The organism is Rhizobium subbaraonis, from assembly GCF_900220975.1.
GTDB classification, from domain to species: Bacteria; Pseudomonadota; Alphaproteobacteria; order Rhizobiales; family Rhizobiaceae; genus Mycoplana; species Mycoplana subbaraonis.
On the sequence record NZ_OBQD01000004.1, the window covers coordinates 57,672 to 114,051 of the forward strand.

At 61.6% G+C, this 56,380-nt stretch carries 54 protein-coding genes (2 of these 54 only partly in view); 28 read left to right on the top strand and 26 right to left on the bottom strand.

What is annotated here, in order from left to right; all coding sequences use genetic code 11:
* On the bottom strand, positions 1-390 hold the start of the coding sequence (locus CRO48_RS06815) for an aldo/keto reductase (RefSeq protein ID WP_097137612.1). Its footprint begins 633 nt before the window's first position; the window shows 390 of its 1,023 coding nt (coding positions 1-390); it begins with the start codon at positions 388-390; its stop codon lies beyond the left edge, outside the window.
* 238 nt (positions 391-628) lie between these two features.
* On the opposite strand from CRO48_RS06815, the gene CRO48_RS06820 reads away from it, so the two are divergent.
* Complete coding sequence (locus CRO48_RS06820) at positions 629-1,507, top strand: GntR family transcriptional regulator (protein WP_097137615.1); 879 nt, start codon at positions 629-631, stop codon at positions 1,505-1,507.
* A 41-nt stretch (positions 1,508-1,548) separates the two neighbouring features.
* Here the strand turns inward: CRO48_RS06820 and CRO48_RS06825 are convergent, their stop codons facing one another.
* The gene (locus CRO48_RS06825; RefSeq protein WP_097137617.1) at positions 1,549-2,352 is read right to left on the bottom strand and encodes an aldolase/citrate lyase family protein; all 804 of its coding nucleotides are present in this window, start codon (positions 2,350-2,352) and stop codon (positions 1,549-1,551) included.
* A 77-nt stretch (positions 2,353-2,429) separates the two neighbouring features.
* Entirely contained in the window at positions 2,430-3,884 is a 1,455-nt protein-coding gene (gabD, locus tag CRO48_RS06830) for an NADP-dependent succinate-semialdehyde dehydrogenase (protein ID WP_097137620.1), read from the bottom strand.
* A 187-nt stretch (positions 3,885-4,071) separates the two neighbouring features.
* On the opposite strand from gabD, the gene CRO48_RS06835 reads away from it, so the two are divergent.
* On the top strand, positions 4,072-4,668 hold the full coding sequence (locus tag CRO48_RS06835) for a nitroreductase family protein (protein ID WP_097137623.1): 597 nt from the start codon (positions 4,072-4,074) through the stop codon (positions 4,666-4,668).
* A gap of 12 nt (positions 4,669-4,680) precedes the next feature.
* On the opposite strand, the gene CRO48_RS06840 is transcribed toward CRO48_RS06835, so the two are convergent.
* Entirely contained in the window at positions 4,681-5,634 is a 954-nt protein-coding gene (locus CRO48_RS06840; protein WP_097137625.1) for a glutathione S-transferase family protein, read from the bottom strand.
* Positions 5,635-5,655: 21 nt separating this feature from the next.
* Positions 5,656-6,036, bottom strand: coding sequence for a winged helix-turn-helix transcriptional regulator (locus tag CRO48_RS06845; RefSeq protein ID WP_097137627.1), 381 nt, complete (start codon positions 6,034-6,036; stop codon positions 5,656-5,658).
* 167 nt (positions 6,037-6,203) lie between these two features.
* Here CRO48_RS06845 and CRO48_RS06850 point away from each other — a divergent pair, with 167 nt between their 5' ends.
* Together CRO48_RS06850 and CRO48_RS06855 are read left to right on the top strand one after the other, a co-directional pair.
* Positions 6,204-6,494: a DUF2218 domain-containing protein gene (locus CRO48_RS06850; RefSeq protein WP_097137629.1), complete on the top strand. Its 291-nt coding sequence runs from the start codon at positions 6,204-6,206 to the stop codon at positions 6,492-6,494.
* 96 nt (positions 6,495-6,590) lie between these two features.
* Positions 6,591-7,190 (top strand): nitroreductase family protein, encoded by a 600-nt coding sequence (locus tag CRO48_RS06855; RefSeq protein WP_210201977.1) that lies wholly within the window; start codon positions 6,591-6,593, stop codon positions 7,188-7,190.
* A 98-nt stretch (positions 7,191-7,288) separates the two neighbouring features.
* Here CRO48_RS06855 and gyrB read toward each other — a convergent pair whose 3' ends face one another.
* The 5 genes from gyrB to CRO48_RS06880 form a co-directional block, all read right to left on the bottom strand.
* Positions 7,289-9,721: a DNA topoisomerase (ATP-hydrolyzing) subunit B gene (gyrB, locus tag CRO48_RS06860; RefSeq protein ID WP_097137631.1), complete on the bottom strand. Its 2,433-nt coding sequence runs from the start codon at positions 9,719-9,721 to the stop codon at positions 7,289-7,291.
* Positions 9,722-9,853: 132 nt separating this feature from the next.
* The gene (locus tag CRO48_RS06865) at positions 9,854-10,234 is read right to left on the bottom strand and encodes a helix-turn-helix domain-containing protein (protein ID WP_097137633.1); all 381 of its coding nucleotides are present in this window, start codon (positions 10,232-10,234) and stop codon (positions 9,854-9,856) included.
* The gene (locus CRO48_RS06870) at positions 10,231-10,800 is read right to left on the bottom strand and encodes a Smr/MutS family protein (protein ID WP_097137635.1); all 570 of its coding nucleotides are present in this window, start codon (positions 10,798-10,800) and stop codon (positions 10,231-10,233) included. The genes CRO48_RS06865 and CRO48_RS06870 overlap by 4 nt, the downstream gene beginning before the upstream one ends.
* Positions 10,787-11,902 carry a murein transglycosylase A gene (mltA, locus tag CRO48_RS06875; RefSeq protein WP_097137637.1) on the bottom strand — a complete coding sequence of 372 codons (1,116 nt, stop codon included), beginning with the start codon at positions 11,900-11,902 and terminating at the stop codon, positions 10,787-10,789. Before mltA ends, CRO48_RS06870 begins: the two co-directional genes overlap by 14 nt.
* 11 nt (positions 11,903-11,913) lie before the next feature.
* Complete coding sequence (locus tag CRO48_RS06880; RefSeq protein ID WP_097137639.1) at positions 11,914-12,618, bottom strand: Tim44/TimA family putative adaptor protein; 705 nt, start codon at positions 12,616-12,618, stop codon at positions 11,914-11,916.
* Between the two features lie 192 nt (positions 12,619-12,810).
* Between CRO48_RS06880 and CRO48_RS06885 the strand changes: the two genes are divergently transcribed.
* Positions 12,811-13,269 carry an FxsA family protein gene (locus CRO48_RS06885; protein ID WP_097137640.1) on the top strand — a complete coding sequence of 153 codons (459 nt, stop codon included), beginning with the start codon at positions 12,811-12,813 and terminating at the stop codon, positions 13,267-13,269.
* Positions 13,270-13,359: 90 nt separating this feature from the next.
* Positions 13,360-13,845, top strand: a complete 486-nt coding sequence (secB, locus tag CRO48_RS06890; protein WP_097137642.1) for a protein-export chaperone SecB — start codon at positions 13,360-13,362, stop codon at positions 13,843-13,845.
* A gap of 60 nt (positions 13,846-13,905) precedes the next feature.
* Here the strand turns inward: secB and dnaQ are convergent, their stop codons facing one another.
* The 5 genes from dnaQ to CRO48_RS06915 are packed head-to-tail and all read right to left on the bottom strand — an operon-like array spanning position 13,906 to position 17,535.
* The gene (gene dnaQ, locus CRO48_RS06895; protein ID WP_097137644.1) at positions 13,906-14,628 is read right to left on the bottom strand and encodes a DNA polymerase III subunit epsilon; all 723 of its coding nucleotides are present in this window, start codon (positions 14,626-14,628) and stop codon (positions 13,906-13,908) included.
* Positions 14,621-15,220: a dephospho-CoA kinase gene (gene coaE / locus CRO48_RS06900; RefSeq protein ID WP_097137647.1), complete on the bottom strand. Its 600-nt coding sequence runs from the start codon at positions 15,218-15,220 to the stop codon at positions 14,621-14,623. The genes dnaQ and coaE overlap by 8 nt, the downstream gene beginning before the upstream one ends.
* Positions 15,217-16,077, bottom strand: coding sequence for a shikimate dehydrogenase (locus CRO48_RS06905; protein ID WP_097137650.1), 861 nt, complete (start codon positions 16,075-16,077; stop codon positions 15,217-15,219). Before CRO48_RS06905 ends, coaE begins: the two co-directional genes overlap by 4 nt.
* On the bottom strand, positions 16,070-16,681 hold the full coding sequence (locus CRO48_RS06910; RefSeq protein WP_097137652.1) for a Maf-like protein: 612 nt from the start codon (positions 16,679-16,681) through the stop codon (positions 16,070-16,072). The genes CRO48_RS06905 and CRO48_RS06910 overlap by 8 nt, the downstream gene beginning before the upstream one ends.
* A 32-nt stretch (positions 16,682-16,713) precedes the next feature.
* Positions 16,714-17,535, bottom strand: a complete 822-nt coding sequence (locus tag CRO48_RS06915; RefSeq protein ID WP_097137654.1) for a pyruvate, water dikinase regulatory protein — start codon at positions 17,533-17,535, stop codon at positions 16,714-16,716.
* Between the two features lie 404 nt (positions 17,536-17,939).
* On the opposite strand from CRO48_RS06915, the gene hemE reads away from it, so the two are divergent.
* The 8 genes from hemE to CRO48_RS06955 all read left to right on the top strand — a co-directional run bounded on the left by hemE (position 17,940) and on the right by CRO48_RS06955 (position 26,809).
* Entirely contained in the window at positions 17,940-18,974 is a 1,035-nt protein-coding gene (gene hemE, locus CRO48_RS06920) for a uroporphyrinogen decarboxylase (RefSeq protein ID WP_097137656.1), read from the top strand.
* A complete protein-coding gene (gene hemJ, locus CRO48_RS06925) occupies positions 18,971-19,510 on the top strand; it encodes a protoporphyrinogen oxidase HemJ (protein ID WP_097137658.1) in 540 nt (179 codons plus the stop codon). Before hemE ends, hemJ begins: the two co-directional genes overlap by 4 nt.
* 188 nt (positions 19,511-19,698) lie before the next feature.
* Positions 19,699-20,964: a transcription termination factor Rho gene (rho, locus tag CRO48_RS06930; protein WP_097137659.1), complete on the top strand. Its 1,266-nt coding sequence runs from the start codon at positions 19,699-19,701 to the stop codon at positions 20,962-20,964.
* Between the two features lie 201 nt (positions 20,965-21,165).
* Positions 21,166-22,479, top strand: coding sequence for a tRNA uridine-5-carboxymethylaminomethyl(34) synthesis GTPase MnmE (gene mnmE, locus CRO48_RS06935; RefSeq protein WP_097137662.1), 1,314 nt, complete (start codon positions 21,166-21,168; stop codon positions 22,477-22,479).
* 86 nt (positions 22,480-22,565) lie between these two features.
* Complete coding sequence (gene mnmG, locus CRO48_RS06940; protein WP_097138040.1) at positions 22,566-24,452, top strand: tRNA uridine-5-carboxymethylaminomethyl(34) synthesis enzyme MnmG; 1,887 nt, start codon at positions 22,566-22,568, stop codon at positions 24,450-24,452.
* 11 nt (positions 24,453-24,463) lie between these two features.
* Complete coding sequence (locus CRO48_RS06945; protein ID WP_097137663.1) at positions 24,464-25,084, top strand: 16S rRNA (guanine(527)-N(7))-methyltransferase RsmG; 621 nt, start codon at positions 24,464-24,466, stop codon at positions 25,082-25,084.
* Between the two features lie 12 nt (positions 25,085-25,096).
* Positions 25,097-25,891 (top strand): ParA family protein, encoded by a 795-nt coding sequence (locus CRO48_RS06950; RefSeq protein ID WP_097137666.1) that lies wholly within the window; start codon positions 25,097-25,099, stop codon positions 25,889-25,891.
* Between the two features lie 21 nt (positions 25,892-25,912).
* Positions 25,913-26,809: a ParB/RepB/Spo0J family partition protein gene (locus CRO48_RS06955; RefSeq protein WP_097137668.1), complete on the top strand. Its 897-nt coding sequence runs from the start codon at positions 25,913-25,915 to the stop codon at positions 26,807-26,809.
* 14 nt (positions 26,810-26,823) lie between these two features.
* On the opposite strand, the gene holA is transcribed toward CRO48_RS06955, so the two are convergent.
* Genes holA through leuS form a run of 3 tightly spaced genes read right to left on the bottom strand, consistent with a single transcriptional unit; the run spans position 26,824 to position 31,009 of the window.
* Entirely contained in the window at positions 26,824-27,861 is a 1,038-nt protein-coding gene (gene holA, locus CRO48_RS06960) for a DNA polymerase III subunit delta (RefSeq protein ID WP_097137671.1), read from the bottom strand.
* Positions 27,862-27,867: 6 nt separating this feature from the next.
* Positions 27,868-28,392 (bottom strand): LPS assembly lipoprotein LptE, encoded by a 525-nt coding sequence (gene lptE, locus CRO48_RS06965; RefSeq protein ID WP_097137673.1) that lies wholly within the window; start codon positions 28,390-28,392, stop codon positions 27,868-27,870.
* Positions 28,379-31,009 carry a leucine--tRNA ligase gene (gene leuS, locus CRO48_RS06970; protein WP_097137675.1) on the bottom strand — a complete coding sequence of 877 codons (2,631 nt, stop codon included), beginning with the start codon at positions 31,007-31,009 and terminating at the stop codon, positions 28,379-28,381. Before leuS ends, lptE begins: the two co-directional genes overlap by 14 nt.
* Positions 31,010-31,193: 184 nt before the next feature.
* Between leuS and CRO48_RS06975 the strand changes: the two genes are divergently transcribed.
* Both CRO48_RS06975 and CRO48_RS06980 read left to right on the top strand, forming a co-directional pair.
* Complete coding sequence (locus CRO48_RS06975; RefSeq protein ID WP_097137677.1) at positions 31,194-31,853, top strand: YggS family pyridoxal phosphate-dependent enzyme; 660 nt, start codon at positions 31,194-31,196, stop codon at positions 31,851-31,853.
* Between the two features lie 184 nt (positions 31,854-32,037).
* Positions 32,038-33,945, top strand: a complete 1,908-nt coding sequence (locus CRO48_RS06980; protein ID WP_097137680.1) for a propionyl-CoA synthetase — start codon at positions 32,038-32,040, stop codon at positions 33,943-33,945.
* An 85-nt stretch (positions 33,946-34,030) separates the two neighbouring features.
* On the opposite strand, the gene CRO48_RS06985 is transcribed toward CRO48_RS06980, so the two are convergent.
* Entirely contained in the window at positions 34,031-34,738 is a 708-nt protein-coding gene (locus CRO48_RS06985; protein ID WP_097137681.1) for a DUF1013 domain-containing protein, read from the bottom strand.
* A gap of 221 nt (positions 34,739-34,959) precedes the next feature.
* On the opposite strand from CRO48_RS06985, the gene acs reads away from it, so the two are divergent.
* Entirely contained in the window at positions 34,960-36,915 is a 1,956-nt protein-coding gene (gene acs, locus CRO48_RS06990) for an acetate--CoA ligase (RefSeq protein ID WP_097137683.1), read from the top strand.
* A 53-nt stretch (positions 36,916-36,968) separates the two neighbouring features.
* On the opposite strand, the gene CRO48_RS06995 is transcribed toward acs, so the two are convergent.
* Positions 36,969-37,466, bottom strand: a complete 498-nt coding sequence (locus CRO48_RS06995) for a thermonuclease family protein (RefSeq protein WP_097137685.1) — start codon at positions 37,464-37,466, stop codon at positions 36,969-36,971.
* A 48-nt stretch (positions 37,467-37,514) separates the two neighbouring features.
* Complete coding sequence (locus CRO48_RS07000) at positions 37,515-37,715, bottom strand: DUF1674 domain-containing protein (RefSeq protein ID WP_176526688.1); 201 nt, start codon at positions 37,713-37,715, stop codon at positions 37,515-37,517.
* A gap of 131 nt (positions 37,716-37,846) precedes the next feature.
* Here CRO48_RS07000 and htpX point away from each other — a divergent pair, with 131 nt between their 5' ends.
* From htpX to purH, 4 genes are all read left to right on the top strand, one after another.
* Positions 37,847-38,869 (top strand): zinc metalloprotease HtpX, encoded by a 1,023-nt coding sequence (htpX, locus tag CRO48_RS07005; protein WP_097137689.1) that lies wholly within the window; start codon positions 37,847-37,849, stop codon positions 38,867-38,869.
* On the top strand, positions 38,866-40,260 hold the full coding sequence (locus CRO48_RS07010; protein WP_407071898.1) for an RsmB/NOP family class I SAM-dependent RNA methyltransferase: 1,395 nt from the start codon (positions 38,866-38,868) through the stop codon (positions 40,258-40,260). Before htpX ends, CRO48_RS07010 begins: the two co-directional genes overlap by 4 nt.
* Before the next feature lie 163 nt (positions 40,261-40,423).
* Positions 40,424-42,109: a heparinase II/III family protein gene (locus tag CRO48_RS07015; protein WP_097137693.1), complete on the top strand. Its 1,686-nt coding sequence runs from the start codon at positions 40,424-40,426 to the stop codon at positions 42,107-42,109.
* A gap of 117 nt (positions 42,110-42,226) precedes the next feature.
* Positions 42,227-43,837 (top strand): bifunctional phosphoribosylaminoimidazolecarboxamide formyltransferase/IMP cyclohydrolase, encoded by a 1,611-nt coding sequence (gene purH, locus CRO48_RS07020; RefSeq protein ID WP_097137695.1) that lies wholly within the window; start codon positions 42,227-42,229, stop codon positions 43,835-43,837.
* A gap of 210 nt (positions 43,838-44,047) precedes the next feature.
* Here purH and CRO48_RS07025 read toward each other — a convergent pair whose 3' ends face one another.
* From CRO48_RS07025 to CRO48_RS07035, 3 genes are all read right to left on the bottom strand, one after another.
* Positions 44,048-44,245 (bottom strand): hypothetical protein, encoded by a 198-nt coding sequence (locus CRO48_RS07025; RefSeq protein WP_097137696.1) that lies wholly within the window; start codon positions 44,243-44,245, stop codon positions 44,048-44,050.
* Between the two features lie 232 nt (positions 44,246-44,477).
* A complete protein-coding gene (locus CRO48_RS07030; RefSeq protein ID WP_097137698.1) occupies positions 44,478-44,825 on the bottom strand; it encodes a hypothetical protein in 348 nt (115 codons plus the stop codon).
* A gap of 48 nt (positions 44,826-44,873) precedes the next feature.
* Positions 44,874-47,315, bottom strand: coding sequence for an arylsulfatase (locus CRO48_RS07035; protein ID WP_097137700.1), 2,442 nt, complete (start codon positions 47,313-47,315; stop codon positions 44,874-44,876).
* A gap of 401 nt (positions 47,316-47,716) precedes the next feature.
* Here CRO48_RS07035 and CRO48_RS07040 point away from each other — a divergent pair, with 401 nt between their 5' ends.
* On the top strand, positions 47,717-48,958 hold the full coding sequence (locus CRO48_RS07040) for an SAM-dependent methyltransferase (RefSeq protein ID WP_097137702.1): 1,242 nt from the start codon (positions 47,717-47,719) through the stop codon (positions 48,956-48,958).
* Positions 48,959-49,020: 62 nt separating this feature from the next.
* Here the strand turns inward: CRO48_RS07040 and CRO48_RS07045 are convergent, their stop codons facing one another.
* Positions 49,021-49,695: a spermidine synthase gene (locus CRO48_RS07045; RefSeq protein WP_097137704.1), complete on the bottom strand. Its 675-nt coding sequence runs from the start codon at positions 49,693-49,695 to the stop codon at positions 49,021-49,023.
* Positions 49,696-50,150: 455 nt separating this feature from the next.
* Here CRO48_RS07045 and CRO48_RS07050 point away from each other — a divergent pair, with 455 nt between their 5' ends.
* Positions 50,151-50,867 carry a hypothetical protein gene (locus CRO48_RS07050; RefSeq protein WP_097137706.1) on the top strand — a complete coding sequence of 239 codons (717 nt, stop codon included), beginning with the start codon at positions 50,151-50,153 and terminating at the stop codon, positions 50,865-50,867.
* A gap of 276 nt (positions 50,868-51,143) precedes the next feature.
* Positions 51,144-51,374, top strand: a complete 231-nt coding sequence (locus tag CRO48_RS07055; RefSeq protein ID WP_097137708.1) for a DUF6429 family protein — start codon at positions 51,144-51,146, stop codon at positions 51,372-51,374.
* 18 nt (positions 51,375-51,392) lie between these two features.
* On the opposite strand, the gene CRO48_RS07060 is transcribed toward CRO48_RS07055, so the two are convergent.
* Positions 51,393-52,292 (bottom strand): LysR family transcriptional regulator, encoded by a 900-nt coding sequence (locus tag CRO48_RS07060; protein ID WP_025292361.1) that lies wholly within the window; start codon positions 52,290-52,292, stop codon positions 51,393-51,395.
* Between the two features lie 185 nt (positions 52,293-52,477).
* Between CRO48_RS07060 and CRO48_RS07065 the strand changes: the two genes are divergently transcribed.
* The 4 genes from CRO48_RS07065 to CRO48_RS07080 form a co-directional block, all read left to right on the top strand.
* The gene (locus CRO48_RS07065) at positions 52,478-54,007 is read left to right on the top strand and encodes an MFS transporter (protein ID WP_210201978.1); all 1,530 of its coding nucleotides are present in this window, start codon (positions 52,478-52,480) and stop codon (positions 54,005-54,007) included.
* Positions 53,988-55,226, top strand: a complete 1,239-nt coding sequence (locus CRO48_RS07070; RefSeq protein WP_245423452.1) for an MFS transporter — start codon at positions 53,988-53,990, stop codon at positions 55,224-55,226. The genes CRO48_RS07065 and CRO48_RS07070 overlap by 20 nt, the downstream gene beginning before the upstream one ends.
* Entirely contained in the window at positions 55,223-56,218 is a 996-nt protein-coding gene (locus CRO48_RS07075; RefSeq protein WP_097137710.1) for an LLM class oxidoreductase, read from the top strand. The genes CRO48_RS07070 and CRO48_RS07075 overlap by 4 nt, the downstream gene beginning before the upstream one ends.
* Positions 56,219-56,308: 90 nt before the next feature.
* Positions 56,309-56,380, top strand: the 5' end (the start) of a protein-coding gene (locus CRO48_RS07080; protein WP_097137712.1) for a LysR family transcriptional regulator. Its footprint extends 819 nt past the window's final position; only the first 72 of its 891 coding nucleotides appear in the window; it begins with the start codon at positions 56,309-56,311; its stop codon lies beyond the right edge, outside the window.

Consider the following 56,380-nt stretch of genomic DNA (forward strand, 5'->3'; position numbering starts at 1 on the left):
GCCGAGCCGGGCATAGCTCAGCTCCAGCGAGCGCATGATGCCGTCATAGCTGTAGTCGTAGTGGACGTCGAACGGCAGCGGATCGACGTATCCGTAATTGGTCGGAACCATGTCATCGGCTACGGGAAACATGATGCGGCCGACTTTGGTCGACAGCACCCATTCATCCTTGGGCTTGGTGCGAAGGAAATCGCCGGTGACCCGCTCGGCGAGTCCGAATCCATACCAGGGGGCGGTATCGAAGTAGCGCATTCCCCCATCCCAGGCCGCCTGCAGCGTCTCGATCGCGATGTCGCGGGGGCAAGGCCTGTAGAGACCGCCGAGCGCCGCAGTCCCGAAGCTGTATTCGGTCACGGCAAGACCGGTTTTGCCGATCGTCCTGGTCCGCATCGCATCCTCCCGTCTGCAGGCCGCCGCTCCTCAACGGCCGCATGCAAAGATTTATTCTGTCTTTTATCTACAATAGACAGATTGAGGTCAATGGTTATTATGGGGGCCGCGACAGGCCGGGAGAATCATCTCCAAGCCCAGGGCCGAAGGCAGCTGAAACGAGAGTTCACCCTGGCTGGCTAAAGCTTCCGCGACCGCTTAAAGGAGCGCAGCTCCACCATTTCGACCGGCGAGAACCATGGCCAAGCAGAATACCGTTTTCAAGGACGCCTTCAACCGCTGCCTCGGGCTTCTGGAAAACAGCGATTCGCTTGCGTCGGAGCCGGAACTCGGCAACCAGCTCGGCGTCAGCCGCACCACCGTTCGCGCGATCCTGACGCGGCTGGAGGAAATCGGGCTGATCGAATGGTCGAAGCGCCGCAAGGCGGTTCTGCGCAAGCCTTCGGCGGCGGACTATTTTCCGACCGAGGAGACGGATTCGCTCTCCGAGATCATCGAACGCAGCTTCATGCGGCGCATCCTTGCCGGCGGTGCCGAACCGGGAATGCAGATCAACGAACTGGAACTGGCGCGCGAGATCGGTACAGGCACAACGAGCGTGCGCGAGTTCCTGATCCGCTTCAGCCGTTTCGGCCTGATCGAGAAGCGTCCGAACAGTCACTGGGTGCTGAAGGGCTTTACGCCGGAGTTCGCACTGGAACTGACGGAGGTGCGCGAGATGTTCGAACTGCGGTCGGCTGCCGCCTTCGCCCATCTGCCGAACGACCATCCGGCCTGGGCCGAGCTGGACGCGATCGCCGCACTTCATCGCGAAATCCTGGCCGACGTGGACAACCGCTATCGCGAGTTTTCAGAGCTGGACGAGAAATTCCACCTTCTCGTCCACCAGGCCTCGCGAAACCGCTTCATCGTCGATTTCTACGATATCATCGCGATCGTGTTCCACTATCACTACCAGTGGAACAAGACGAACGCGCGTCAGCGCAATGCTCGCGCGATGGAGGAGCATCTCGCCTACATCGAGGCGCTACAGTCACGCGATCCGGCGAAAATCGAGGGCGCCTGCCGCCGGCATCTCAAATCGGCACGCGAAACGCTGCTGCAGTCGATCAACTGAGCCGGGCGCCGGGGTTACCCGGATTCGAGTGCGTGGTGCGCCTAATAGGCGCCGCCCTTCTGCTCACCTGAAACCGGCACTCCGAGGAAGGAGCGGCGCAAACCGTCGATCGCGCTGACCAGGCAGTTGACGTCGGTGCCGATCGCCATGAAGTCTGCTCCCATGGCGCGATATTCATGCGCCTGGTCCAGCGCCACCGTCATGATCCCGCGTGCCTTGCCGTGGCGATGGATCCGCACGAACGCGTCGCGGATCGCTTCCTGAACCGGCGCGGCCGAAGGCTGACCGAGGTAGCCCATGTCGGCTGCGAGATCGGATGGGCCGATGAAGAGGCCATCGACGCCTTCGACGGAAGCGATCTCATCGAGCGCGGCGAGGCCCGCCCTGCTTTCGATCTGAACGATCAGGCAGATCTCTTCATTTGCCGTCGTCAAATAGTCCGGCACGCGGTTGAAGTCGCTTGCCCTGCCGAGCCCGGCGCCGACGCCGCGAATCCCTGCCGGCGGATAACGAACCGCCCGCACGAGCGCCCTGGCCTGCTCGGCCGTTTCCACCATGGGAATCAGGAAGGTCTGCGCGCCGAGGTCCAGAAGCTGCTTCAGCAGCCAGGCCTCACCCATCGGCGGGCGGACGATCGCATGCGTGGACCGGCCCCGCAAGGCGCCGAGCTGCGCCCCGATCAGCGGCATGTCGCTCGGCCCGTGCTCGCCATCGATTAGCAGCCAGTCGTAACCGCTGCCGCCGGCGATCTCGGCCGCATAGGCGCTGCCGAGGGCGACCCAGAGTCCGAGCTGAAAATCACCCTTGCGCAGGGCGGCCTTGAATGGGTTCCTCGGCGCGGACATGGCTCGGACCTCCTTTGGGTCGGCTTGTGCAATCGCCCGTCGGAGCATTTCCGACGGGCGGATCCTGCATCAGTCGCTCAAGCGATGCCGCCGAGGCAGACATACTTCATCTCGGTGAATTCCTCGATGCCGTACCTGGAGCCCTCGCGACCGAGGCCGGAAAGCTTGACGCCGCCGAAGGGTGCTTCCGCCGTCGAGATCAGCCCGGTGTTGACGCCGACCATGCCGTATTCAAGTGCCTCGGCAACGCGAAAGACGCGGGCAAGGTCCTTGGCATAGAAATAGGAGGCAAGCCCGAACTCGGTGTCGTTGGCCTGGGCGATGACGTCCGTTTCGTCCTTGAAGCGGAACAGCGGTGCGACCGGCCCGAAGGTTTCCTCGCGCGCGACCGCCATTTCGGGCGTCACGTCGGCAAGGACCGTTGCCTCGTAGAAGGTGCCGCCAAGCGAGTGGCGCTTGCCGCCCTGGACGATGCGTCCGCCCTTGGAAACCGCGTCTGACACATGCTCCTCGACCTTCGCCAGCGCCGCCTGATCGATCAGAGGACCAAGAATGACGCCCTCGTCGAAACCATTGCCGGTCTTGAGCCGGCCGACGGCGGCAGCGAGCTTTTCGGAGAAGGCATCGTAGACGCCTTCCTGGACGTAGAGCCGGTTGGCGCAGACGCAGGTCTGTCCGTTGTTGCGGAACTTCGCAATCAGCGCGCCTTCGACCGCCGCGTCGAGATCGGCGTCGTCGAACACGATGAAAGGCGCGTTGCCGCCCAGTTCGAGGCCAAGCTTCTTAATGGTCGGCGCGCTTTGCTTGTAAAGCTCGGCGCCGACTTCGGTCGATCCGGTAAAGGTCAGCTTGCGCACCACAGGATTGGCGGTCATTTCAGCACCGATCTCGCGGGCCGAGCCGGTGATGACGGAGAAAAGGCCTGCCGGGAGGCCCGCCCGCTCGGCGAGAACAGCAATCGCGATGGCCGAGAAAGGCGTCTGCGACGCCGGCTTGAGCACCATGGCGCAGCCGGCGGCAAAGGCCGGACCGGCCTTGCGCGTGATCATCGCATTCGGAAAGTTCCAGGGCGTGATGGCGGCAACGACGCCGATGGGCTGCTTCATCACCAGGATGCGCTTGTCCTTCTGGTGACCGGGGACGATGTCGCCGTAGACGCGGCGCCCTTCTTCTGCGAACCACTCGATGAAGCTTGCACCATAGGCGATCTCACCCTTCGCCTCGGCGAGCGGCTTGCCCTGTTCCATCGTCAGGATCCGGCCGAGATCGTCCTGGTTGGCCATCATCAGCTCGAACCACTTGCGCAGGATGACCGAGCGCTCCTTGGCCGTGCGGGCCGCCCATTCCTTCTGTGCTGTTTCGGCCGCCGCGATCGCTTCCTTCGTTTCCGCCGCGCCGAGCTTGGGAACGTAGCCGACGAGTTCGCCCGTCGCGGGGTTGTTCACGGAAATTCCACTCTTCGGGTCCGCCTCGATCCAGCGTGTGCCGACCAGGGCCGCCTGGCGCAGGAGGGTCGTATCTTTCAGGCTCATAGCAGCGTCTCCCATCGATGAATTCGTTGCCGAGGTTATAGGCCGTTTGCCCGCGCAAGGACAATCTCGCCTGTGGCTGTGTGAGAAATTTTGCGTGCCGGTTCACGGCCGGCAGCCCTACTCTTCCATCGACATCACCTGCTCATCGGGGCATTCTTGTCCGCACCATTCGAACGCGAGACGCTTCATGCAAGAGATCAACGGCCGCCGTGCTGATCACGATATCGATCCGGTTTTCCTTCAGCGCTGGTCGCCCCGCGCCTTCACAGGCGAGGCGATGCCACAGGATGATCTGCTGCGGCTGTTCGAGGCCGCACGCTGGGCACCCTCGGCGAGCAATCGCCAGCCGTGGCGGTTCGTCTACGCCCATCGCGGAACACCAGCCTTCAATGTCATTCTCGAAACGCTCGACGAGGGCAACCGACGATGGACACCGAACGCGTCGGTGCTGGCCGTCATCCTGTCCAAGACCCACAACCGCACAGCCACCGGCGAGATGCGGGCCGCCTACACGCACGCCTTCGATACGGGCGCTGCCTGGAGCGCGCTGGCCCTGCAGGCGACCCTTGCCGGCTATCAAGCGCACGCCATGGCCGGAATCGACCGGCCCAAGGCAGTCTCCGACCTCAGCGTGCCGGAAGGTTACCGGGTGGAGGCCGGAGTTGCGATCGGCAGGCTGGCCTCGAAGGAGACCTTGCCGGACGACCTGAAGACCCGTGAAATCCCGAGCCAACGCAACCCCGTCTCCTCCTTTGCGTTCGAGGGCGTGTTCAAGCCCGACTAAAGGCCCGCGGTATCAGAACAGCTGCTCCTGTGCCGGTCCTACGGGAACGATGCCAGTCGGATTGAGCGAAGCGATCGAGTAGTAGCCCCGCTTGATGTGATCGAGACTGACCGTCTCGGCGATTCCCGGCCAGTCGTACATCTGCCGAACGAAGCGACGCAGGCGCGGATAGTCCGCAAGCCTGCGCAAATTGCACTTGAACAGCCCATGATAGGCAGCGTCGAAGCGAACAAGCGTCACGAACAGGCGGATGTCGGCTTCGGTCGGGTGCTCGGCGAAAAGAAAGCGCCTGTCGCCCAGTTCTCCGTCGACCCAGTCAAGCATCGCGAACACTTCCAGGAACGCCTCCTCATAGGCGAGTTGCGTGGTGGCGAAGCCGGCGCGGTAGACGCCGTTGTTGAGGCTCGGATAGATTCGCTCGTTGAAGGCATCGATCGCGGCGCGGTGGGCTTCGGGATAGAGGTCGAGCGCGCTCGTCGCCAACGCGCCGAACCCGTCATTCATCATCCGCAGGATATCGGCAGACTCGTTGTTTACGATGGTGGCGCGCTTCTTGTCCCAGAGCACGGGGACCGTCGCGCGACCGGTAAAGTGTGGATCGGCGCGTGTATAGAGCTCGTGCATGTAGGTCGCGCCATTGACCGTATCCGGGGTCGATCCGGGGTAGTCGCCAAAGCGCCAGCCTTCCCGCGTCAGCGCCGGCTCCACCACGGAAACGCCGATCACATCCCTGAGGCCCTTGAGGTTACGGCCGATCAGCGTACGGGACGCCCAGGGGCAGATGTAGGCGACGTAGAGATGGTAGCGATCCGGCTCCGCGACAAAGCCGCCTTCACCGGTCGGTCCCGGCACACCGTCCGGCGTCACCCAGTTGCGAAAGCCGGAGACCTGGCGGACGAAGCCGCCCTTCTCGTCCTTCGCCTGGACCGGTTGCCAATCGGCCGTCCATTTTCCATCCACCAGCATCTGTGTGCCTTTCGTCCTGTCCTAAGCATCCGTTGAAACGCGCTCGCGATATTTTTCGCGTGCGGCGATGATCGAGGCGTGGTTGGTGCGGGCCCAGCCGGTCAGGGCCTGGATCGGCTCCAGCAAAGACCGCCCGAGCGGCGTCAGCGCGTAGTCGACGCGCGGCGGAATGACCGGGTAGAAGGTGCGCGAAACGAGCCCGTCCTGCTCCAGTCTTCGAAGCGTTCGCGCCAGCATGTGCTGGGAGACGTCGCCGATCTCTCGTTTCAGCTCATTGAAACGCAAGGTCTCGCCTGCCAGCGCTTCCAGCACCAGCGTGCTCCACTGGTCGCCGATGCGGTCGAGCACGTCCCTGATCGGACAGCTGCCGTTCATATGTCGCTTGGCTGTATTCGCACCCATCACTTTCCCCCTTGCCGATAGTTACATCCGTGTGACCAGGAACTGGAACGATGACTTCTTGTCAAATTCTCAAGTGCCGTTATGTGTAGCCAAATATGGACCTGGTTCAAATATGAACCTCTATTGCGACACGCGCAATGCCACGGTCCAGGCCGGAGAGTACCTGAATGACTTCATCGATAGCGCGGATCGAGACCGCAAACGCCAGCCGGTACCTGCAGCAGCTTTGCAAGCACTGGAGCCACAAATTCCCGGTGGAGTTCGACGCAGCCACCGGCTGTGTGCCTTTTGGCGACGATCGGCTCCTGCGCCTGTCGGCCGCCGCGAACCAATTGACGATGACCCTGGAAGCCCCGGGCGATGGTGCGAACGATCGACTGGAGAGCGTCGTTACCGATCATCTCAAGCGCTTCGCCTTTCGCGAAGAGCTAGTCATCAGCTGGGAGAAATCCGGCTAACTCATTTGCGATCCCATCCGCCGTGGATCCACGCGTACAGCCCAAACGGCCGGTCTTCCTCCTCCCACTCCGGCTGACTTCCTGAAAGGACACACCATGATTGCTGCCAACAGCCGCAAGGCCGACCATTCGATCGATCCTCTCTTCCTGAACCGCTGGTCGCCCCGCGCCTACAGCGGCGAGACGATGCCGGAGAGCGACCTGCTAGCAATACTCGAGGCAGCCCATTGGGCGCCGTCCGCTTACAATTCGCAGCCCTGGCGCTTCGTATACGCGCTGCGCGATACCGCCGAGTGGAACAAGCTGTTCCCGATCCTGAACGACTTCAACCAGAGCTGGGCGAAGAGCGCTTCCGCTCTGATCGTCATCATCTCCAAGTCGCATTTCCTGGCGCCCGGTGCCAGCGAAGAGAGCCTGTCCTACAGCCATTCCTTCGACACGGGCGCGGCTTGGGGCGCACTGTCACTTCAGGCACAGCTTTCCGGCTATCAGGCTCATGGCATGACCGGCATCCACTTCGACAAGGCGAGGCAAATCCTGCAGCTGCCTGAGGGCTACCGCGTGGAGGCCGCCGCCGTGGTCGGCCGTATCGGCGACAAGTCGCAACTGCCGCAATTCCTGCAGGCGCGCGAAACACCGAGCCCGCGCCGGCCACTGTCCGAAGTCGTCTTCAACGGCAATTTCCCGAGCGAGTAAATCGCCTGTGACAAAAGAAATAACCCCGCGACGATGTCGCGGGGTTATTTCGTTATCCGGATTCGAATGCCACATCAGGGCACAACAGCGCAACCGCGTCAGATGTCGAGGTTTGCAACACTCAGCGCATTGTCCTGGATGAACTCGCGCCGAGGCTCCACTTCGTCACCCATGAGACGCGAGAACAGGCCATCGGCGTCGGTCGCATCCGCAACGCGCACCTGCAGGAGCGAGCGCACGTTGGGGTCAAGCGTCGTTTCCCACAGCTGCTCTGCATTCATCTCGCCCAGACCTTTGTAGCGCTGCAGGCTCAGCCCCTTGCGGCCGGAGGCGAAGACCGCGTCGAGCAGAGCGCGCGGTCCGCTGATCTCGACCTCCGCATCCTTGCGCCGCAGCTTCGGCGGAACGGCATAGATGTCCTTCAGCCGGACTGTCAGCTGATCGATGTGGCGGGCGTCGGAAGAACCGATGAGCGCCATGTCGAGATGGGCGAATTCCTTCACCCCACGCACGGTCCGTTCGAATTTCAGGCCGCCGTCGGAGGCGACGGTACCGGTCCAGCCGCGCTCGGTCTCCTCGGCAATCAGATCGAGACGGCGGGCAACCTGCTCGGCCATCTCCGCGTAGGCCTCGCGATTGTGGCTGAGCTCGAGATTGAGCGCGCCGCAGATCGCAGCCTGCTCGACGATGGCGCGGCTGTAGCGCGAATGCAGGCCTTCGAGCAGCGTCCGCAGACGAAGCGCGTCCTGAATGACCTCGCGCATATCCTGTCCAGCGCGCACTTCGCCCGACCCAAGTTCCAGCGTCGCGTCGTCCAGACCGGCAGCGATCAGGTAGTCGTCCAGGGCCTTTTCGTCCTTCAGGTACTGCGAGGACTTTCCGCGCGCGACCTTATAGAGCGGCGGCTGGGCGATGTAGAGGTGGCCCCGTTCGATCAGCTCCGGCATCTGCCGGAAGAAGAAGGTCAGAAGCAGCGTACGGATATGGGCGCCGTCGACGTCGGCATCCGTCATGATGATGATCTTGTGATAGCGCAGCTTCTCGGGATTGAACTCGTCCTTGCCGATGGACGTGCCGAGCGCGGTGATCAGCGTGCCGATTTCCTGGCTGGAGAGCATCTTGTCGAAGCGTGCCCGCTCGACGTTGAGGATCTTGCCGCGCAAGGGCAGGATGGCCTGGTTCTCGCGGGAACGGCCCTGCTTGGCCGATCCGCCGGCCGAATCGCCCTCCACCAGGAAGAGCTCGGACTTGGCCGGATCCCGTTCGGAGCAATCGGCGAGCTTGCCGGGCAGCGAAGAAATGTCGAGCGCGCCCTTGCGGCGCGTCAGTTCGCGCGCCTTACGCGCCGCTTCGCGGGCCGCGGCCGCCTCGACCACCTTGCCGACCAACACCTTGGCGTCGGAAGGATGTTCTTCGAGCCAGTGGCTCAACGCCTCGTTGACGAGGCTTTCGACGACCGGCCGGACCTCGGAGGACACGAGCTTGTCCTTCGTCTGCGAGGAGAACTTCGGATCGGGCACCTTGACGGAGAGCACGGCGGTCAGGCCCTCGCGGCAATCATCGCCCGTCAGCGAGACCTTTTCCTTCTTCAGAATGCCCGAGCTTTCGGCATAGGAGACGACCTGACGCGTCAGCGCCCCGCGGAAGCCCGCAAGATGCGTGCCGCCGTCGCGCTGGGGGATGTTGTTGGTGAAGCACAGCACGTTCTCGTGGTAGCTGTCGTTCCACCACATGGCGACTTCGACCGTAATTCCGTCGCGCTCGCCGCGAATGGAGACGGGCTTTGCAACCAGTGGCTTCTTGGCGCGGTCGAGATAGCTGACGAAGGCTTCCAGGCCTCCGTCATACATCAGTTCGTCCTGCTTGACGTCGGAGTGGCGCCGGTCAGTCAGGAGGATGCGGACACCGGAATTCAGGAATGCCAGTTCGCGAAGGCGATGTTCCAGCGTCTGGTAGTTGAAGTCGATGTTGGAGAAGGTCTCGGGGCTGGGCAGGAAGGTGACTTCGGTGCCGGTCTCGTCGCCGCATTTGCCGGTGACAGCCAGAGGGCCGTCCGCGACGCCGTGCGTGAAGCTCATCTCGTGGATGTTTCCGCCGCGGCGAATCTTCAGCTTCAGCGAGACCGACAGAGCGTTCACGACCGAAACGCCAACGCCATGCAGACCGCCTGAGACCTTGTAGGAATTCTGGTCGAACTTTCCACCGGCATGCAGCTGGGTCATGATGACCTCGGCCGCAGACACGCCTTCTTCCTTGTGGATGTCGGTGGGGATGCCGCGGCCGTTGTCGGTCACCGTAACGGAGCCATCGGCATTCAGCGTGACGGTCACGATATCCGCGTGACCGGCCAACGCTTCGTCGATCGCATTGTCCACGACCTCATACACCATGTGGTGCAGGCCCGACCCGTCGTCCGTGTCGCCGATATACATGCCGGGACGCTTGCGCACGGCATCAAGGCCCTTGAGGACCTTGATGGAATCTGCGCCATACTCGGCCGGGCCGTTGTCGGTCTCGGTGATGTCAGTCATACGGGGTGTCTTTCCAGCGTTCCTGAAGAGGTGGGAAACGGCGAATCACCGGTTTTCCAGCTTGACGAATATAGGGATTTCGGCTCGATTCTCCAAACCGTGTGACCGCCAATAGCGGCAGAAATCAGGGGATCACGGCGATTTCCGGCGCGTAGTGCAAGCCTTTTCCAGTATCCCGGCCAGCCGCCTGATCGTCTCGGGCGGCAGATTGCCGATTTCGACAGCGAGGCGGTTCGCAAAGGCCGTGTATTCGGGCGGCAGACCGGCCGTATCCACGGTAATCCTGGGGTCGGAAATCCGGGCGATGCGAAAAAGCTCCTCCGCCTCATCCCAGATGATGTTGAAATAGCCGGCCACCCGCTGCAGGAACTCAAAGCTCGGCAAGCCCCGCCGTCCATGTTCGAGGGCCGACAGATAGGCCGGAGAGACGCCAAGCGCCGTGGCCATCTCCTTCTGCGTGACGCCCTTCCTGGTGCGCAGGTGACGCACCGCAACGCCGAACGGGGTGGTCATTCCCGCGCCCCCTTGGCCCGCGCCAGCCGCACATACAACGCGCCCTCGCCGCCATGATTGCGCGCCGCCGGCTCGTAGGATGAAATCAGCGGCCTGAACTCCGGCAGCGAGAACCAGAGCGGCACGGCGCGCTTCAAGGCGCCGTCGCTTCCGATCGACGCGCCCTTGCCCGTGATCACCAGCACATGGCGCATCCCTCGTGCATGTGCCTGGAGCATGAAGCTCAGCAACAGACCATGCGCTTCGCTCTGGATCATGCCGTGCAGGTCGATGCGCGCCTCCAGCGCCAGCCGGCCTTTTGCCAGCTTGCGTCGCACCGGACGTTCCAGCGGATGATGCTGTCGTTCGCCCTTTCCGGTATTCGTTATCCGGATTCCACCACTCTCTGAATCGCTCTTCTTCCTTGTTCCAATATCCTCAGCCGGCAAAGCGGCGGTGGATTCCGGGGTGAAAAGAGCTTCGAGCGTCTCAAGCTCCTCCATCCGTCCCGGCAGTGGCTTGGCGCTTCTGGCGACCTTGCCCCAGAGTATCCGGTCTTCGGTGCTGAGCAACTTATCCTTCGCCATGGCGAAATCTCTCGGCGATCGACCTCGGAACGAAGACGTAGAAGTCGGCGGTATTGCGGACGTTTCCGGCGAGGTCGCCGGCGGCGTCACCGGACCCGGTGAAGATGTCGCCGCGGGCAGCCCCGACGATCGCAGAGCCGGTATCGAGCGCCAACATGGTCCGGGCGAACGGCCTGCCGCCGTCCAGATGCGTCAGGCTGTCGCTGCGGATGAAGAAAGGCGTGCCGAAGGTGTGGATCAGGCGGTCGACGGCGAGCGACCGGCCGGCGACGATCGGGATTTTCGCTGCCGCGACCGGCCCCAGTTCCGGATCGTCCACCACGGCATCGCGGAAAAAGATATAGGACCGGTTGTGCCAGAGGATTTCGTCGATGCGATCCGGGTTGCGCGTCAGCCAGTTTCGGATCGAAGCCATCGATACCGTCGCCGGATCGATTTCACCACGCTCGATCAGGAGCTTCCCGATCGGCGAGAAGCGGTGGCCGGACTTGGCCGCATAGGTGATGCGCCTTACCGAACCGTCGGAATAAAGGAGCCGGGCCGCCCCCTGCACGTGGATGAAGAAGACATCGACCTTCGAACGAGCATAGGCGATCTCGAGGTTTCTCCCCTCCAGCAGCCCCTGGTCGATGGCCCGGCGATCGGGGTACTCCTCGATCTTGCCCTCGCGCATGCGGCCAAAGGCGAAATAGGGATCGAAGCCTTTGGGCCGGTTCGCGTCGTCGATATCGACCATGTCGTCGGGACGACGGTAGAAGGGATAGCGGAAATCGGCGTCCGGCTTGTCGCGTACTTCCACTTCCGGCTCGTAATAGGCCGTGACGAAGCCCCTATCGCCCTGACCGGTCTCAATCAGATAGGGCTGGAACCAGTTCTCGAAGTAAGCGCGGGCCTGCAACGGTCCCGAAGGCGTGATCTCTGCCGCTGCGCTAAAAACGGGAAGCAGATCGGCGGCGGTAATGCCGAGCGATCCGGTGCGATAGGGCTTCGTGGTGACGATATGGTCGCGACAGCGCGCCATCGCCGAGAACAGCACGGTGGGATCGTCTTCCGTCCATCCGGGCAGATCGGAAAAAGCGACCGGTTTCAGACGGAAGTCCATCGTTTTGCCAATCAGCCTTCGGATTCGGTGGCGATCAGCTTCCAATTGGGATCGCGCGAACGGCTGTCGCGGGCGAACGTCCACAGGTCGTTGACCTCAGCGACCGTTTCGGCATCGCCGTCGATCAGGCCGCCGGCCTTGTCGTAGGTCGCCGAGATCAGCTGGCTGATGATGCGCAGCGTAATGTTGATCTCGTTGTCCTTCACCTCCGCGCTGACGATATCGGCCTTCTCGATGCCGACGAAGTTCGACTTGACCACTTCGCCCTTGCCCTCGCGCTCGCTAATGGCCCCATCGAAGCCTTCGTAGACCTCGCGGGAAAGCAGGTTCTTGAGGGTCTTGCGATCACCATCGGCGAAAGCCACGACGATCATTTCATAGGCCATCTTTGCGCCGTTGACGAATTCCTTCGGGTTGAAGGACGGGTCGGCGTCGACCACGCGGCGCAGGGAATCGTTCAGCGGCGTCCCTGCCGGGGTGAAGGCATCGACGCCGGCATAGGCTCCCTCCTCGCCGTCCGCACCGTCGCGCCGCGGCAAAGTGACGACCTTGCCGCGATCCGGCCCCGGCACGCCATCGGAGTTCTCGCGACGCGAATAGGGATCGAAGGGCGGCTTTTCATTCCCCGTTCGGCGGCCAAGAACATTGCGCAGCTGCAGGAAAATCACCACAGCCGCCACAAGGAAGAAAATCGTTACAAAGTCGAATGAGCCCATATCGGTCCGGAACCACCGTTCATCTTTTCTGATCTGCACCCCATATAATCTGCAAACGCACATTCTTCAAATGCGCGCGAGCACCCGAGGTTCGAATGGCCATCACTTAACCTTGACCACCGTCGATCACACGCAGACAGACGAACCCAGCATGGTTTAGAAGAGCCTTCACATGCAGTCAGGCAAAAGACAATGACACGAATCATCATCGCCATCCTCATTCTGCTTCTTCCGCTCATCGAGATCGCCGGCTTCGTGATGGTCGGGCGGCAGATCGGCCTTCTGGCGACACTTCTTCTCGTCATCGCCTCGGCCGTGCTGGGAATGGCGATCCTGAGGAGGCAGGGTTTTCAGGCCTTGTCCAAACTACGCCAACCGAACCTGCCGCGCGACCTTCCGGCCGAGAAATTCTTCGGCACCGCGCTGGTGCTGCTGGCCGGGTTGCTTCTGCTCGTGCCCGGGTTCTTCACGGACCTCATCGCAATCCTCCTGCTTGTGCCGTTCGTCCGTACCGTCATTGCCCGCCGCCTTGCAGCGCGCGCCGTCGTGGTCAATTTCAACGCCTCGGTCGACCCTCATGGCCCGCGTCCGCAACAGCCACGCACGATCGATCTCGATACGGACGACTACAATCGCGACGAGCCCCGTTGAGGCCGATGCCGGGCCGGGCCGGCAGGGTTGTAAGCCCCCGGTCGAAATGCTAGATGGCTGCCACGATTTTTACGTCTCGAGGAAAGAACAATGGCAACCGAAAACGAAGCGGCCAACAACGCGGCCAGCCCGTCCATTAACATCCTGGCCCAGTATGTGAAGGACCTTTCCTTTGAAAACCCCGGCGCGCCGCGCTCGCTGCAGGCGCGGGAAAAGGCTCCGTCGATCAATATCAACGTGAACGTCAATGCGAATCCGCTGACGGAAACGGAATTCGACGTCGTTCTGACGCTGAACGCCGAAGCAAAGGACGACGGCAAGGTCCTTTTCAACGCGGAACTGGCCTATGGCGGCGTCTTCCGCATCGCCGGCTTCCCGCAGGAGCACATGCTGCCGGTCCTGTTCATCGAGTGCCCGCGCCTTCTGTTCCCGTTCGCCCGCCAGATCATTGCCGACGCGACCCGCAATGGCGGCTTCCCGCCGCTGATGATCGACCCCATTGATTTTGCGCAGATGTTCCAGCAGCGGATGGCCGAAGAACAGCTGAAGGCCAAGGTGGCCGGCAACACCAACTGATCCGTATCAGGATAGCAACTGAAAACGCCCGGTTCTGCCGGGCGTTTTTCGTTTAAGCTGTCAGTCCTGGTCTGGAGCTTCGGGCCGGTATTTCAGCCAGATCGCCTTATCGCCCATCTTCTCCACCATCGCCGCATGTGCGGATATCTCGATTTCACTGATCCGCTGCGGCAAGGGTCTCGGTCGCTGCTGGATCGGCAGGACGATATCCTCGCCATCCGCCTGGTCGAGCCGTTCGCGTTGTTCGGCAACGCCAAGGCCCAGAGCGGCCTGCCTGCCGCCGATCATTTCGATGTAGACCTCGGCCAACAGCTCGGAGTCGAGAAGCGCGCCGTGTTTCGTGCGATGCGAATTGTCGATGCCATAGCGCCGGCATAGCGCATCCAGCGAGTTGGGCCCCATCGGATGCTTGCGACGCGCCAGCGCCAGCGTGTCCGTCACGCGGTCGGCAGGCACCGGGGGAATTCCGAGCCGCTCGAACTCCGCGTTTATGAACCCCATGTCGAAGTTGGCGTTGTGGGCCACCCACCGGGCATCTGCGAAGAAGGACTGCAGATCCTCGACGATCTCAGCGAAGGAAGGCTTGTCCTTCAGGAACTCGTCGGTGATCCCGTGAACGGCAAGCGCATCTGGATGCACCTTCTTGTCGCCCGGATTGATATAGATATGGAAGGTGCGACCGGTCGGAAAATGGTTGTCGAGCTCGACGCCACCGATTTCGATGACGCGGTCGGAGCGGCTGTCGAGGCCGGTGGTTTCCGTATCGAAGATGATTTCACGCATCAGCGCCGCTTTCCTGAATGAGTGTCGCCAGGATTTGTTTCACCTGTTCGCGCGCCGCATCAAGCCCGTTGTCGGTGTTGACCACAAAATCCGCACGCGCCCGTTTTTCGGTATCCGGCATCTGCCGCGACAGAAGCATGGCGAATTTTTCCTCGGTCATGCCGGGGCGCGCCATCACACGCTGCCTTTGTACGTCCGGCGAACAACTCACGACGACGACCTTGTCAACCCGCCGCTCGCCGCCGGTTTCGAACAGCAGCGGAATATCTAGCACGACAAGAGGCGCTCCGGCCGCACGCTGTGCGCGGAGAAAGGCTGCCTCTTTCTCCCGGACGAGCGGATGGATGATTTGCTCCAGACGCTTGAAACCATCGGGACTTTTGGCCAGTTCGGCAGCGAGCGCCTTGCGATCGACGGCGCCCGATGCGATCGCGGACGGAAAGGCCTCTCCGACCGGCCCGACCGCCTCGTTCGCATAGAGCTCGTGTACGGCGGCGTCCGCATCATGCACGGAGACGCCCAGGTCGCGGAACATGCCGGCCGTCGTCGACTTGCCCGTCCCGATCGATCCTGTCAGCCCGACGATGATCATCCATGCCGCTCCATGTCCTCGACGATCACCTGGCGTAGCGCGGCATCCACCACCGGCCGCACGCCGAACCACTTCTCGAAACCGGGCGTCGCCTGATGCAGCAGCATTCCCAACCCATCGACGGTCGCAAAGCCCTGGCGCTCCGCCTGGAGCAAGAACGGCGTCTTCAACGGCACGTAGACGATGTCTGTGACGATCGCGCCGGACGCCAATCCGCCGAAATCGATGTCCGGGGCGGCGTCCCCGTCCATACCGAGCGAGGTCGTGTTGACGAAGAGGCCCGCGCCGCCCATCACTTCGCGAAGCGCTTCCATCGGATGTGCATATATCCTTGTGCCGAAGCGGTCTGCGAGTTCCTGTGCTCTCCCGACCGTGCGGTTCAGAACGTGGATCTCGCCGATGCCACGGTCACGCAAGGCCTGCAGAATTGCCCGGCTGGCGCCGCCGGCACCGAAAACCACCGCCCGATCGATGCGGTCCCAGCCCGGCGCCCGCTCGTCCAGATTGGAAACGAAACCGTGGCCATCGGTGTTTGTCGCATGCAGCCTGCCATCCTCGATCCAGATCGTGTTGCTGGCGCCAAGCTCTTCGCTGAGCGCATCAGGCCGATCGACGAGTTGAAATGCTGCCTCCTTGTGCGGGATCGTGACGTTCCCGCCGACAAAGCTGCGATGTTCCCCCTTGAGGTTCGCAATGAAATCAGGAAATGCCGCCGGACTGACATCGATCGGCCGGTAGCTTCCGGCAATCTTGAACTTCTCCAGCCAGTGGCCGTGGATCAGAGGCGAGCGGGAATGCTTGATCGGATGGCCGACCACAAAGGCATGGTTAACAAATGTTTCACGTGAATCACGCATCGATCGCCCTCATCGATCTCAATTGCGCCAGTAGCGGCAGCATCGGCAGGCCGATGATGGTGAAGTAGTCCCCCTCGATCCTGTCGAACAGCTGGATGCCCTCACCTTCCAGCTGATAGGCTCCGACGCTACCCAACACGCGCGTTCCCACGCGCGACAGATGGCGATCGATGAAAGCCTCGCTCAGCGGGCGCATCGTCAGGCTGGCGGTGGAGACGTGGCGCCAGGCCACCTCGCCGTCGACGGCGATCGCTACGCCGCTGTTCAGTGCATGGGTCCTTCCCGACAGGGCAAGAAGGTGTTCCTTCGCCCCGGCAATACCTTCCGGCTTGTGAAACACCCGCTCGCCGAGCGACAGCGTCTGGTCGGAGCCGATCACCAGGGCGCCGGGATGACGCATCGACACTGCCCTTGCCTTCGCCGCCGCGAGGTGCAGGGCGACATCCGTCGGCGACGGCGCCTGTCGTTCCAGTTCGCTTTCGACCGCACGTTCATCGATGTCTGCAGAAAAGGCGTCGAACGCCAGGCCGGCGTTTTCCATCAGCATCTTCCTGAACGGACTTTGCGAGGCGAGGATGAGGCGGAGTTTATCGGGCATTGTCATTGGCGAAGCTCTCGATCTTTAGGTCTGCGGACTTAGCGAAGCTTCGGCCTTAGGGCAACAATTGCAGCAGCAGTCTCCTCGATCGACCGGCGCGTGACGTCGATCACGGGCCAATTGTTGCGCGCACAGAGCATGCGCGCATATTTCAGCTCCTCGGCAATCTGTGCCCTGTCGGTGTAATCCTCGCCCTTGAAATCCTTCGCCGCACCGAGGACGCGGTTGTGACGGATCTGGGCGATGCGGTCGGTCGTCGCGATCAGCCCGACCACGAGCGGACGAACCACCCGGGAGAGATGCTCCGGCAAAGGCACATCGAGGACGATGGGGATATTCGCCGTCTTGATACCGCGATTGGCAAGATAAATGCTGGTCGGCGTCTTCGATGTCCTGCTGATGCCGACTAGAATGACGTCCGCCTCCTCCAGGTCCGACGGCAGCTGGCCATCGTCGTGATCCATGGTGAAGTTAAGCGCCTCGATCCGGGCAAAATATTCCGCGTCCATCACGTGCTGAGCCCCCACCCGACGGCGAGAGGTCGCACCGAGATAGGACTGAAAGACGTCGAGGATGGGCTCCAGCACGGATACGCAGGGCAATCCCATCTCGCGGCAGCGCTGGTCGATGATTGCGGAAAGCTCGCGATCGACGATCGTGTAGAGCACAATACCCGGCGCACTATCGATCGCATCGAGGACCGGTGTCAGCTGCCTTCGGTTGCGAATGAGGGGGTAGACGTGTTCGAGCGCCTGCGAGGCCTGGAATTGGGCCGCAGCCGCCCTGCCCGCCGCGATCAGCGTTTCGCCCGTGGAATCGGAGATCAGATGCAGGTGAAAGTAGTTTTTGGGGTTCTCCACATGATCCTCGGCAGGCTGTTGATAGAGCGGGATAGGGTGACCGAAGAATCCGTCGTGTGACCCTGCCCCTGGGAAAAGTCCCGATTTTTCCACAATTCGGCTTTCGCTGGATCGGTATTCGGAGGCGATGTGGACAACTCGGAGGTGGCGACATTGTGTCACGCAGATCCCCACATTGTCCACAGGATAGCAAAAACACGGATCAAGCTAGCTTTCTGAAATCATGAAGTTATTTTCGATATCAGCCAGCTTTCGGTTCGGCCGCGCATTTTTTCCGATCTCGGCGAGAGATCGCACTTTCTCCGGGGAAAATGTGGATGGAATTTAATCCTTGATAGTCACCGACTCTAAGAAATAGAAACCTCTTCAATATAGATTTCTTTGTTTTAGAGGAGCCTGCAACGGTGGCGAGCGGAACGCGAAAAATCGTCGAGGTTCTGAACGGGAAGACGGTGTCTCCCCCACCGGTATGGCTGATGCGACAAGCCGGGCGTTACCTGCCGGAGTATCGTGAGACGCGGGCCAAGGCCGGCACGTTCCTCGACCTCTGTTATTCGCCCGATCACGCCGTCGAAGTCACCTTGCAGCCGATCCGCCGTTACGGCTTCGATGCCGCCATCCTGTTCTCCGACATCCTCGTCATTCCCGATGCGCTGAAACGGCAGGTTCGTTTTGACGAGGGACACGGCCCGCGACTGAAACCCCTGACGCTGGACGAGATCTCCCCGCTTTCGAAGCTGGGCGTCATGGAGCACCTTGCACCGGTGATCGAGACGGTCGGACGCCTTCGCAAGGAATTGCCTCAGGAGACCGCCCTGCTCGGCTTCTGTGGGGCGCCCTGGACCGTTGCGACATACATGATCGCCGGCCATGGTACGCCCGATCAGGCGCCGACGCGGCTTTTCGCCTACAAGGAGCCGAAGGCGTTCGCGCTGTTGCTCGACATCCTGGCTGAGAAATCCGCCGAGTATCTGATCGCACAGATCGATGCCGGGGCCGATGCCGTGCAGATCTTCGATTCCTGGGCCGGCGTTCTTGGGGAACATGAATTTGACGCCTATGCCGTCAAGCCGGTACGGCGGATCGTCGATATCGTTCGTGCCGCGCGTCCTCAGGCAAAGATCATCGCCTTCGCCAAGGGAGCGGGTCTGTTCCTGCGTGGATATCGCCAGCAGACCGGCGCCGATGCGATCGGCCTGGACTGGACCGTTCCGCTTTCGATGGCGGTGGAATTGCAGAAGGACGGACCGGTACAGGGCAATCTCGATCCGCAGCGGGTCGTCGCTGGCGGTGCCGCCTTGCACGAGGGCATCGATGCGATCCTGTCTGCTCTTGGAAACGGCCCTCTGATTTTCAATCTCGGCCACGGGATCACCCCTCAGGCCGATCCTGCCAACGTTGCCGATCTCGTGCAGCGCGTTCGGAGCCACCGCTCGTGAGCGAGCAGCAGACGGGCCGCCGCGCCGGCCTGCGTGCGGCGCTCCGTGCCGCGTCGGTCATCGTGGTCTTTGCGGCGATCGCGGCAGTTCTGATCGCGCATCCGCCGGACGACCTCTATCTCTGGATCAAGGCGTTCCATGTGGTCGCCGTCATCTCCTGGATGGCCGGCCTGCTCTACCTGCCGCGCCTGTTCATCTATCACACCGATGCTGCGGCTGGATCGGAAGCAGCGGAGACCTTCAAGACGATGGAGCGTCGCCTCTATTTCGTGATCATGAACCCGGCCATGATGCTGAGCTGGGTGCTGGGGCTCTATCTCGCCTGGTCGGTCTACGGCTTCCACGGAGGATGGCTGCATGCGAAGCTGGCCTTGGTCCTCGTTCTCACCGGATTTCACGTCTTTCTCGGCCGTTCGGTCAGGACGTTCGGCCGCGAGGCGAACGACATCAGTCCGCGCGCCTGGCGTCTTATCAACGAGGTCCCGGCGCTCCTGATGGTGTTGATCGTCATTTTCGTCATCGTCAAGCCGTTCTGACGCGATCGCGGTGCGGGTCCGAAACGGGAAATTTTCGGAGCCTCTTGCGGGCGTGGCGATGAAGCGCTATTTTCGCGACATCTCATCTCTCGTGGCATGTGTACCTGCTTCGTGAACTGCTCCCCCTGCAGCTCAGTCTTGACTCGCACGCCAATTCCCATCCTGAAATTATGCATGGTCCCCCCTTCATGGCTGAAATGAAGCTTCAAGAACTGAAAAATAAGACGCCGACCGATCTCTTGGCCTTTGCCGAATCACTCGAGGTCGAGAACGCCAGCACGATGCGCAAGCAGGAGCTGATGTTTGCGATCCTGAAGATGCTGGCGGCTCAGGATACGGAAATCATCGGCGAGGGCGTGGTCGAGGTGCTTCAGGATGGCTTCGGCTTCCTTCGCTCCGCCAATGCGAACTATCTGCCAGGCCCGGACGATATCTATATCTCGCCCTCGCAGATCCGCAGGTTTTCGCTGAAGACGGGCGATACCGTCGAGGGCCCGATCCGGGGTCCGAAGGAGGGCGAGCGCTACTTTGCGCTGTTGAAGGTCAACACGATCAACTTCGACGATCCGGAAAAGATCCGCCACAAGGTCCACTTCGACAACCTGACGCCGCTCTATCCCAACGAGCGCTTCAAGATGGAACTGGAGGTTCCGACCTCGAAGGATCTCTCGCCGCGCGTGATCGACCTGGTTGCCCCGCTGGGCAAGGGCCAGCGCGGTCTGATCGTCGCACCGCCGCGGACCGGTAAGACGGTTCTTCTGCAGAACATCGCCCACTCGATCACCGCCAACCACCCGGAATGTTATCTGATCGTCCTTCTGATCGACGAGCGTCCGGAAGAAGTGACGGACATGCAGCGCTCGGTGAAGGGCGAAGTTGTTTCCTCCACGTTCGATGAGCCGGCGACGCGCCACGTGCAGGTGGCCGAGATGGTCATCGAGAAGGCGAAGCGCCTGGTCGAGCACGGCCGCGATGTGGTCATCCTGCTGGACTCGATCACCCGCCTCGGGCGGGCCTACAACACGGTCGTTCCGTCATCGGGCAAGGTTCTGACCGGTGGTGTGGATGCCAACGCCCTGCAGCGCCCGAAGCGCTTCTTCGGCGCGGCCCGCAATATCGAGGAAGGCGGCTCGCTGACGATCATTGCAACCGCGCTGATCGACACCGGCAGCCGCATGGACGAAGTGATCTTCGAAGAATTCAAGGGCACCGGCAACTCCGAAATCGTGCTTGATCGCAAGGTCGCCGATAAGCGTATCTTCCCGGCAATGGATATCCTGAAGTCCGGCACCCGCAAGGAAGACCTGCTCGTGCCGCGCCAGGATCTGCAGAAGATCTTTGTGTTGCGCCGGATTCTTGCGCCGATGGGCACGACAGATGCGATCGAATTCCTGATCGACAAATTGAAGCAGACGAAGAACAACGGCGACTTCTTTGAGTCGATGAATACCTAAGCCGGATTCTTACCCGGATTCACACGAATGCGGCGAATCGCCTCCATGGGCTCTTCGCCGCATTTTTTTTACCTCAGCTCGCGTCGCGTCATGCCGATGCAGGCAAAACTGGACTGGGCCGAGGCAATGTTGTATCGACGCGTTCGGTCTGCCATGGCGGCGTTAGCGGATGTCGCCAGGCCGCGATACCTCTGGTGAAATATGGTGAGCAACGACACGATCTTCGCGCTTTCGAGCGGCGGGCTTCCGTCCGGCGTTGCTGTCGTGCGCATCAGTGGACCCCAATGTGCCGGAGTGGTGGAAATCGTCGCCGGTCGTCTGCCCCCGCCACGAAGGGCCAGCCTTCGTTCGATTCGAGACCGAAACGGTCTTCTTCTCGATCAAGCTCTCGTGATCTATTTTCCGGGTCCGGCGTCATTCACCGGCGAGGATTCGGCAGAACTGCATGTTCACGGAGGGCGGGCCACGGTACGCGCGGTCCTGGACACGCTTGCTACTTTGCCGGGCCTACGGGCCGCGGATGCGGGCGAGTTCAGCCGCCGCGCCTTTCATAACGGCAAGCTTGATCTGGTCGAGATTGAGGGGCTTTCCGATATCGTTGCGGCCCAGACAGAAATGCAGCGGCGTCTTGCCCTCGAGCATGCTTCTGGCGGCCTGTCGAAGCTCTATATGTCCTGGGCAGACCGCTTAACACATGCGCGCGCCATGATCGAAGCGGAACTGGATTTCGCCGACGAGGAGGACATACCGGGTGCGATCGGTCACTCGATTCGATCCGACCTCGAAGATCTGGCAGCGTCGATGCGTGAACACCTGCGTGGGAGCCGTACGGCCGAAATCATTCGGGACGGCTTGACTGTGGTGATCACTGGCGCTCCGAATGTCGGCAAATCGAGCCTCCTCAATTATCTGGCAAAACGTGACGTGGCCATTGTGACGGATATTCCGGGCACGACCAGGGATATCATCTCGGTCGACCTCGATCTGGACGGCTTCGCCGTCCGCCTGATCGACACGGCCGGTATTCGCGATACGGCCGAGGTCGTGGAGCGGGAGGGTATCCGCCGCGCTAAGGCTGCGGTGGAGACAGCGGATCTGGTGCTCCATCTTGTCGGACCTGACGAAGCGTCGCCGCCTGCAGGGAGTGCCGACGCGCAGACGATCCGCGTGTTTACTAAACAGGACGTGGCTGGTGGGCGCGTGCGAGAGCAAGGCGAGATCGCTATATCGACGAGGACAGGGGCCGGTATCGACATGCTGCTTGCCTGCCTCAAGTCGAAACTGCCCGATTTGACAGACGCCTCCGCCTTTGCAATTCCTTCCCGGGAGCGGCACAATGAAATGCTCAAAGCAGCGCTAAAGGCAATTGAGCAGGCGCTGCTGATCGCGGGCGATCTGGAATTGCAGGCGGAGTGGCTTCGGGTTGCCGCGACTGAGATCGGACGGATAACCGGCCGCGTCGACGTCGAGAACCTGCTCGATGTGATCTTTTCCGAATTCTGTGTCGGTAAATGATTCACGTGAAACATGGATGCAACGCAAGCGAGTCGAATTGTAGCGTTTCACGTGAAACGATTCACCGACCCGCCAGTTAAATGGACATGCGGATGAAATACGATGTCATCGTCATCGGCGGCGGGCATGCGGGCTGTGAAGCGGCTGCCGCCTCCTCGCGCGCTGGAGCGAATACCGCGCTACTGACCCATTCCCGGCAGACCATCGGCGTTATGTCCTGCAACCCCGCCATCGGTGGTCTCGGCAAGGGGCATCTCGTTCGTGAAGTCGACGCACTGGACGGGTTGATGGGCCGTGTGACGGATCGCGCCGGTATTCAGTTTCGTCTTCTTAATCGCCGCAAGGGGCCGGCAGTCCGTGGCCCGCGCACGCAGGCCGACCGTCGTCTCTACCGCGCGGCCATGCAGGCAGAGATAGAAGCTGTCGCTAATCTCGACGTGATCGAGGGCGACGCTTATGATGTTGAGATCGACAACGAGCAGATCGCCGCCGTCATCACCGCGGATGGTCGCCGCATCCCCTGCGGAGCCGTGGTGCTGACGACGGGGACCTTCCTGCGCGGCCTCATTCATCTCGGAAGCGAAACCACACCGGCGGGGCGTGTCGGCGAGCAGCCTTCGATGGGACTTTCGGAGACGCTGCTGCGCCTCGGATTGCGCCTTGGCAGATTGAAGACGGGAACGCCGGCGCGTTTGTCGGGCAAGACGATCGCGTGGGACAGGGTCGGGCGCCAGGCCGCCGACGACGACCCGGTGCCGTTCTCGTTCCTGACGGAGCGAATCACCAATCCGCAAATCGAGTGCGGCGTCACCCGCACGACGGCGGAAACGCACCGGCTCATCGAGGAGAACATTGGTCAGTCGGCCATGTACTCTGGCCAGATCAAAGGCGTGGGGCCTCGTTATTGTCCGTCGATAGAAGACAAGATCGTCCGGTTCGGCGAGCGCGACGGACACCAGATTTTTCTGGAGCCCGAGGGTCTGGACGATGACACCGTCTATCCAAACGGAATCTCAACATCGCTGCCAGCCGCGGTGCAGTCAGCCTTCATTCGCACGATCCCTGGATTGGAGAATGTCGAAATCCTGCAGCCGGGCTATGCCATCGAGTACGATCACGTTGATCCCCGTGAGTTGTCGCTCGGGCTAGAAGTCACGAAAATGCCTGGGCTCTTCCTGGCCGGCCAGATCAACGGTACCACCGGCTATGAGGAGGCGGCAGCGCAGGGGCTGGTTGCCGGCCTTAATGCCGCGCGCAAGGCTGGCGGTCAGGCTCCCTATCATTTCAGTCGAACGAGCAGCTATATCGGCGTGATGATCGACGACCTGACGTCGCGTGGCGTTGCGGAGCCCTATCGCATGTTCACCTCGCGCGCCGAGTATCGCCTGTCCTTGCGGGCGGACAATGCGGACCTGCGGTTGACGCCGATCGGGATTGAGCTCGGCATTGTGACGGCTGAACGGCGGGCGAAGTTCTCGCTCTGGCAGGCGGAACTGGCGCGCGTCCGCGAGTTAGCCCAGTCGCTTTCAATAACGCCAAGTCAGGCGCAGCAGTGCGGCATCCGTCTCAATCAGGATGGGCAACGGCGAAGCGCGTATGACCTGTTGTCCTACAGCGAGCACTCCGTCGCCACGCTTGCGCCGATCTGGCCGGAGTTGGCAGCCATTCCGCCGCGAATCTCCGAGGCGCTGGAGATCGAAGCGGGCTATGCCGTCTATATGAATCGCCAGGCCAGTGACATAGCCGACGTGCAACGCGAAGAGCAGCGGGTGATCCCGGTCGGGTTCAACTTCGATGACCTGCCTGGCTTGTCGAATGAATTGCGCTTGAAACTCAATCGTGATCGCCCGGCCAATGTTGCGCAGGCGTCCCGCATCGACGGGATGACGCCGGCTGCTATTTCGCTTCTACTGACGGCTCTGCGGCGGGCCGAGTCACGCCCACCGGCCAAGACCCAAGGTGTTGCTCGATGAAAGTTGAGGATATGTCCCTTGGCGACTTGAATGTTTCACGTGAAACGGAACAGCGCTTACGGTCTTTCATTCTGCTGTTCGACAAGTGGGCGCGGACGATCAATCTCGTGGCGCCATCGACGTTGGAGGACTTAGGGGCGCGGCATATTCGGGACAGTGCCCAAATTTTCGGACATTGGCCCAAGGCGGCGACATGGGTCGATCTTGGCAGTGGCGGTGGCTTTCCTGGCATCATCACGGCCATTCTGCTGCATGAGACCGGCGGTGGTTGGGTACACCTGGTCGAGAGCAATAACAAGAAGGCCGCATTTTTGCGCCAGGCGATCGTCGAGACCGGTGCGCGCGCCAGCGTCCACCCGATCCGTATCGAGTCGGCCCCCGATGTCGTGTCCGAGTGCGATGTCATATCAGCCAGGGCGCTGGCTGATCTCCCCCTGTTGTTGAGATATGCTGCGCCATGGATGGCCAGGAACCCTGCGTGCCGTGCCTTCTTCCATAAAGGGCGGGATTACCAGACCGAAGTAGACAAAGCCCGTGGTGAGTGGGCGTTTGATCTGGTAAAACACACAAGCGTCGTTGAGCATGATTCTGTCGTGCTGGAGATAACGGGGCTTTCGCGCATCGGTCATTGACGGCGGATCCACATGGCAAGCCAACCCAACAGAATTATCACCATCGCCAACCAAAAGGGCGGTGTCGGCAAGACCACAACGGCGATCAATCTTGCGACGGCGCTTGCTGCCATCGGGGAAAGCGTACTGATTGTCGATCTGGACCCCCAGGGCAACGCCAGTACCGGCCTTGGCATCGATCGGCGGGACCGAAAGCTGTCGTCCTATGACCTGTTGATGGGCACGCACGGAATTTCCGACATTGCGCAGCAGACGGCTGTTCCCAATCTCGCGATCCTGCCTTCGACGATGGATCTGCTTGGGATCGAAATGGAGATCGCCGGCGAGAGTGATCGGGTCTTCCGCCTGCGTCGCGCGCTCTTTTCCGACGATGCGGCACAATACTCCTATATTCTCGTGGACTGCCCGCCCTCGTTCAACCTACTGACCATGAACGCGATGACGGCCGCCCATTCCGTTTTGGTACCGTTACAATGCGAGTTCTTTGCGCTCGAGGGGCTCAGCCAGCTGCTTGAGACGGTCGACCAGATCCGCCGGACGGTCAATCCGTCGCTCGACATTCAGGGTATCGTTCTGACGATGTACGATTCCCGCAATAATCTGGCGCTCCAGGTGGTCAATGACGTTCGCACGCATCTGGGAGAGAAGGTCTATCACACTTTGATCCCGAGGAATGTTCGTGTTTCGGAGGCGCCGTCATACGGAAAGCCTGCGATCCTCTACGATCTCAAATGCGCCGGCAGTCAGGCCTATCTGCAGCTGGCGTCCGAAGTGATTCAGCGCGAGCGGCAGCGAAAAGCGGCATAACTGTTATCGGAAGTAGTAGAGATGAATGACGACAACTCGAAGCGGCGGCTTGGCCGCGGTCTGGCTGCCCTGATCGGCGAGATGGACCAGCCGGTGGCGATCGGTGCGGTGGCTGTGGAAGCAACGGTCAATCCGGATCGCATGGTTCCGATCGAGTTCGTCGGCCGCAATCCGCGTAACCCTCGCCGGTATTTCGACGAAGCAGAACTGCAGGATCTTGCTGCTTCGATCCGCCAACACGGCATCGTGCAACCCGTTGTGGTGCGGACGATCGCGCCCGAACGATTTGAAATCATTGCCGGCGAACGTCGCTGGCGGGCGGCCCAACTGGCCGGATTTGTCGAGATTCCGGTCATCGTGCGGGATGTCGACGACAGGACCGCCCTGGAGATTGCGATCGTCGAGAACGTCCAGCGTTCCGACCTCAATCCTCTGGAAGAGGCTTTGGGATACGATCAACTGATTGCTGAGCATGGATACACGCAGAACGATCTCGGCGAGATCATTGGCAAGAGCCGCAGCCACGTGGCCAACAGCCTGCGTCTGCTGAAGCTGCCGGAACCGGTGCGCGATATGCTCGCGTCCGGTGCGCTCTCCGCCGGCCATGCGCGTGCTCTGGTGCCCACCTCGGATCCGGTGCATTTGGCAAAGACGATCGTGGCCAAGGGGCTGTCCGTGCGCGACGCGGAACGTTTGGCGCAGAACGATATCAAGGCGCAGTCCGATCCGGAACACGGTCGCCGTACGCTCCACAAGGAGGACAAGGACGCCGACACCCTTGCCCTGGAGCGCACGCTGTCCGACAGCCTCGGGCTCGATGTATCCGTTAGCCACAAGGCCAATGGGGGCTATCTCCGTATCAACTACAAGACGCTTGAGCAGCTTGAGGAGATTTGCCGCCTGCTCGAGCGCCGCTGAGCCTGATGCGGGGCTCAGCCTCGCGCGGATTGCAGAACGGTCGAAAGCAGCGTCTGCATCGCAATCGTGCCTTCAAGTGGCGATCTTTGCCTTGTCTGGAGTATTGCGGCCTGGAGGCGTACAGTCTCGCGACGCAGCGCCGGCAACTGCCATTTCCGCAAAGCCTGTTCGATGACGGGCTTGCGCCGAAAATGCAGGTGGCGACCGAGTGTCGCCATGACCTGTGCAGGGTTTGCCCGCTTCTCGTCCATTTCGGCCCGCATCAGCTCGAGCAACTGGAACTGCCTGAGGCAGGCCTGCATCACGAGGAACACGGGCGTCTTCGACGCCATGATCTTCTGCATGGATGCGAGAAAGGTATTTTGATCGCCTTTCAGGATAGCATCGACGGCGTCATCCACTGATATGGCGCTGGCATCGCCTATCGCAGCGAGAACGTCCTCTTCTTCAACAACTGCGCGGCCCTGACAATAGAGGGCGAGTTTGCGTATCTCGTTGCGAGAGGCGAGCCTATCACCCCCAATCGATTCCAGAAGGCGCTGGCGAGCGGCCGGCACGATGCGAAGGCCGGCCGACTCCAGCTCGTTGTCGACAAGAATGCCCAGTGCCCGCGGGTCATCGGCGTAGCAGGGAACGGCGACCGCGACCCGGGAGCCCTCGACGGCCTTGCGCAAGGCCGAGCCCTTCTTGAGATCGCCTGCTTCGATGAGCAAGGTGCAGCCTTGGGGCGCTTCCTTGTTCAGGATTTCGATGGCATCCACCAGCGAGCGTTCGTTGCCGGCATCCTTCACCCAAACGAGCCGATCGCCGCCGAAAAGTCCGATGGCGTTCATTTCGTCCAGAAGCCTGCCGGGCGCACCCTGCAAATCAGATGCCGTCGTGCGAAACACGGCGAATGCATCGTCCAGCGGAATACCCGTCTTCGCGGCAAGCTGGCTTGCGCGTTCTGATACAAGGCCCCGATCGGGGCCGTACACCAGAAATATGCCGCCGGACCGTGGCGCCCGCTGGAGAAAGCCGTCGAACTCGTCGTGCGACTTGATCTCTGTCATAGCCGGCTATCGGACGGCCAGTGCTGCGGCCACATCCGCCTTTACAAGCTCGGCCATCTCACGCGCGGCACGATTCTCCGCGTCACGGATGGCGCGCAGTTTCGCAAATTCCTGCACGGGGAAATCGACGAGCGAAACGACCTGACGACGGCCCGAACGGATCGTTTCGCCGGATTCGACGCGGGTCAGGTTATAGTCCGCGGTGACTACCAGACGGCCGGCACGCGCAACGTCGTCGGACTGCGACAACAGGACGCCGAAATCGCGTGAACTGACGTTAAGCTCCAGGTGATACGCCGGATTGGCAGGTTCGCCCGCACCGCCGGCGAGAAGGAAAATCAACTCGTTGCGAACCCGCTGCTCGACGCGGTCTTCGGCCTCCGAGATGGAGACGGAAGCTGTACCTGCGGCGGTATTCGATCCGGTCGAATAAAGCGGCTTTACCTGACAACCACTGGCAAAAGCGAGTGCGACGAGGCCGAACGCCGAAGCGAAGAGCCTCCTCCTGCGCGATCCCTCAGACAACAACATTCACGATCCTCTGCGGAACCACAATGATCTTCTTCGGTGTCTTGCCGCCTAGTGCGGCCTGGACCGATTCAAGAGCCAGAACAGCCGATTCGACGGTCATCTGATCCGCATCGCGGGCAATTGTCAAATCGTCGCGCTTCTTGCCGTTGATCTGGACCGGCAGGGTAATTTCGTTCTCGGCGACCAAGGCCTCGTCATAAGCCGGCCAGGGGTTGCGAGCGACGAGATCGCCGGCACCGAGCTCCTTCCAGCACTCTTCGGCGAGGTGCGGCATCATCGGTGCGATGATCGCGATGAGGATCTCGACGCCTTCGCGGAGTGCGGAGGCGAGCTCGCCGGCGGCTTTGCCTTCAGCGGCCGCGGCGAGCGGTCCGGCCAGTGCGTTGACGTATTCGTAGATCCGGGCCACGGCCTTGTTGAAGGCAAGCTTGTCGTAATCCGCCTGAACCGCCTTCAGGGTCTTGTGGGCGATACGCGAGAGCGCCAGGGCCTCACCGTCTCGACCGGGGGCGGGTGATACCGCGGCAAGTGCGCCGGCAGCCTCGGAGACGAGACGCCATATGCGCTGGACAAAGCGATGTGCGCCTTCCACGCCGGCTTCAGACCAGATCACGTCGCGATCCGGCGGCGAATCCGAGAGCACGAAGAACCGGGCTGTATCGGCGCCATAGGAGGCAATGATATCGTCCGGATCGACCACGTTCTTCTTCGACTTCGACATTTTCTCAATCGAGCCGATGGTGACCTCTTCGCCGGATTCGATGTGCAGGGCGCGACGCTTGCCATCGAATTCCTCGATACGGATATCCGCCGGGGTCACCCATTCGCGCTTGGCGCCGGTCCCGCGACTGTAGGTCTCGTGCACGACCATTCCCTGGGTGAAGAGCCCCTTGAAGGGCTCCTTGACATCCAGGTGGCCAGCCACCTGCATGGCTCGGGTGAAGAAGCGCGAGTAGAGCAGGTGCAGAATCGCGTGTTCGATACCGCCGATATACTGGTCGACCGGCAGCCAGGCATCGGCTGCTGCCGGATCGGTCGGACGGCTCTCCCAGGGCGCGGTGAAGCGTGCAAAGTACCAGGACGAATCGACGAAGGTGTCCATCGTATCCGTTTCGCGGCGCGCTTCCTTGCCGCAGTGCGGGCATGCCACGTGCCGCCAGGTCGGATGGCGGTCGAGCGGATTGCCCGGGCTGTCGAAGGTGACGTCGTCCGGCAGCTTCACCGGAAGATCCTGCTTCGGCACCGGAACGACGCCGCAATCTTCGCAATGGATGATCGGGATCGGGCAGCCCCAGTAGCGCTGGCGGGAAATGCCCCAGTCGCGCAGACGGAAGTTGACCTTGCGCTCGCCCTGCGGCGCATTGCCGACAGAAGCGGCGGCCAGCCGGTTCGCGACCGTCTCGAAGGCAGCGTCGGTGGACAGTCCGTCGAGGAACCGCGAATTGATCATCACGCCGTCGCCGACATAGGCCTCGCCGCCGATAGCAAAGCTTGCCGCATCGCCCCCTTCCGGCATCACGACCGGTACAACCGGCAAACCGTATTTACGCGCGAAATCGAGATCGCGCTGGTCGCCCGACGGGCAGCCGAATATGGCGCCGGTACCGTAGTCCATCAGCACGAAGTTGGCGACGTAGACCGGCAATTCCCAGCCGGCGTCGAACGGGTGGCGAACCCTGATGCCGGTGTCGATGCCCTTCTTCTCCGCCGTTTCAAGCGCGGCAAGGGAGGTGCCGGCGCGCCGGGTTTCCTCGCAGAAGGCGGCGATCTCGGCATTGCGTGCGGCCGCATCCCGCGCCAGCGGGTGGTCGGCGGATATCGCAATGAAGGATGCGCCGAACAGCGTGTCCGGCCGCGTCGTGTAGACCGTCACCTCGCTGTCGTCGGTCATGCCGGCGCGATCGCTGATCTCCCAGCGGATCATGAGGCCTTCGGAGCGGCCGATCCAGTTCTTCTGCATCAGCCGGACTTTCTCCGGCCACTGGTCGAGACCGTCGAGCGCTTCGAGCAGGTCCTCGGAAAAATCGGTGATCTTGAAGAACCACTGGGTCAGCTCGCGCTGTTCCACCAGAGCGCCGGAGCGCCAGCCGCGCCCGTCGATAACCTGCTCGTTGGCCAGCACGGTGTTGTCGACCGGATCCCAGTTGACCTTGGACTGCTTGCGATACACCAGCCCTTTCTCGAGCAGATCGAGGAACAGATGCTGCTGGTGCTGGTAGTATTCGACGTCGCAGGTGGCGAACTCGCGCGACCAGTCGAGCGAAAGGCCCATCGCTTTCAGCTGCGCCTTCATCGAGGCGATGTTCTGATAGGTCCATGCGGCAGGGTGCACGCCACGTTCCATCGCGGCGTTTTCGGCCGGCATCCCAAAGGCGTCCCAGCCCATCGGGTGCAGCACGTTGAAGCCACGGGCGCGCTTGTAGCGGGCAACGACATCGCCCATCGCGTAGTTCCGCACGTGGCCCATGTGAATGCGCCCGGATGGATAGGGGAACATTTCAAGGACATAGTACTTGTCGCGCGGATCGTCGTTCCTCGTCAGGAAGACGTTCTCTTCGTTCCATTTTGCCTGCCAGCGGGGCTCGGCATCGCGCGGGTTGTAACGTTCGGTGGCCATGTCGTCGAATTTCCGGAAATTGGGGGGCGAAGCCCTTACGAGTATGTGGCGTGACCTTCACCATGAAACCGCAGTAGCGTCAAGTTTTGACGGCGGTGTGAGGACCGGGGCGGACCGTGCGATCTTGGCAAGCAGGTCTGATTTCGGTACGTGCGGTCGGAAGATCAAGGAGTGGAGGCAAGGAATGGAACTGGAACAACGCCTGAACGAGGTTCGCGCCCGAATCCGCAAGGCCTCCGTGAATGCGGGTCGGGACGCTGACGCCGTGACGCTGGTCGCAGTCTCCAAGACCTTCGATGCCGATGCTATCCGGCCGGCCATAGCGGCGGGCCAGCGGGTCTTCGGCGAAAACCGTGTTCAGGAAGCGCAGGGCAAGTGGCCGGCCTTGCGTGAGGAAACGCCGGGGCTGGCGTTGCATCTGATCGGACCGCTGCAGTCGAACAAGACGGCAGAGGCCGTGGCGCTTTTCGACGTGATCGAAACGATCGATCGCGAGAAGATCGCACGGGCGGTCGCCGCTGAAATGCAACGGCAATCCCGCCAGCCGCGCCTCTACGTTCAGGTCAACACCGGCCTGGAGCCGCAAAAGGCCGGCATCGCGCCGGATGATGTCACCGCTTTTGTCGCCTTTTGCCGCGAGGAACTCGGGCTTTCGATTGAAGGGCTGATGTGCATTCCGCCCGTGGACGAGAATCCCGGTCCCCATTTTGCGCTGCTGGCCAAGCTTACCAAGGAGGCGGGCGTTGAACGCCTGTCGATGGGCATGTCCGGCGACTACGAGACTGCCGTTGCCTTTGGCGCTTCCAGCGTGCGTGTCGGCTCTGCGATTTTCGGTACCCGCTGAGTGCGGGTCTGGTCGCACCACCGTCCCGCATTCCTCGAGCCCAATTCTGCGCTGCTTTTTGCAAGTTTGAGCGGCGGGGCCGATTTCTAGCCCAATGGTCTTACTTCCCTGCCCGCAGGGAGTTTTCTATCCTTTCGTCCGGAGGGGCCGTCACGGCGGCCGTGCAAGTTCGGGAGGAGATGTCATGGCGAGCAGCTATGCAAAGACCTATGCCGGCTGGAAAGCCGATCCGGAAGGCTTCTGGAGCGATGCTGCCGGCGCGATCGACTGGTTCAAGACACCGACCAGGACGTTCGACGGCGAGGACGGGGTCTATGGCAGGTGGTTTCCGGACGGAGAGACGAACACCTGTTTCAACTGCATCGACCGGCATGTCGCGGCAGGCCGCGGCGAACAGGCCGCCTTGATCTATGACAGCCCGGTGACCGGGCAGAAGCGGTCCTACACCTATCGCGAGGTGTTGACGCAGGTGGAGGCGGTCGCAGCCGTTCTTCTTGGGCTCGGCGTGGATCGAGGCGACCGGGTCATCATCTACATGCCGATGGTGCCCGAGGCGGTGTTCGCCATGCTCTCCTGCGCGCGCATTGGTGCTGTCCATTCCGTCGTCTTCGGCGGCTTTGCGGCAAACGAGCTGGCGACGCGCATTGATGACTGCCGGGCGAAGGTCATAATCTCAGCGAGTTGCGGTATCGAACCCGGTCGTATCGTCGCCTACAAACCGCTGCTCGACGCAGCCATCGAGCTGGCGGGACACAAGCCGGCGCATTGCCTCGTCCTGCAGCGGCCGGAACTGTCCGCGGCCATGAATGATGGGCGGGACATCGATTTTGCCGATGCAGTGGCGGGGGCGCTCTCTGAAGGTGTGCCTGTGCCGTGCGTGTCCGTGGGTGCGACGGACCCGCTCTACATCCTCTACACGTCCGGAACGACCGGGCAACCGAAGGGCGTATTGCGCGACAATGGCGGCCATATGGTCGCCCTGGCGTGGAGCATGCAGCATTTTTACGGGGTCCGGCCGGGCGAAGTCTTCTGGGCGGCGTCCGACATCGGCTGGGTGGTCGGGCATTCCTATATCGTCTACGGGCCTCTCCTGAATGGCAGCACCAGCGTTCTCTACGAAGGCAAGCCCGTCGGTACGCCTGACGCCGGTGCCTACTGGCGGGTGATTCAGGAACATCGGGTCCGGGTGCTCTTTACCGCGCCGACGGCTTTCAGGGCCATCCGCAAGGAGGATTCGTCGGGAAGCCTGATCGCGGGATACGATCTTTCCTCCCTGCGCGCGCTGTTTCTCGCAGGCGAGCGCGCCGATCCCGATACCCTGCAATGGGCCGAGAAGGTGCTGCATGTGCCTGTGATCGATCACTGGTGGCAGACGGAAACGGGCTGGCCGATGGCCGGCAATCCGCTGGGACTGGGTTTGCTTCCGGTGAAGCATGGTTCTCCGACCGTTCCCCTCCCCGGCTACGAGATCCATGTACTGGACGATGCGGGGCATGCCGTCGAGGCGGGCGCGCTCGGCAATATCGCGGTGAAACTGCCCCTGCCCCCCGGTTGCCTGCCTTCGTTCTGGAACGCCGACGAACGTTTTCGCTCGGCCTGCCTTGCGGAGTTCCCCGGCTACTACAAGACGGCCGATGCCGGTTTCCTTGACGAGGACGGCTATCTCTTCATCATGTCGCGCACAGACGACATCATCAATGTTGCCGGGCATCGCCTGTCGACCGGAGCAATGGAGGAGGTCTGTGCAAGCCATCCCGACGTTGCCGAATGCGCCGTCATCGGGATCGCCGACGCCGTCAAGGGCCAGGTGCCTGCGGGCTTCCTGGTGCTCAACAGCGGTGTTTCACGTGAATCATCGATGATTGAAAAGGAAGTGGTGGCGCTCGTGCGCGACAGGATCGGCCCTGTCGCCGCCTTCAAGCTGGCGATCTGCGTGAAGCGTCTTCCGAAGACGCGCTCGGGAAAGATACTGCGTGGCACGATGCAGAAGATCGCCGACGGACAGGAATGGAAAATGCCCGCGACCATCGACGACCCTGCGATCCTGGACGAGATCACAAGCGTGCTGACCGAACGGCATCTGCCCGTCTGAGCTTGCGGCCGCATCCAAGCGGGCACTAAAAAACCCGGCCAAACTGATCGGCCGGGTTCTGTTTCATGCTCGATACAGTGTCGTATCAAAAGTGCTGATTGTCGTCCTCGTCTTCGTCGCGATTGGACTTCAGCGATTTCAGTTTTGCGAAGACGGCGTCCGCATCGATTTCCTTTTCCTCTTCGCGCTCGTTATCGCCGAAGGGAAGCTTCTCGGTTTCGCGGGCCGATTCAAGGGTAGCGCCGAGCTCGGCGGCTGTCGGCAGCGGACGTCCCTTCGAGGCGCGTTCGACTTCAAGGTCGAGATCGATCTGCGAGCACAGGCCGAGCGTGACCGGATCCATCGGCGCGAGGTTGGCCGAGTTCCAGTGGGTCCGCTCACGGATCTGTTCGATGGTCGATTTGGTCGTGCCGACGAGCCGTGAGATCTGCGCGTCCTTCAGCTCGGGATGATTGCGCACGAGCCAGAGAATGGCGTTCGGCCGATCCTGCCGCTTGGACACGGGGGTATAGCGGGGGCCTTTGCGCTTGGATTCCGGCACGCGAACCTTCGGCTCGGAAAGCTTCAGCTTATGGTTCGGATTGGCCTCGGCGCGGGCGATCTCATCACGGGACAGCTGACCCGTTGCGATCGGATCGAGACCCTTGATGCCCTGCGCGGACTCCCCGTCGGCAATCGCCTTGACTTCGAGGGGGTGCAGCTTGCAGAACTGGGCGATCTGGTCGAACGACAGCGCCGTGTTGTCGACAAGCCAGACGGCCGTCGCCTTTGGCATAAGCAGTTGTTGGGCCATGGATGCAATCCTTCTGTCCGTCCGCGCCGGTCGCGGGCCGTGGGGATAAACCACTGATTTCCGGGAATGGCGCACTCTATAACGCCACTGTAGCAGAAATGCAATTCTTCAAGCGACAAATGACCTTTGTCTAATTGCTCGAAGGCTTTGACCTGTTATGAATGGCGATGACGTCGAGACCGGAGGAGCTCGGTCCGAGTATTTGCATGAGGAGGAATTGTATGTCTGCCAAGACCTATCCGGTCCTGAAGTCCGCCAAGAGCCGCGCCCTGATCGACAATGATACCTATCAGAAGTGGTATCGCGAAAGCATCGAGAATCCGGAGCGCTTCTGGGACAAGCACGGCATGCGGATCGACTGGTTCAAGCCTTATACCAAGGTCAAGAACACCTCGTTCACCGGCAAGGTGTCGATCAAGTGGTTCGAAGACGGCGTCACCAATGTCTCCTATAATTGCATCGACCGACACCTGAAGACGCATGGGAACCAGGTGGCCATCATCTGGGAAGGCGACAACCCCTATATCGACAAGAAGATCACCTATAACGAGCTTTACGAGCACGTTTGCCGCATGGCGAACGTGATGAAGAAGCACGGGGTCAAGAAGGGCGACCGCGTCACCATCTACATGCCGATGATCCCCGAAGCGACCTATGCGATGCTTGCTTGCGCGCGCATCGGCGCGATCCATTCTGTGGTCTTCGGCGGCTTCTCGCCGGATGCGCTTGCCGGCCGTATCGTCGATTGCGAATCGACCTTCGTGATTACCTGCGATGAGGGCGTGCGCGGCGGCAAGCCGATCCCGCTGAAGGAAAACACCGACGTCGCGATCGATATCGCCGCCAAGCAGTTCGTCATCGTCAACAAGGTGCTGGTGGTGCGCCGCACCGGCGGCAAGACCGGCTGGGCGCCGGGCCGCGACCTCTGGTACCATCAGGAGATCGCGACCGTGCCGCGCGATTGTCCTCCGGCGCGGATGAAGGCGGAGGATCCGCTGTTCATCCTCTATACCTCCGGCTCGACCGGCAAGCCGAAGGGCGTGCTGCATACGACGGGCGGTTATCTCGTCTACGCATCGATGACGCACAAATACGTGTTCGATTATCAGGACGGTGACATCTACTGGTGCACCGCCGACGTCGGCTGGGTTACCGGGCATTCCTATATCGTCTATGGCCCGCTTGCGAACCGGGCGACGACGCTGATGTTCGAGGGTGTTCCGAATTTCCCCGATGCCGGCCGTTTCTGGGAAGTGGTCGACAAGCACAAGGTCAACATCTTCTACACCGCGCCAACGGCGATCCGCGCGCTGATGGGGGCAGGCGACGCGTTCGTGAAGCGTTCGTCGCGCTCCTCGCTGCGCCTTCTGGGTTCGGTTGGCGAGCCGATCAACCCCGAAGCCTGGGAATGGTACTATAACACGGTCGGCGAGGGCCGGTGCCCGATCGTCGATACCTGGTGGCAGACCGAGACGGGCGGCATCCTGATCAGCCCCCTCCCCGGCGCGACCGACCTGAAGCCGGGCTCGGCCACCCGTCCCTTCTTCGGCGTAAGTCCGCAGTTGGTGGACAATGAGGGCGCGGTCCTGGAAGGCGCGGCCGACGGCAATCTCTGCATCACCGACAGCTGGCCCGGCCAGATGCGAACCGTCTATGGCGACCATAACCGCTTCGTTCAGACGTACTTCTCCACCTACAAGGGCAAGTATTTCACCGGTGACGGCTGCCGGCGCGACGAAGACGGCTACTACTGGATCACCGGGCGTGTCGACGATGTGCTGAACGTGTCCGGCCACCGGCTCGGAACGGCCGAGGTCGAATCGGCTCTGGTGTCGCACCATCTGGTCTCGGAGGCCGCGGTCGTCGGCTACCCCCATAGTCTCAAGGGCCAGGGCATCTACTGCTATGTATCGTTGATGGCGGGTCAGGAAGGCAACGACTCGCTGCGGCAGGACCTCGTAAAGCATGTGCGCAAGGAGATTGGACCGATCGCGACGCCTGACAAGATCCAGTTCGCGCCCGGTCTGCCGAAGACCCGCTCGGGCAAGATCATGCGGCGGATCCTGCGCAAGATCGCCGAAGACGATTTCGGGGCGCTGGGCGATACGTCGACGCTGGCAGATCCGACGGTCGTCGATGATCTGATCGCCAATCGCCAAAACAAAGCTGCCGGCTAAATAATTAGCCTCACGGTCTGTCCGGGGCGTGGTCCCGGGCAGGTCGTTTGCTTTCACATTGATGATGCGGCCGGTCTCAAATGAGTGCGACTGTCGCAGCGTCGACGCTCCGAACCGTCATATGGCGCCGCAAGTCCGGCGGCGACGAGTTCTTGAGCCGGATTCACGCCATCGGAAAGCCGCACATCGGCGACGACGCGGCCGAAATACTTGTCACCCGCGATGTTTGTGAGGATGACGGGCGCGCCGTCGCCTATCAGTTGGCCGAGCCGCAGCCTCGCGGCACGCGCAGCTTCGCGTACAGCCGGACACCTGGCGCGCAGTTCCGGTGCGTCGACGCCGCGGAGGCGGACCAGGACTTCGATCGAGTGCTGCGGCCATGGGTGTGCGGCGACCAGAAGCGTATCTCCGTCCACCACCTGCAGAAGATCTGCCCTCACCGGTCCTTCGATGAAATGCTTGTCGCGCGCTTGGCAGGGGCTCGCGATTGCAATGATGATGCACGCGATGATGGATTCTTTGCGGTGGATGCGCGTGCGGAATAGTGCCATACAAGGAATATATTCCGCATAATGTGCGACCGCAATAGGAATTTAAGCTTAAAAATCGATTGCACGACCGTTTATTTCCCAGTCGCCGAAGCGTGCCGGATCAAGGCCGCCGCGTCCGCCGATCTCGGGCGGGAGATCGGGCGACCGGGCGGTGGCAGCGCGGCGTTCCTCCGCTTCCTTCAGGGCGCGAATTGCGGCCGGGGAAAGGACGCGGCCAGCACCGCTGACATTATCGTTATCGCCTTGCATCGCATCGTCCTCAGAGAGCCGTATTGAAGAAAGGGGCATTGTTCCCCATGATATAGGTGCAATTCGAACAGGGGCAAAGCTTTGATTCACGTGAAACATTGCTGGACCCCAGCTGATCTCGGAGACGTATCATGAATCTCGTCCGCACAGCGATGCTACTGGCTTTTCTGACGGCTCTTTTCATGGCTGTCGGCTTCCTGATCGGCGGCAAGAGCGGCATGATGATCGCGCTTGTCATTGCCGCGGCGACGAACCTGTTCTCCTATTGGAACGCGGACAAGATGGTCCTGTCGATGTACGGGGCCAAGGAGGTAGACGAGCGCAGCGCGCCGGAATATTACGGCATGGTGCGCGATCTGGCCGCGCGCGCCGGTCTGCCGATGCCGCGCGTCTACGTGATCAACAGCGACCAGCCCAACGCCTTCGCCACCGGCCGCAATCCGCAGAACGCCGCGGTAGCCGCTTCGACCGGCCTTTTGCATAGTCTGAACTACGAGGAAGTGGCCGGCGTCATGGCGCATGAGCTCGCCCATGTGCAAAATCGCGATACGCTGACCATGACGATCACGGCTACCATTGCCGGTGCGATTTCGATGCTGGCAAATTTTGCGATTTTCTTCGGCGGGAATCGCGAGAACAACAACAATCCGCTCGGCTTCGTCGGTATGCTGATTGCCATGATCGTGGCGCCCTTCGCCGCGATGCTGGTGCAGATGGCGATCAGCCGCACCCGTGAATATTCGGCCGACAGACGCGGCGCCGAGATCTGCGGCAACCCGCTCTGGCTCTCGTCTGCCCTGCGCAAGATCGCCGTTGCGGCCGGCCGAATTCCCAACGACGAGGCGGAGCACAACCCTGCCACGGCACACATGTTCATCATCAATCCGCTGTCGGGCGCTCGGATGGATAACCTTTTTTCCACCCATCCGGATACTGGCAACCGGATTGCCGCTCTCGAGGCGATGGCAATGGAAATGCGCCAGACAGACATGGCGCGCTCCGGCGGCGGTCCGACCGGTGCGTGGGGTACCGACGGAAGTGAGGCCTCGACGCGACAGCCCGGGGCTGCTAAGCCCGAACGCAAATCGCGTTCCGTCCCGACGACCGGCTGGGGACGCGGTGGTTCGGAGCCACCCAAAGGTCCCTGGTCTTGACAATCAACAGAACAAAAAAAGAAACGCATCCGAAACGACATTCCGGAGCCAGGTCCGATGGCCGCGAGGACACCGAGAAGCTCGGCATCAAGCCGCGGCTAGTCGCAAGCAGGCTTTTGGCAGCGGTGGTCGATCGCCAGACCTCGCTCGACGGCATGCTCGATGCGGAAAATGGCAATCCGGGCTATCGGGCGCTGAACGATGCCGACCGGGCACTGACGCGGGCCATTCTCAACACCTCGCTTCGTCATCTGCCGCGCATTCAGGCGATCATCGATTCCTTGGTCGAAACACCGCTTCCCGAGGGTGCGCGATCCCTTTACCATCTACTGACGGTGGCGGCAGCACAGATCCTCTACCTGGACGTGCCGGATCATTCCGCCGTCGATATTGCCGTGGAGCAGGCGCGCTCCGACCCGCGCAGTCGACGCTTCGCCGGGCTCGTCAACGCCGTGCTGCGTCGGCTGGCGCGCGAGAAGGTTCCGCACCTCACCGCAACCCATGTGATACCGGTTATCCCGTCCTGGTTCTACGAGCGGCTGGAGCAGGTCTACGGCCGCGACCATGCCTTCCGGATTGCCGAATCCCTGCTTGCACCGGCCGCAATCGATCTGACCGTCAAATCGGCGCCCGATGCGTGGGCCGAAAAACTCGGTGGCGCGGTCCTGCCGACGGGATCGGTCCGCCTGACAGCCTTTTCGGGAAAGGTGCCGGATCTCGAAGGCTTTTCCGCCGGGGAATGGTGGGTGCAGGATGCCGCAGCCGCCATTCCGGCCAAACTCTTTCCCTCGCTTGCCGGCGAGGCGGTGGCAGATCTGTGTGCCGCTCCCGGGGGCAAGACGGCACAACTGGCGCTGGCCGGTGCAAGGGTAACCGCGCTCGACCAGTCGAAGAGCCGTCTCAAGCGTCTCGAGAGCAATCTCACCCGGTTGGGGCTTTCGGCGAAGACGGCGGAGACGAACCTCTTGGACTTTCGGCCGGACGAACTGTTCGATGCCGTGCTGCTGGACGCCCCCTGCTCGTCGACGGGGACCATTCGCCGCCATCCGGACGTTCTGTGGACCAAGGGACCGGCCGATATCGAAAAGCTCGCGCTTTTGCAGGAGCGTCTGCTCCGTCACGCCACGACGCTGGTCAAACCGGGCGGCCACCTCGTTTTTTCCAATTGCTCGCTCGACCCGCGTGAGGGCGAGGAAGTAACGGCCCGCGTGCTCGCCGATCATCCCGATTGGTCGAGAGTGCCGATCGATCCGGCCCGGTGGCCCGGTCTGGAGGAAGCCGTTTCGCCGCTTGGCGAATTCCGCACGACGCCGGCCATGCTGCCGGGCGGAGAGGCGGTGGCCGGGGGGCTCGACGGCTTTTATGCGGTGCTGCTTCAACGGAAGGCGTGAGACCTTTCCGGCGCCGCTGGCCCGAGATCGCCCCAGAAATGCCGGGCAAGGGGAGAAACGTCCCTTCAGCGCGCTGTTTTCATCAACAATCCATCGTTGATCGGCGAATTGACGCAGCGATAGCCTGCGCCTACCAATGAATCGATGAAAGAGTTTGTTAACGATGCGGTTTTCTGACCGGCAACGGCTGGCCTATCTCTATGGACACGAGACGTGGAGACGGTTTTCGCGGCGGCTTGCCGTGGGGCGCGTTTCGGCGCTGCGTTTTGCCGGCCGCACGCCGGAGAGACTGGTGGTCGCACCGACGGATCTGCGACCGGCCGATCCGTTCACGGCAGAGGAAATCATAGCCGGCCGGTTTCCGCTGGCAGGGCGCATGCTCGATTGCGAGGGCGAGTCACCCTTCGCGCTGGAACTTCCGTCGGAAGAGTTTGCAAGCAGGCTTCATTGTTTCGCCTGGCTGCGTCATATGCGGGTGGCGGAGAAGGATGCAGCGTCCTTCGTCGTTCGCCGCATCATCGATGACTGGATTCAAACACACGGTCGCGTCATTGCGGGTATCGCCTGGCGACCGGAGGTGATCGCCCAGCGGATCATCGCCTGGCTGTCCCATTCTCCCGTCGTGCTGCGCGAGGCCGACTACTCCTTCTATCGGCGCTTTCTCAAGAGCCTGGCGTTCCAGGTGCGCTATCTGCGCCACATCGCCGATACGACGCGGGATGGCGAACCGCGGCTTAAGGTGCGCATTGCGCTTGCAATGGCGTCGATCGCCATGCCCAATGCCGCTTCGGCAATACGCCGGGCATCGCGGCATCTCGACCGCGAGCTTGATCACCAGATCCTGCCCGATGGCGGGCATGTCTCGCGCAATCCGCGCGTCGGGCTCGATCTGCTTTTCGACCTGTTGCCGCTGCGCCAGACTTATGTGAATCTCGGCCACGATGTACCCCAGCGGCTTATTCCCTGCATCGACCGGATTTTTCCGGCGCTTCGCTTCTTCCGCCATCAGGGCGGCGAGCTTGCCCTCTTCAACGGCGCCACCTACACGCTCGCCAACGAACTTCTTTCCGTGCTGCGCTACGACGAGACCTCAGGGGCGCCGTTTCGCGGGTTGCCGCAGACCGGATACGAGCGGATCGAAGCGGGCGAAACGACGATCATCGTCGACACCGGAAAACCGCACGCTGTCGCACTTTCGACCACGGCAACGGCTGGGTGCCTTTCGCTGGAAATGTCATCCGGTCGCAACCGATACTTCGTCAATTCCGGCTGCCCGCGCTTTGCAGGCGAAGCGATGCGGCAGTTGTCACGCGCAACGGCCGCGCAAACGGTCGCAGTCCTCAACGACACCTCGTCGGCGCGCATCTCTGATTCCGGCTATCTGGGCCCGGTCATCTTCGGCGGCGTATCGAATGTCGAGGTCGCGCGTTACGAGAAGACCGATGGCGCGGACGGGCTCGTAGCGACGCATGATGGATATCTGGCAAACTTCGGCCTGCTCTACGAGCGAGATCTTTACGTCAACGCCGCCGGCACCGATGTCCGGGGACGCGAGCGCTTCATGAAGCCCGGCGGTGGCGCGCCGGATGGTGGCGGCAACGTTGCGGTCGTGCGCTTTCACATCCATCCCGCTATCCGCATCGTGCCGGTCGATCGAAACGAAGTACGCCTGGTGGGCAATGACGGCGAAAGCTGGCGGTTTTCTTGCCTCGATGTTGCGGTAGCGGAGGAGGAGGACGTCTTCTTCGCCGATCCCTCCGGTGTACGTGCCGCGAGACAACTCACGCTTGCCATGCCGCTCGGCACCGTTCCCGAAATTCAGTGGTTCATGCGGCGCGAACGGCGTTGACGGCGGCGGCCAAGGGGAAATTGCTGGTTTCCTCGCTTAGGCTCGTGTGTTAACGGGGCGGCATGTTTTCGCCGGCGGCTCGCTCGGGCGCCGGCCCTATCCTCCCGGAGATACCCCATGGCCGTCGCATCCAAGAAAATACCCGCTCCCGATCGCGTCGAGGTGAAGACCGCGCTTCTTTCGGTGTCCGACAAGAGCGGGATCGTCGATCTCGCCCGCGCCCTTTCGGCGAAGGGCGTGCGGCTTCTTTCCACAGGCGGCACGCACAAGGCTCTGAGCGATGCGGGGCTTGCCGTGACAGACGTGTCCGAGATTACCGGCTTTCCCGAAATCATGGACGGTCGCGTCAAGACGCTGCACCCGAACGTCCATGGCGGTCTGCTCGCCATTCGCGATGATGCCGAGCATGTGGCGGCGATGCAGGCGCACGGGATCGGCGGCATCGATCTTGCGGTCATCAACCTCTATCCTTTCGAGGAAGTCCGCGCGAAGGGCGGCGACTATCCGACGACGGTCGAGAACATCGACATCGGCGGCCCGGCGATGATCCGCGCATCGGCGAAAAACCACGCCTATGTGACGATCGTCACCGATCCGGCCGATTATCCGGCACTCGTCGAAGAGCTTGCGGACGGGGCGACATCCTATGCGTTCCGGCAGCGGCTTGCCGCCAAGGCTTTCGCCCGCACCGCTGCCTATGACACGGCGATATCGAACTGGTTTGCGGAGGCGCTCGACATCGTCACCCCAGCCTACCGCACAGTCGGCGGGGTCCTGAAGGAAGAGATGCGCTACGGCGAGAACCCGCACCAGAAGGCGGCGTTCTACGTGACCGGCGAGAACAGACCGGGTGTCGCCACGGCGACGTTGCTGCAGGGCAAGCAGCTGTCCTATAACAACATCAACGACACGGATGCCGCCTTCGAGCTGGTTGCCGAATTCCTGCCGCAGAACGGTCCGGCCTGTGCGATCATCAAGCATGCAAACCCCTGCGGTGTTGCCACTGCGCCGAGCCTGAAGGAGGCTTACCAGCGCGCGCTGGCCTGCGATCCGGTCTCGGCCTTCGGTGGCATCATCGCGCTGAACAGCGCCCTCGACGCGGCCACGGCGGAGGAGATCGTCAAGCTCTTCACCGAGGTCATCATCGCCCCGGCGGCGGACGATGGCGCGCGCGCCGTCATTGCCGCCAAGCCAAACCTGCGCCTGCTCGTCACCGGCGGCCTGCCTGACCCGCGCACGCCCGGCATCTCGGCAAAGACCGTTTCCGGCGGCCTGCTTGTCCAGAACCGGGACAACGGCATGGTCGAGGACCTGGAGCTGAAAGTGGTGACGAAGCGTGCTCCGAGTGCGCAGGAGCTCGAGGACATGAAGTTTGCCTTCAAGGTGGCCAAGCACGTGAAGTCGAACGCAGTCGTCTACGCAAAGGATGGCCAGACGGCCGGCATCGGCGCGGGCCAGATGAGCCGGGTCGATTCGGCCCGCATCGCTGCGCTGAAGGCGGAGGAGGCCGCAAAGGCGATGGGGCTGTCAGAACCGCTGACGCGCGGCGCGGCGGTCGCATCGGAAGCCTTCCTGCCCTTCGCCGACGGCCTGCTTTCGGCGATCGCCGCCGGCGCCACCGCGGTGATCCAGCCCGGCGGCTCGATGCGCGATGCCGAGGTGATCGCCGCCGCTGACGAAGCCGGCGTCGCCATGGTCTTCACGGGCATGCGCCACTTCCGCCACTGAGTGTGGCCTTCTGATAATGGCTTTCTGGAGGAGGCCGGCGGTCTGCGCCAGAAGGCCCTGACTGTTGAGACCCCTCGCCGCTCGACGCGGCTGAGGGGGGCACTCGGCCGAGGAAGGGTGGCTGGACACGGGTCGCCCCGTCGCCGCAGTTACAATAGCAAAATGCGCTCAAGCGCATTGGCATAACTGCGCACTTGGCGCGGTTTGCGACTATACGCGGCCAATCGCGCCGGGCTGCACGCTTCGATCCCGCCCATAGTCGCGGCCGTAGGAAATCTGCCCACGGCCGGTCTTTGGCAGGCGTTTCAGTTCGTGTTCGGCAAGCTGGAACGTCCCGTCGGCAAAAGTGCCGGTGTCGGCGGTTTCCGGTCGGTCGAAGCGCAAAACACTCAGCAGATTTGAAAGCATATCGTTCCTCCAGGTCAGCGCAGAAACGGCGATTCGCCGCGTCTGTTCCATGCCTACGACGAAAATTCAAAACGGATCGTTAACCATGATCGGCGGCGTTGCGTTGGCTGCAGTCACGATCGGCCGAAATCAGATCATTGAAGCGAGCGCCTACGGAGCGCTCTTCGAGCTGTTGCATCGGCTCGAAAATTGGGCGGCTGCTCGATAGCTGGTACGATTCAAAAGATCCGAACTAGGATACTTCAATTTTAATGCGACCGCGCCAGAGCAAGATTGATAGCAACAAGTGAAGTCCGACGGCAGGCCACAGAAGGATACCCGTAAAGCCGCCCCAAAGCCCGACATAGGCCAGATAGACTGTGACCGCGGCACTGTAGATCAGCATGCCGGGGAGCCCCGAGTTCCTCCAGCAGGCAATGCCCAGCGCGATCAGTGCAATCCCCGCCACCCGCGCCGTCGGGACGCCGGCGCCTGTCAGCGGTTCGCCGAGCAAAATCTCCCCTACGAACGAAGGCATTGCCACCAGCGCAAAACCCGTTGCCATTTCCCCGAAGGCAGCCAGATCAAGCACGCGTATCATCGCTACCCACCTCCGCCAACCGGTTCTCTGCCGAGCGTTCCTTTGATGCTAAGGCGTTGTGTTTGTTTCAGGTCTTAAATCAAACCTGAGCTCGTCGATCTGGCCCGTGAAGCGGAAGGGAGCATCGTAGCGATATTCCAGCAGTGCCACACCCGTGCGGGTGTCGAGGCCGACGTCGAACGTTTCATCCTCCGGGAAGGTCACCGGAATGCCATGCTCGAGGGTGTTCCTGGCGACCTCCTTGCCATCGACCGACAAGACGCCCGTGCCACCCGATCCAAGGCCCTTGCCGTCCGATTTGAAGTCGAAGACGATCGTGTGCTTTCCGGGTTCGAGTTCCTGCCCCTCCCACATCGTTCGCTTCAGGTCGAGGAAGTTGTAAAGGAACACGACTTTCCCCCGGCCGACGCCGAAATCGCCCTTGCTGAGGAAGAGACCATAGCCGCCGAAGCGCCCGCCATGGGTAACGATCATACCTTCCGCGCCGCCTTCGGGTATTTGGACCTCGGCCGTGATGGTGTAGGACCTGTTCAAGGTGCTGGGGGCGGCACTGGCAGGTATGCCACTCAATTCGCCTGAATAGGCGAACTCTGTCCGGCCAGCGGTCAAACTCGGCCGCGGCGTGTTCCAGCGGGCCAGCGTCGAGTTGTCGAGCGGCAACACATTGTACTTCTTCGCTTCCGCATAGAAGAGGTCCTGCATCGCCTTGAGCTTGTCCGGCATCTTGGCGGCGAGGTCGTCAAACTGCGTCGGGTCCTCGTCGACGTTGTAAAGCTCCCAATTGTAGCCGGTGATCACGTCGGGAGGCGTCTTGGTGCTGAGTTCCCAAGGAAGTGTCGCGGGTGTCGTGGCGGCCACCCAGCCGTCGTGGTAGATCGCGCGGTTTCCCAGCATTTCAAAGTATTGGGTCTTGTGGCTGGTCGGGGCGGCCGCACTCGCCTTGTTCCAAGTGTACGCCATGCTGACACCTTCGATCGGCTCCTGCTTGATGCCGTTGATCATCTCCGGTTGCGGGATGCCCGCGGCTTCCAGGATCGTCGGCACGATGTCGATGAAGTGGTGGAACTGACGGCGGATGCCACCTTCGTCATCGATGTGACCCGGCCAGGACATGACCATGCCCTGCGCCGTACCGCCGAAGTGCGACGGCACCTGCTTCACCCACTTGAAAGGTGCGTCCATCGCCCAGGCCCAGCCGGCGGCATAGTGGGGGAATGTCCGCTCCGACCCCCAGAACGGATACCAGAGGAGCTGGTCATTCACCGGGACGGGGACACCGTTGAAGGTGGTGAACTCGTTCGGTGTTCCGTCGAGCATGCCCTCGGCGCTCGCCCCGTTGTCTCCGCCGATGTAGATAATCAGGGTGTTGTCGAGTTCTCCGAGGTCTTCCACCGCCTGGATGACTCGTCCGATCTCGTTGTCGGCATAAGCAAGGTAGGCGCCATAGATATCCGCCTGCCTGATGAACAGCTTTTTCTCCTCCAAGCTCAGCGAATCCCATTGCGGCAGTTCGTCGGGCCAGGGCGTCAGCTTGGCATTTTGCGGCATGATTCCGAGCCGCTTCTGGTTTTCGAAGATCTTCTCGCGAACCTTGTTCCAGCCCTCGTCAAAGAGATGCATGTCGCTGACCTTCTTGATCCACTCCGGAGTGGGATGATGCGGCGCATGGGTGGCGCCGGGCACGTAGTAGACCAGCCAGGGCTTGTCGGGGGCGATTTCCTTCAGTTGCTTGATGTAGCCGATTGCCTCGTCGGCCATGGCCGTCTCCAGATTCCACCCGGGATTGCCTTCGAAGGGATAGATGGCGGTCGTATTGCGGAACAGGTTCGGCTGCCATTGGCTGGCATCGCCGCCAACGAAGCCATAGAAGTAGTCGAAGCCCATGCCCGTCGGCCATTGGTTGAATGGCCCGGCCTGGCTCGATTGATAGGATGGGGTGTTGTGGTTCTTGCCGAACCACGACGTGGCGTAGCCGTTCTCCTTCAGGATCGTGCCGATCGTTCCCTTCTCGATCGGGATAATCGAATTGTAGCCGGGATAGCCGGTCGCAATCTCACCGACGACGCCGTAACCGACAGAATGATGGTTTCGTCCAGTGATCAGCGCCGCACGGGACGGCGAGCAAAGCGACGTCGAATGGAAATTCGTGAAGCGCAGCCCTTCCTTTGCGATCCTGTCCATCGCCGGGGTGGGAATGACGCCGCCGAAGGTGCTCGGTGCACCGAACCCCTGGTCGTCGGTCATGATCAGCAGTACGTTGGGAGCGCCGGTGGGGGGTACCACACGCGGAGCCCACCAGGGCTTCGATTCGGAAGCCTTTTCTTTGATCACACCACCAAAGGGCGGATCGGGCGACGGCAACTGTTTTCCGGTGATTGTTGTCGTTGCGCCAGGTGCGCCGGGCGTTCCTGTGACCTGCTGGGCCAACGCAGATGTAAGTCCAATCGCGAGGAAAGCGGCACCCGCAAGCATGCTCTGGCCGACCGTCATGGCGAATTCCCCCTGCCCCGCGGATATGACAACCAAAGATATTAGAAGTGATTAATATACATCAGCCACGGGGTGCGTGAAAGCCTTTGCTGGACCTCCTCCGAAAGCAATTCGTGTTGATTGCCACTGAGCACTGAACAGTCTGTGACCAGGTAGTTGATAGGCCCCGATCCTGGGCTTCCGTCGTCGACGGACCTGGGCCTGCCTGCGACCTGTGAGCTTCTGAACGTGGACGATCCATCGGCGAAAACGCTCGACCGACACTCAGAGCGAGCGCAGGCCCGCATAAGCCAGCCAAATGGGCGAAGCGTTAGTGGACGAAGCAAGTTGACCGAACCCATCGATCAGATGAGAGTTGGGCAATTGGACTTCCCGGCATTCAGCAACAACTCGAGGCGCTCATGTTTCCACTTTCGCATATGATGAAGTCCTTCATACGCAAAGGTTGTCTGACCGTCATCGACGCAGAAGGAAAGCGTCATGTTTTCAAGGGCACGCCCGGTCCGCAGGTGACGATGAGGTTGACCGACAGGAAGCTCTACCGGACATTGGTCTTTAATGCTGAGCTTGCGGCTGGCGAAGCCTACATGGATGGAACGATGCGGTTCGAGGAGGGCTCGACACTACGGGATTTCCTGACACTCTTCTCGGTCAACCGCCTCTCCCTCGGCTCCTATCCGATCCAGAAGGTCCTGCGCGCCATCAAGATGCGCTTCCGCAAGCGCCAGCAGTCGAACCGCAAGGGGCAGGCGCAACAGAACGTTGCCCACCACTACGATCTCGGCAACGAATTCTACAGGCTGTTTCTCGATGAGAACATGCTGTATTCGTGCGCCTATTTCCGGGAGCCGGGCGAAACCCTCGAGCAGGCTCAACGCAACAAGCTCCGGCTTCTTGCCAGCAAACTCGGACTGAAACCGGGAATGAAGGTGCTCGATATCGGCTGCGGCTGGGGCGACCTCGCGCTTTATCTCGCCGCGCTGGAGGATGTGGACGTTGTCGGCGTGACGCTGTCCAGCGAACAACAGGCGCTTGCCTCGCAGCGGGCCGAGACAGCCGGGCTTGCCGATCGCGTCCGTTTCGAGCTGAAGGATTATCGGGACGTCGAGGGACGCTTCGACCGCATCGTCTCCGTCGGCATGTTCGAGCATGTTGGCGTTCATCACTATGACGAATTCTTCAAGAAGCTGAATGCACTGATGCCGGATGACGGCCTGGCTGTGCTGCATTCGATCGGACACATGAGCCCGCCCGGCATGGCAAGCCCCTGGCTGCGCAAATATATTTTTCCCGGAGCTTATTCGCCGGCGCTCTCGGAAGTGTTCGAGGTCGTTGAGCGCAACAGCCTCTGGGTGACGGATCTGGAATTCCTGCGTGTTCACTACGCCACGACGCTCGCCCACTGGACCGACCGCTTCGAGGCGAACCGCGACAAGGTGATTGCACTTTACGACGAGCGCTTTGCGCGCATGTGGGAATTCTACCTGATCAGCGCGGAGATGATGTTCCGCACCGGCAGCCAGCTCGTTTTCCATATGCAGTTGTCGCGCTCTCGTGACGCCGCGCCGATTGTTCGCGACTACATTACCGACAAACAGCGTGACTATATCGAACAGGAGAAAACGCTCAGCCTGTCTGTGTGAACCGGCATTTGGGCTTTTCCCAGCGCTCCGTCGTAGGTGGCGGTTCGCGCATAACTGAAATGCTACCGCTTGGTTGCCATCCACAATACATGGCGAGCGCCACCGCGTTTTCCATTGGCGCGCACATTCACCTCGTCGGTGGCAAAGCCAACCTCCCGCAATCGACGTGTAAAAGCACTATCCGGCGCGGATGACCAGACTGCAAGCACGCCGTTCGCGCGAAGGGCAACTTTGGCGGCACGAAGACCGCTGTGGTCATAGAGGCTGTCGTTGGAGGCGCGCGTCAGCCCATCGGGACCATTGTCGACATCGAGCAAGATGGCATCGTAAGCCGTTTTCCGTGACCGGATCAGCGCGCCGACATCGCCTATTTCGATGCCGACACGCGGATCGTCGAGCGTGCCCTTGTGGAGATCTGACATCGGTCCCCGCGCCCAATCGACCACGGCCGGAACGAGTTCAGCGACCGTGACCCTGGCATCGTCTGGCAGTCCGCTGAGGGCGGCCCGCAATGTAAAGCCCATGCCGAGGCCGCCGATCAGGATGCTGGCGTTCTTCCGCCCTGCAATCCGCTCACAGCACAGCGTAGCCAGTGCCTCTTCAGAACCGCTCAGCCTGCTGTTCATCAGCTCCGTTGAGCCAAGCATGATGGAAAATTCGCTACCACGCTGCTTCAGGCGCAACTCGCCCCCATCGCCGGGAATGGTCGCGCGATCAAGCTGAATCCAGGGAAGCATCGGCGTATCTCTTTGTGTTGTGTTGTGTGGTGGGCGCCTCGTAGCATGGGCGCGGTGCTGAAAACACCAGAGTATCTGGTGGAATACCCTTGCAGGTATGCCGCAGTCGGCGAACCTGCGCTTGCCGGGGTCCTCTAAGCTTTCTGATCGTTGCCATATCGTGCTCCATACATATCGAGCACATTGCGTTGGACGCCCCCGGAGACAGTCCAAGGCACATTCCGGAGGTCGCCGGGAATAGTCAGGTCAGTTGCCGGCGCCCTTCAGAACGGCATCAACACAACCTGTGGCGGCTACTCGCCCGAAGAGGAATACGCTGAGCAACAGGGCCTACATTTTAGCACTCTCCGGTTGCGCACCGACTGCCGGTGACACTCCGAAACGTGCTAAGACGGGGTGGCAGGGGCCAAGGATGGCACCCCAGGCTGAAGCGCGGAAGCCGGAGGGAGCTGCGAATGACACGGACGTTGGTGGAGTGCCTAAGGCTCTTTAATCGGAAGGAGCGCTATTGGCTCATCCGCAACGCACTTGGCGAAAAGAACCAAGAACTGCCGCTCTCGAATTCGTTCCGAGAGCGGTTGGGCAAGGTGATCGACACCAACATCCCTGCCGACGCCTGGTGGGCGCTCGACTATCATATTGACTGGCTGTTCGGCGCGCTAGTGCTGGATCGCACGCCAGAAGACGCTGAATCGAAGCCAATCGAAAACCCCTGCGTATCCGAAGAGAACGAACCGCCCCGTCGCCTCATCCGAGGAAATCATGAGGACTTCGATTTTGTCATAGCCTTCGACCGGACTGTCGTTCTCATCGAGGCCAAGGGAGTGACCAGTTGGGGAAACGGTCAGCTGTCCAGCAAGCATCAACGACTTTGCGAATGGGAACGGTTCTCAGAACAGGTTCAGATCGGCCATAAGAAGATGGCAGAGCCACCACGCATCATCGTGGTCCTGATGTCTCCCAAGGAATCAGGCGGGCTCAGTAAGCTCGATTGGCCGAAATCCGTGAATGACAGCGGGAACGCTGCGAAGTTCCTGACGATGGATTTTACCGGCGCGCCTGAGAAGTTCCGCGTGCCAGAGCGCTGCGTCGTCAGAGATGAAAAGGCGAAAGCTGCGTTCGATGGCGATCACTGGCATCTAAAGTCCGTCTCGCGACCCCCATCTCACTGAGAACTATGCCAAAGTGCCTCGGTCGTGGCCCTTGCACGGGGCCTCGATCCCGAGATAACGGCTAGAGCCGTCAGACCCATCGGCTGAGCAGCTAAAAATCCAGCAATCTCATGAATTTAAATGGCGGGCCATGCGAGATAGCGATGAGAACTATATCTACTCCATAGCCCTCCATGACCCTATAAAATAGGCATACGCATGAAAATCGACGGTCTTCATGGTGCGGTCTCCTTCCGTCCGGTCGGGACTCACCATGAACACTGGGGTATCGGGACTATGGAAATCGACAAGAACAAAATCGACGATGCAGTCCTTGCGCTGCTCTTCCACTCACTCGGCCGGGACGGCCGGTCATGGAAGAGCTTCGATTGGGGCGCGATGAACCGAGTGCATGAGAAGAGGTTCATCAGCAATCCGTTCGGCAAGGCGAAATCCGTCGTGTTGACCGACGAGGGAATCGAGCGGTCGGAACAGCTTTTCCGGACGCTCTTCTGCAAGCCCGAATAAGACGACCGAACTGAAGTGCTATTTCCTGATCGTAACGCCGAACAGATGCTTCGCCATGAACTCGGTGAACGCAGTCAGCTTCGGTGAGGGATATCGGGTCGAGGGCCAGAGCAATCGGAACGTCCCCGCATTCGCGGTGTGCTCTTCGAGAATCTGAACCAGCCTTCCGGCCTCGATGTATCGCGCCACCACGAAATCCGGCAGGCAGGCGATGCCAATGCCCTGTTCGGCCAGAGACAGCAGCGGTTCGATAGTGCTCGCCACCAACGTCGCAGGAAGCTCAATGTCCAACGCCCCTCCATCGGCATGGAGCGGCCACCGTTCAAGTTTGCCGGTGCTCGGAAACTTGTGGTGCAGGCAGCTATGGTCCAAGAGATTGGCAGGCGTCTGCGGCGTGCCTCGGGCTTTCAAATAGCCAGGCGCAGCCACGATTTGGTGCCGGAACGTGCCGATAACACGGGTCATCAGACGCGAATCGCTGACCTCGCCGGTGCGGATCACCGCGTCGAACCCCTCATCAATGACATCCACGAGCCGATCCGTGAAATCAAGGTCCAGCTCAATCTCCGGGTAGGTGCGGACAAAAGCCCCGATTGCCGGCAGTAACAACATACCGACGAGCGGAAGGCTGACGCGCAGCTTTCCGCGTGGCGCTTCCTGGCGCTGCGACAGTTCCAACTCGGCGGCCTCGATTTCGCAGACGATGCGGCGGCAGCGTTCAAGAAACAGCACGCCCTCGGGGGTTAGCGTGATGCTGCGCGTGCTGCGATGGAAGAGGCGCACGCCGAGCCGATCTTCGAGCCGGGCGACCGCTTTGCCTATGGCGGAAGCGGACACGCCAAGCTGGCGGCCAGCAGCAACGAAACTGCGGGTTTCCGCCGCCTGCATGAACGCGCCTAGCCCGGCCATGTGATCCATCATGCCAATCTCCATTGCGGACGCATATGTCCGCTAAGAATGGAAATGTAGCCTGATTTTCTTTTCTCAGCACGTCTTTATGTTTCCGCGAAATCAAACAGTCGGACCAAGACCAATCGCCTGAAGCAATCGTCGGACTCCGCCTGGCAAACCTTTCAACTGTCCTTGCAGACGGAATCCTGACCGTGACGACAACAACCCTTGATGGATCCTCAGCCAGAAAATGGCTACTTCTGCTCTCCGCGTGCCTGACTGGCGTGCTGATCCCGCTTTGCTTCACCGGCCCGGCGGTTGTTCTGCCATCCGTGAACGAAGCGCTCGGCGGCACGGCCGTCCAGCTCAATTGGGTCATCAACGGTTATATCCTGACCTATGGCAGCGCGATGATGGCAGCGGGGAGCCTGACCGACATCTACGGCCGCAAGCGTGTCTGGCTGTCGGGGCTGGCGCTGTTCGCCGCCGCCACCATCGCCATTCCGTTTTCGCCGACCGTGATCTGGATGGATGTGTTCCGATTGATACAGGGTCTTGGAGGCGCTGCCGCATTCGCGGGGGCCATGTCGTCGCTGGCGCAGGAATATGATGGCCACGCCCGGACGCGGGTGTTCAGCTTGCTCGGCACAACCTTTGGCGTGGGTCTGGCCTTCGGCCCGCTCGCGGCTGGTGCGCTCGTGGATTCTCTGGGCTGGCAATGGGTGTTCCTGGCGACCGCCGCCATTGGCCTCCTTGGTTTCGTGATGGTTGCATGGTCGGCGCGGGAATCCCGCGATCCTAACGCCACAGGTCTGGACTGGCCGGGGGCCATCAGTTTTACGGCGGCTTTGGCCCTCTTCACCTACGCGGTGTTGCTGGCGCCGGAAGAAGGCTGGGGCAGCGCTGCGGTTGTCGGATCGCTGCTGGTCTCTGCCATTCTGTTCGCGGCTTTCATTGTCATCGAACGGCGCGTGGCGAGGCCGATGCTCGACCTGTCGCTGTTCGCTAGAGCCAAATTTGTCGGCGTGCAAATCCTCGCTGCATCGCCCGCCTTCTTCTATGTGACCCTCATCATTCTTCTGCCGGCCCGGTTCATCGGGATCGAGGGTCAGTCCGCACTCGATGCCGGGCGGCTGATGATTGCCTTGTCGGTGCCCTTGCTCGTCGTGCCTTTCTTGGCCGCCACTCTGGCCCGATGGGTAACGGCTGGCGTGCTGTCCGGCATCGGTCTCCTTATCACCGCACTTGGACTGGTGTGGCTGGCGCAGGCGCTGTCGGTGGGCAACGGCGCGTCGATCATCCTGCCGATGGCCACTATCGGCATCGGCATCGGTCTGCCCTGGGGCCTGATGGATGGTCTTGCCGTCAGCGTGGTCGAAAAGGAACGCGCCGGTATGGCGACGGGCATCTTCAACGCGGTGCGCGTTTCGGCCGATGGCGTCGCCATCGCCATCGTCGGCGCGCTGCTGGCCGGGCTGATACAGTCCGGCTTGATCAGAATGTTCTCCGCCACGGCAACAAGCCATGACGGCATGATCGAGGCGGCGAACCGTATCGCCATGGGCGACCTCGCCGGTGCCACCACGATCCTGCCTGATGTCGGACGCGCGCTGCTGGTTCAGAGCTACGACAACGCTTTCCAGATGCAGCTTTACATCCTCGCTGCGGCCAGTGTTGTGACAGCGCTGATCGTTTTCGCACTGCTCGGACGTGTCCGGACACATGACGAGGATGGCGCATGACCATCGCTTCGTCATCCTCCACGGCAAAAAAAACGATAGATCGGTCTGGCGTATGTGGGCGGCGGCGTGGATCGTCACCGCGATATTCATTCTTTCCAACTCCGCGACGCCACTCTACGTCCGCTGGCAGTCCAGCATCGACTTTTCCTCGACCATGCTGACGGCGATCTTTGCCGCATACATCCTCGGGCTTCTCCTGACTCTTCTGGTCGTCGGACAGCTATCCGACCGCTTCGGACGCAGGCCCGTCCTCGTGCCCGGCTTGGCCGCCGCGATCATAGCATGTCTGCTCTTTGCCGGCGCGCAATCGGTAATCATGTTGCTGATCGCAAGATTCCTGTCCGGCATCGCGGTCGGCGCGGCGGTGTCGGCGGGCATGGCGTCCGTCGTCGATCTGGGCGGACCGGATCGGCGGCGGCAAGCATCGTTGCTCGCTTCGGTCTCGATGGTCCTCGGCGCGGGCCTCGGCCCGCTGCTGGCCGGTAGTCTCGCGCTTGCGCTGCCCGAACCGATCCTGCCGATCTTCGGCGCCGAACTCGCGATCCTTGCCAGCGCGACGCTATTGGTATTCCTCCTGCCGCTGCGAGAGGGCACGCCCACGGCCAGCGCTGCATGGCGGCTGCGTTTGCCGAGCGTTCCACAGCCCAACCGCCGACACCTTGCCTTCGGCATCGCCGTGTTCGGGCCGGGGATCACCGCCACATCGTTCGTGCTGTCGCTCGGCCCTTCGCTGCTCTCCCGCCTGATCGGCGTGGCAAGCCCGCTGATCGCTGGCGCCATGGCCTGCGGGATGTTCCTGACGGCGACGGGCGTGCAATTCCTCGCTCGCAGCCGTCCCGTGCGCACGATCTTCCTGCTCGGCGCGAGCGCGACCGTGCTGTCCATGGTCGGGATCGGGATCGCCGTCGCGGCTTCCAGTGCCGTGGCCCTGATCGTCGCGGCGCTGCTCGCCGGTAGCGGCCAGGGTCTCGGTCAACTCGGCGGGCTGACGCTTATCGGGCTGCATGTCCCTGCCGAACGCCGCGCCGAAGCCAACGCCGTCCTCAACATCGGCGGCTATATCCCCGCCGGCCTCATGCCGATGGCGACGGGCCTGGTCATTGATCGAGCCGGACTGGCAACGGGCGCGATCTGCTTCGCCGTCGCTCTCGCAGTCATTGCCGTCGCCGGGGGCTTCTTCGTCGGCCGCAATCTGGCCGAGGCGGAGGATCAGCCATGAGCCGCCCGGAAGCGAATCTTGATTGGAAGCGGCCGGCAGGAATCGAAGATCACGCCGCATACAATCGCCTGTTCCAGCCCGGGCGGCTGACGTTCGGCTTCATGGCGCCGCTCGAAGGCTATCCATCCTCGCCGGGGCCGACGCTGCGGGATCGTACGGCAATGGTGCGGAAGGCCGACGAACTCGGCTTCTCCGCCATCTGGCTGCGTGATGTTCCGTTTCTCGACCCCGGATTTGGCGACATCGGGCAGGTCATCGACCCGATGGTGTATGCGGGCTGGCTGACAGCGCAGACGAAAAGCATCACAATCGGCACGGCAGGCATCGTGCTCCCTCTGCGCGATCCCCTGATTGTCGCCAAACAGGCGGCAAGCGTCGATCAGCTATCCCATGGTCGCTTGCTGCTCGGCGTGTCCACGGGCGACCGCCCGGCTGAATATCCGACCTTCGGACTGCCGTTCGACAACAGTGCGGAACGATTCCGCGATGCTCTGTCCATGATCCGGGCGTCCACGGAAAGCGACTTCGGCATCTTTCAGTCACAGCACTATGGTCGTCTCGACGGCAGCCTCAACCTTGTGCCCAAGCCGGTCGGCGCGCGCCTGCCGCTGATCGCGATTGGTCGGGCCGGCCAAGACATCGCCTGGCTTGCCGCCAACATGGACGGCTGGATTTGGCACCTAAGCGATTTCGGGCGGCTCCCGGAGGTCATCGGCAGATGGCGTGCAGCCACACCGGACGCCGTCTTCAAACCTTACGGATATGGCACCTTCTTCGATCTCGACTCTGACCCCAATGCCTCGTTGCAGTTCGTGCGAGGCATCCGCATCGGTCGCCGCGCGCTGGTTGAACTATGGAAACGGCAACAGGACGAAGGTGTCTCCCATGTCGCCCTTAATCTCAAACCACTCCGGCGACCAATGGATGAAGTGCTCGACGAGTTGGCCGAGCACGTTCTTCCCCATTTCCCGGCGGCGGCGATTGGGCCATGACCCATGCGTCGCCGGCAAGTTCATAAGCGGGGTAGCGTAAAGCAGCCGACGACGATCGAGCATACGCTTTTGCGTTGCGGGCGCTTTCCAATGGTCGCCCTGATCCAGACATTGGCCGTAGCCGAGTGTCTCAGCTTCCATCGCGCAGCGCGAATGCTCAGC

Excerpts from the sequence above, each read along its gene's own strand:
- CRO48_RS07015 (WP_097137693.1), top strand. The coding sequence starts at position 40,424 with ATGCGGTTTTCTGACCGGCAACGGCTGGCCTATCTCTATGGACACGAG.
- CRO48_RS07050 (WP_097137706.1), top strand. The coding sequence starts at position 50,151 with ATGACACGGACGTTGGTGGAGTGCCTAAGGCTCTTTAATCGGAAGGAG.
- CRO48_RS07070 (WP_245423452.1), top strand. The coding sequence starts at position 53,988 with ATGACGAGGATGGCGCATGACCATCGCTTCGTCATCCTCCACGGCAAA.
- CRO48_RS07030 (WP_097137698.1), bottom strand. The coding sequence starts at position 44,825 with ATGATACGCGTGCTTGATCTGGCTGCCTTCGGGGAAATGGCAACGGGT.
- CRO48_RS06975 (WP_097137677.1), top strand. The coding sequence starts at position 31,194 with ATGGAACTGGAACAACGCCTGAACGAGGTTCGCGCCCGAATCCGCAAG.
- CRO48_RS07055 (WP_097137708.1), top strand. The coding sequence starts at position 51,144 with ATGGAAATCGACAAGAACAAAATCGACGATGCAGTCCTTGCGCTGCTC.
- purH (WP_097137695.1), top strand. The coding sequence starts at position 42,227 with ATGGCCGTCGCATCCAAGAAAATACCCGCTCCCGATCGCGTCGAGGTG.
- CRO48_RS06845 (WP_097137627.1), bottom strand. The coding sequence starts at position 6,036 with ATGGGTGCGAATACAGCCAAGCGACATATGAACGGCAGCTGTCCGATC.
- CRO48_RS06820 (WP_097137615.1), top strand. The coding sequence starts at position 629 with ATGGCCAAGCAGAATACCGTTTTCAAGGACGCCTTCAACCGCTGCCTC.
- CRO48_RS07060 (WP_025292361.1), bottom strand. The coding sequence starts at position 52,292 with ATGGATCACATGGCCGGGCTAGGCGCGTTCATGCAGGCGGCGGAAACC.
- htpX (WP_097137689.1), top strand. The coding sequence starts at position 37,847 with ATGAATCTCGTCCGCACAGCGATGCTACTGGCTTTTCTGACGGCTCTT.
- CRO48_RS06855 (WP_210201977.1), top strand. The coding sequence starts at position 6,591 with ATGATTGCTGCCAACAGCCGCAAGGCCGACCATTCGATCGATCCTCTC.
- CRO48_RS06980 (WP_097137680.1), top strand. The coding sequence starts at position 32,038 with ATGGCGAGCAGCTATGCAAAGACCTATGCCGGCTGGAAAGCCGATCCG.
- mnmG (WP_097138040.1), top strand. The coding sequence starts at position 22,566 with ATGCGGATGAAATACGATGTCATCGTCATCGGCGGCGGGCATGCGGGC.
- CRO48_RS07075 (WP_097137710.1), top strand. The coding sequence starts at position 55,223 with ATGAGCCGCCCGGAAGCGAATCTTGATTGGAAGCGGCCGGCAGGAATC.
- CRO48_RS06945 (WP_097137663.1), top strand. The coding sequence starts at position 24,464 with ATGTCCCTTGGCGACTTGAATGTTTCACGTGAAACGGAACAGCGCTTA.
- gabD (WP_097137620.1), bottom strand. The coding sequence starts at position 3,884 with ATGAGCCTGAAAGATACGACCCTCCTGCGCCAGGCGGCCCTGGTCGGC.
- secB (WP_097137642.1), top strand. The coding sequence starts at position 13,360 with ATGGCAACCGAAAACGAAGCGGCCAACAACGCGGCCAGCCCGTCCATT.
- leuS (WP_097137675.1), bottom strand. The coding sequence starts at position 31,009 with ATGGCCACCGAACGTTACAACCCGCGCGATGCCGAGCCCCGCTGGCAG.
- CRO48_RS07025 (WP_097137696.1), bottom strand. The coding sequence starts at position 44,245 with ATGCTTTCAAATCTGCTGAGTGTTTTGCGCTTCGACCGACCGGAAACC.
- CRO48_RS06835 (WP_097137623.1), top strand. The coding sequence starts at position 4,072 with ATGCAAGAGATCAACGGCCGCCGTGCTGATCACGATATCGATCCGGTT.
- coaE (WP_097137647.1), bottom strand. The coding sequence starts at position 15,220 with ATGATCATCGTCGGGCTGACAGGATCGATCGGGACGGGCAAGTCGACG.
- CRO48_RS06870 (WP_097137635.1), bottom strand. The coding sequence starts at position 10,800 with ATGGCGAAGGATAAGTTGCTCAGCACCGAAGACCGGATACTCTGGGGC.
- CRO48_RS06955 (WP_097137668.1), top strand. The coding sequence starts at position 25,913 with ATGAATGACGACAACTCGAAGCGGCGGCTTGGCCGCGGTCTGGCTGCC.
- dnaQ (WP_097137644.1), bottom strand. The coding sequence starts at position 14,628 with ATGCGTGAAATCATCTTCGATACGGAAACCACCGGCCTCGACAGCCGC.
- CRO48_RS07035 (WP_097137700.1), bottom strand. The coding sequence starts at position 47,315 with ATGACGGTCGGCCAGAGCATGCTTGCGGGTGCCGCTTTCCTCGCGATT.
- CRO48_RS07040 (WP_097137702.1), top strand. The coding sequence starts at position 47,717 with ATGTTTCCACTTTCGCATATGATGAAGTCCTTCATACGCAAAGGTTGT.
- mnmE (WP_097137662.1), top strand. The coding sequence starts at position 21,166 with ATGGTGAGCAACGACACGATCTTCGCGCTTTCGAGCGGCGGGCTTCCG.
- lptE (WP_097137673.1), bottom strand. The coding sequence starts at position 28,392 with ATGTTGTTGTCTGAGGGATCGCGCAGGAGGAGGCTCTTCGCTTCGGCG.
- CRO48_RS06880 (WP_097137639.1), bottom strand. The coding sequence starts at position 12,618 with ATGGGCTCATTCGACTTTGTAACGATTTTCTTCCTTGTGGCGGCTGTG.
- mltA (WP_097137637.1), bottom strand. The coding sequence starts at position 11,902 with ATGGACTTCCGTCTGAAACCGGTCGCTTTTTCCGATCTGCCCGGATGG.
- CRO48_RS06840 (WP_097137625.1), bottom strand. The coding sequence starts at position 5,634 with ATGCTGGTGGATGGAAAATGGACGGCCGATTGGCAACCGGTCCAGGCG.
- CRO48_RS06905 (WP_097137650.1), bottom strand. The coding sequence starts at position 16,077 with ATGCGTGATTCACGTGAAACATTTGTTAACCATGCCTTTGTGGTCGGC.
- acs (WP_097137683.1), top strand. The coding sequence starts at position 34,960 with ATGTCTGCCAAGACCTATCCGGTCCTGAAGTCCGCCAAGAGCCGCGCC.
- CRO48_RS07045 (WP_097137704.1), bottom strand. The coding sequence starts at position 49,695 with ATGCTTCCCTGGATTCAGCTTGATCGCGCGACCATTCCCGGCGATGGG.
- rho (WP_097137659.1), top strand. The coding sequence starts at position 19,699 with ATGGCTGAAATGAAGCTTCAAGAACTGAAAAATAAGACGCCGACCGAT.
- holA (WP_097137671.1), bottom strand. The coding sequence starts at position 27,861 with ATGACAGAGATCAAGTCGCACGACGAGTTCGACGGCTTTCTCCAGCGG.
- gyrB (WP_097137631.1), bottom strand. The coding sequence starts at position 9,721 with ATGACTGACATCACCGAGACCGACAACGGCCCGGCCGAGTATGGCGCA.
- CRO48_RS06850 (WP_097137629.1), top strand. The coding sequence starts at position 6,204 with ATGACTTCATCGATAGCGCGGATCGAGACCGCAAACGCCAGCCGGTAC.
- CRO48_RS06885 (WP_097137640.1), top strand. The coding sequence starts at position 12,811 with ATGACACGAATCATCATCGCCATCCTCATTCTGCTTCTTCCGCTCATC.
- CRO48_RS06995 (WP_097137685.1), bottom strand. The coding sequence starts at position 37,466 with ATGGCACTATTCCGCACGCGCATCCACCGCAAAGAATCCATCATCGCG.
- CRO48_RS06910 (WP_097137652.1), bottom strand. The coding sequence starts at position 16,681 with ATGACAATGCCCGATAAACTCCGCCTCATCCTCGCCTCGCAAAGTCCG.
- CRO48_RS07000 (WP_176526688.1), bottom strand. The coding sequence starts at position 37,715 with ATGCAAGGCGATAACGATAATGTCAGCGGTGCTGGCCGCGTCCTTTCC.
- CRO48_RS06985 (WP_097137681.1), bottom strand. The coding sequence starts at position 34,738 with ATGGCCCAACAACTGCTTATGCCAAAGGCGACGGCCGTCTGGCTTGTC.
- CRO48_RS06950 (WP_097137666.1), top strand. The coding sequence starts at position 25,097 with ATGGCAAGCCAACCCAACAGAATTATCACCATCGCCAACCAAAAGGGC.
- CRO48_RS06825 (WP_097137617.1), bottom strand. The coding sequence starts at position 2,352 with ATGTCCGCGCCGAGGAACCCATTCAAGGCCGCCCTGCGCAAGGGTGAT.
- CRO48_RS06865 (WP_097137633.1), bottom strand. The coding sequence starts at position 10,234 with ATGACCACCCCGTTCGGCGTTGCGGTGCGTCACCTGCGCACCAGGAAG.